This is a genomic window from Serratia sp. MMO-28 (assembly GCF_037199905.1).
Taxonomy (GTDB): Bacteria; Pseudomonadota; Gammaproteobacteria; order Enterobacterales; family Enterobacteriaceae; genus Chania; species Chania oryzae.
Genome location: NZ_JBBCVB010000023.1, coordinates 57,282 through 99,296, shown reverse-complemented (window position 1 = coordinate 99,296; position 42,015 = coordinate 57,282). Strand labels below are relative to the sequence as shown.

General features: G+C 54.0%; 34 protein-coding genes and 2 pseudogenes (1 of these 36 cut by a window edge). 10 read left to right on the top strand and 26 right to left on the bottom strand.

Features of this window, described 5'->3' with window-relative positions; translation table 11 throughout:
* Positions 1-144 precede the first annotated feature (144 nt).
* From ydcS to purL, 9 genes are all read right to left on the bottom strand, one after another.
* Positions 145-1,290 (bottom strand): putative ABC transporter substrate-binding protein YdcS, encoded by a 1,146-nt coding sequence (gene ydcS / locus WG891_RS19520; RefSeq protein ID WP_337264212.1) that lies wholly within the window; start codon positions 1,288-1,290, stop codon positions 145-147.
* Positions 1,291-1,346: 56 nt separating this feature from the next.
* Complete coding sequence (locus WG891_RS19515) at positions 1,347-2,810, bottom strand: gamma-aminobutyraldehyde dehydrogenase (RefSeq protein WP_337264211.1); 1,464 nt, start codon at positions 2,808-2,810, stop codon at positions 1,347-1,349.
* Positions 2,811-2,923: 113 nt separating this feature from the next.
* Positions 2,924-3,847: a LysR substrate-binding domain-containing protein gene (locus WG891_RS19510; protein ID WP_337264210.1), complete on the bottom strand. Its 924-nt coding sequence runs from the start codon at positions 3,845-3,847 to the stop codon at positions 2,924-2,926.
* 283 nt (positions 3,848-4,130) lie between these two features.
* Positions 4,131-4,469, bottom strand: a complete 339-nt coding sequence (gene glnB / locus WG891_RS19505) for a nitrogen regulatory protein P-II (RefSeq protein ID WP_004847623.1) — start codon at positions 4,467-4,469, stop codon at positions 4,131-4,133.
* Positions 4,470-4,482: 13 nt separating this feature from the next.
* Entirely contained in the window at positions 4,483-6,105 is a 1,623-nt protein-coding gene (locus WG891_RS19500) for an NAD+ synthase (protein ID WP_337264209.1), read from the bottom strand.
* A 121-nt stretch (positions 6,106-6,226) separates the two neighbouring features.
* Positions 6,227-7,564: a two-component system response regulator GlrR gene (gene glrR, locus WG891_RS19495; protein ID WP_076942732.1), complete on the bottom strand. Its 1,338-nt coding sequence runs from the start codon at positions 7,562-7,564 to the stop codon at positions 6,227-6,229.
* Positions 7,561-8,445 (bottom strand): two-component system QseEF-associated lipoprotein QseG, encoded by an 885-nt coding sequence (gene qseG / locus WG891_RS19490; RefSeq protein WP_337264208.1) that lies wholly within the window; start codon positions 8,443-8,445, stop codon positions 7,561-7,563. The genes glrR and qseG overlap by 4 nt, the downstream gene beginning before the upstream one ends.
* 3 nt (positions 8,446-8,448) lie before the next feature.
* Positions 8,449-9,885 carry a sensor histidine kinase gene (locus WG891_RS19485; protein WP_076942730.1) on the bottom strand — a complete coding sequence of 479 codons (1,437 nt, stop codon included), beginning with the start codon at positions 9,883-9,885 and terminating at the stop codon, positions 8,449-8,451.
* Between the two features lie 901 nt (positions 9,886-10,786).
* Positions 10,787-14,677: a phosphoribosylformylglycinamidine synthase gene (purL, locus tag WG891_RS19480; protein ID WP_337264207.1), complete on the bottom strand. Its 3,891-nt coding sequence runs from the start codon at positions 14,675-14,677 to the stop codon at positions 10,787-10,789.
* A 276-nt stretch (positions 14,678-14,953) separates the two neighbouring features.
* On the opposite strand from purL, the gene mltF reads away from it, so the two are divergent.
* Positions 14,954-16,414 (top strand): membrane-bound lytic murein transglycosylase MltF, encoded by a 1,461-nt coding sequence (gene mltF / locus WG891_RS19475; RefSeq protein WP_337264206.1) that lies wholly within the window; start codon positions 14,954-14,956, stop codon positions 16,412-16,414.
* Here the strand turns inward: mltF and tadA are convergent, their stop codons facing one another.
* On the bottom strand, positions 16,415-16,921 hold the full coding sequence (gene tadA / locus WG891_RS19470; protein WP_076942727.1) for a tRNA adenosine(34) deaminase TadA: 507 nt from the start codon (positions 16,919-16,921) through the stop codon (positions 16,415-16,417).
* A 254-nt stretch (positions 16,922-17,175) separates the two neighbouring features.
* Here tadA and WG891_RS19465 point away from each other — a divergent pair, with 254 nt between their 5' ends.
* From WG891_RS19465 to WG891_RS19450, 4 genes and pseudogenes are all read left to right on the top strand, one after another.
* Positions 17,176-18,507, top strand: coding sequence for a vWA domain-containing protein (locus tag WG891_RS19465; RefSeq protein ID WP_443006194.1), 1,332 nt, complete (start codon positions 17,176-17,178; stop codon positions 18,505-18,507).
* A gap of 55 nt (positions 18,508-18,562) precedes the next feature.
* Positions 18,563-20,106: pseudogene (locus WG891_RS19460) on the top strand (sensor histidine kinase).
* Positions 20,103-20,792, top strand: coding sequence for a response regulator transcription factor (locus WG891_RS19455; RefSeq protein ID WP_076942724.1), 690 nt, complete (start codon positions 20,103-20,105; stop codon positions 20,790-20,792). Before WG891_RS19460 ends, WG891_RS19455 begins: the two are co-directional and overlap by 4 nt.
* A 50-nt stretch (positions 20,793-20,842) precedes the next feature.
* Positions 20,843-21,895: pseudogene (locus WG891_RS19450) on the top strand (DUF2157 domain-containing protein).
* A 55-nt stretch (positions 21,896-21,950) separates the two neighbouring features.
* On the opposite strand, the gene yfhb reads toward WG891_RS19450, so the two are convergent.
* Both yfhb and murQ read right to left on the bottom strand, forming a co-directional pair.
* Positions 21,951-22,592, bottom strand: coding sequence for a phosphatidylglycerophosphatase C (gene yfhb, locus WG891_RS19445; protein WP_422066806.1), 642 nt, complete (start codon positions 22,590-22,592; stop codon positions 21,951-21,953).
* A 40-nt stretch (positions 22,593-22,632) separates the two neighbouring features.
* The gene (murQ, locus tag WG891_RS19440) at positions 22,633-23,526 is read right to left on the bottom strand and encodes an N-acetylmuramic acid 6-phosphate etherase (RefSeq protein ID WP_076942721.1); all 894 of its coding nucleotides are present in this window, start codon (positions 23,524-23,526) and stop codon (positions 22,633-22,635) included.
* A gap of 220 nt (positions 23,527-23,746) precedes the next feature.
* Here murQ and WG891_RS19435 point away from each other — a divergent pair, with 220 nt between their 5' ends.
* A complete protein-coding gene (locus WG891_RS19435) occupies positions 23,747-24,598 on the top strand; it encodes a MurR/RpiR family transcriptional regulator (RefSeq protein ID WP_337264205.1) in 852 nt (283 codons plus the stop codon).
* Between the two features lie 46 nt (positions 24,599-24,644).
* Here WG891_RS19435 and WG891_RS19430 read toward each other — a convergent pair whose 3' ends face one another.
* The gene (locus tag WG891_RS19430; protein WP_337264204.1) at positions 24,645-26,273 is read right to left on the bottom strand and encodes a GMC oxidoreductase; all 1,629 of its coding nucleotides are present in this window, start codon (positions 26,271-26,273) and stop codon (positions 24,645-24,647) included.
* Between the two features lie 529 nt (positions 26,274-26,802).
* Between WG891_RS19430 and WG891_RS19425 the strand changes: the two genes are divergently transcribed.
* Positions 26,803-27,063, top strand: a complete 261-nt coding sequence (locus tag WG891_RS19425) for a YfhL family 4Fe-4S dicluster ferredoxin (protein ID WP_337264203.1) — start codon at positions 26,803-26,805, stop codon at positions 27,061-27,063.
* A 59-nt stretch (positions 27,064-27,122) separates the two neighbouring features.
* Here the strand turns inward: WG891_RS19425 and acpS are convergent, their stop codons facing one another.
* The 11 genes from acpS to rpoE form a co-directional block, all read right to left on the bottom strand.
* The gene (acpS, locus tag WG891_RS19420) at positions 27,123-27,503 is read right to left on the bottom strand and encodes a holo-ACP synthase (protein ID WP_337264202.1); all 381 of its coding nucleotides are present in this window, start codon (positions 27,501-27,503) and stop codon (positions 27,123-27,125) included.
* Entirely contained in the window at positions 27,503-28,234 is a 732-nt protein-coding gene (gene pdxJ / locus WG891_RS19415) for a pyridoxine 5'-phosphate synthase (protein WP_076942716.1), read from the bottom strand. The genes acpS and pdxJ overlap by 1 nt, the downstream gene beginning before the upstream one ends.
* 74 nt (positions 28,235-28,308) lie before the next feature.
* Positions 28,309-29,040: a DNA repair protein RecO gene (recO, locus tag WG891_RS19410; RefSeq protein WP_337264201.1), complete on the bottom strand. Its 732-nt coding sequence runs from the start codon at positions 29,038-29,040 to the stop codon at positions 28,309-28,311.
* 7 nt (positions 29,041-29,047) lie between these two features.
* Complete coding sequence (era, locus tag WG891_RS19405) at positions 29,048-29,956, bottom strand: GTPase Era (protein WP_076942714.1); 909 nt, start codon at positions 29,954-29,956, stop codon at positions 29,048-29,050.
* Positions 29,953-30,633: a ribonuclease III gene (gene rnc / locus WG891_RS19400; RefSeq protein ID WP_076942713.1), complete on the bottom strand. Its 681-nt coding sequence runs from the start codon at positions 30,631-30,633 to the stop codon at positions 29,953-29,955. The genes era and rnc overlap by 4 nt, the downstream gene beginning before the upstream one ends.
* 242 nt (positions 30,634-30,875) lie before the next feature.
* On the bottom strand, positions 30,876-31,853 hold the full coding sequence (gene lepB, locus WG891_RS19395) for a signal peptidase I (protein WP_337264200.1): 978 nt from the start codon (positions 31,851-31,853) through the stop codon (positions 30,876-30,878).
* A 31-nt stretch (positions 31,854-31,884) separates the two neighbouring features.
* Positions 31,885-33,684 carry a translation elongation factor 4 gene (gene lepA, locus WG891_RS19390; protein WP_076942711.1) on the bottom strand — a complete coding sequence of 600 codons (1,800 nt, stop codon included), beginning with the start codon at positions 33,682-33,684 and terminating at the stop codon, positions 31,885-31,887.
* 369 nt (positions 33,685-34,053) lie between these two features.
* Positions 34,054-34,530, bottom strand: a complete 477-nt coding sequence (rseC, locus tag WG891_RS19385; protein ID WP_337264199.1) for a SoxR-reducing system protein RseC — start codon at positions 34,528-34,530, stop codon at positions 34,054-34,056.
* Entirely contained in the window at positions 34,527-35,483 is a 957-nt protein-coding gene (gene rseB, locus WG891_RS19380) for a sigma-E factor regulatory protein RseB (RefSeq protein WP_337264198.1), read from the bottom strand. Before rseB ends, rseC begins: the two co-directional genes overlap by 4 nt.
* Positions 35,483-36,136: an anti-sigma-E factor RseA gene (rseA, locus tag WG891_RS19375; protein WP_076942708.1), complete on the bottom strand. Its 654-nt coding sequence runs from the start codon at positions 36,134-36,136 to the stop codon at positions 35,483-35,485. Before rseA ends, rseB begins: the two co-directional genes overlap by 1 nt.
* Before the next feature lie 30 nt (positions 36,137-36,166).
* Positions 36,167-36,742, bottom strand: a complete 576-nt coding sequence (rpoE, locus tag WG891_RS19370; RefSeq protein ID WP_337264197.1) for an RNA polymerase sigma factor RpoE — start codon at positions 36,740-36,742, stop codon at positions 36,167-36,169.
* Positions 36,743-36,955: 213 nt separating this feature from the next.
* On the opposite strand from rpoE, the gene nadB reads away from it, so the two are divergent.
* Positions 36,956-38,557, top strand: coding sequence for an L-aspartate oxidase (nadB, locus tag WG891_RS19365; protein ID WP_337264196.1), 1,602 nt, complete (start codon positions 36,956-36,958; stop codon positions 38,555-38,557).
* Positions 38,558-38,590: 33 nt separating this feature from the next.
* Here the strand turns inward: nadB and trmN are convergent, their stop codons facing one another.
* Positions 38,591-39,337 carry a tRNA(1)(Val) (adenine(37)-N(6))-methyltransferase TrmN gene (gene trmN, locus WG891_RS19360; protein WP_443006187.1) on the bottom strand — a complete coding sequence of 249 codons (747 nt, stop codon included), beginning with the start codon at positions 39,335-39,337 and terminating at the stop codon, positions 38,591-38,593.
* A 131-nt stretch (positions 39,338-39,468) separates the two neighbouring features.
* Here trmN and srmB point away from each other — a divergent pair, with 131 nt between their 5' ends.
* Positions 39,469-40,779: an ATP-dependent RNA helicase SrmB gene (gene srmB / locus WG891_RS19355; protein ID WP_076942705.1), complete on the top strand. Its 1,311-nt coding sequence runs from the start codon at positions 39,469-39,471 to the stop codon at positions 40,777-40,779.
* A 148-nt stretch (positions 40,780-40,927) separates the two neighbouring features.
* On the opposite strand, the gene grcA is transcribed toward srmB, so the two are convergent.
* Complete coding sequence (gene grcA, locus WG891_RS19350) at positions 40,928-41,311, bottom strand: autonomous glycyl radical cofactor GrcA (protein ID WP_076942704.1); 384 nt, start codon at positions 41,309-41,311, stop codon at positions 40,928-40,930.
* A gap of 357 nt (positions 41,312-41,668) precedes the next feature.
* Here grcA and ung point away from each other — a divergent pair, with 357 nt between their 5' ends.
* Positions 41,669-42,015, top strand: the 5' portion of a protein-coding gene (ung, locus tag WG891_RS19345) for a uracil-DNA glycosylase (RefSeq protein WP_076942703.1). Its footprint extends 337 nt past the window's final position; only the first 347 of its 684 coding nucleotides appear in the window; the start codon lies at positions 41,669-41,671; its stop codon lies beyond the right edge, outside the window.

Below are 42,015 nucleotides of genomic sequence, written 5' to 3'. Positions count from 1 at the left end.
CGCAATAAGCTCTCCCACGGGCTTGGTGTCCCAGAGGGCGTACGTGCTGCCACGCCGGGTAAGAACACGGTACAACCTATCTTTTTACATCAACTACAAACATACAAGGGGGCCGTTAGGCGATCGGAATAAGTAAGCTGATATTTATCTGCCGCCCATAATGGCGATATAGTCCTGCGTCCAACGGCTGTATGGCACAAATTTGCCGCCTTCTGACTGTGGTGTTTTCCAGAAAGCGATCTTGTCGAACTGGTTAAAGCCGTTGGTTTCACAGCCTTTATCACCGAGCAGAGCGCTGGCTTTACAGCCTGCCGGCACCGCAGGTAACGAACCAAACCAGGCGGCAACATCCCCTTGCACTTTCGGCTCCAGCGACCAGTTCATCCACTGATAGGCACAGCTTGGGTGTTTAGCTTCGGCGTGCAGCATGGTGGTATCCGCCCAGCCGGTCACCCCCTCTTTCGGGAAAACGGTGGCAATCGGCTGGCCTTCACCTTTCAGGGCATTAGCCTGATACGGCCAGGCACCGGAGGCAACGACCCCTTCGTTCTTGAAATCACTCATCTGGACTGAGGTATCGTGCCAATAACGGTGGATCAGCGCGTGCTGGCTGCGTAACAGCGTGAGTACCGCCTGATACTGTTCTTCGTTCAATTGGTAGGGATCGGTGATGCCCAGTTGCGGCTGGGTCGCCTTCAGGAACAGCGCCGCATCGGCGATATAAATTGGGCCATCGTAAGCCTGTACCCGGCCCTGGTTGGTTTTGCCATCCGGCAGATTTTGCTGCTGGAAGACGACCGCCCAACTGTCTGGCGGCGTCGGGAAGGTTTTGCTGTTATACATCAGCACGTTTGGCCCCCACTGATAAGGCGTACCATAGGTTTTACCCGCTACCCTATACCACGGGCCGTTCAGTAGGCGTGGATCGACGTTTTTCCAGTTGGGGATCAAAGTGGTATCAATTGGCTGCACGCGTTTGCCGAAGATCAGGCGCAATGACGCATCGCCGGAGGCGGTCACCAGGTCATAACCACCCTTAGCCATCAGGCTAACCATCTCATCGGAGGTGGCGGCGGTTTTCACGTTCACCTCACAGCCGGTTTGTTTCTCAAATTGGGTCACCCAATCGTAATTTTTATCCGACTGACCACGTTCGATATAACCAGGCCAGGCGATGATATCCACCCGCCCTTCGCCTTTGCCAAGCGGCTTATCGGCGGCCTGCGCCATGCCGCAAAGAACAGTGATACAGAGTGCGGAAACTGTGGTGACTGCGGTTGTTTTTCCCATCGTAATTACCCCTGTGTTGCGTATCGAAAAGTGGCTGATTTTTGCCAGGAGTGTGGCTAGAAGGTGGATTTAAATTTCGCCATCACATGCCTGACAACGCTGTAATCCTGTAATGAATCACTGGAAAGATCCTTACCGTAGCCAGAGCGTTTCAGGCCGCCGTGCGGCATTTCACTCGCCAAGGTAAAGTGGGTGTTGATCCAGGTGCTGCCGTATTGCAGATGCGCGGCGATGTGCAGCGCGCGATCGATGTTCTGCGTCCAGACCGAAGAGGCCAGCCCGTATTCAGAATCATTCGCCCAGCTCACGGCCTGTTCCAGCGTATCGAAGCGCGTAACGCTGACCACCGGGCCAAACACTTCACGTTGGACGATCTCGTCGCTTTGCAGGCAGCCTGCCAGCAAGGTGGGCTGGTAGTAGAAACCCGGGCCGGAATGGGCTGCCGCACCGGTAACCAGTTCGATATGCGGCTGGCTGAGGGCGCGTTCGACAAAGCTGGCCACGCGATCGCGCTGGCGGCTGCTGATCAACGGTCCAATCTCATTGTCTTCATCGCGCTTGCGGGCGAAACGCAGGCTAGCGACCGCTTCACCCAAGGCATCGACCAGCTTCTGGTAAATCCCCGCCTGCGCGTAGATCCGGCAAGCGGCGGTGCAATCTTGCCCGGCGTTGTAATAACCAAAAGTGCGGATGCTGCTGACCACCTCATCCAGATCGGCATCATCGCAGACGATCACCGGAGCTTTACCCCCCAACTCCAGATGAGTGCGTTTTACGCTTTTCACTGCCGCTTGCAGGATCTTCTGCCCGGTGACGATATCGCCGGTAACGGAAACCAGCCGCACCTGCGGATGGTTCACCAGATGGCTGCCCACCCCTTCGCCGCCGCCATAAACAATATTCAGCACCCCTGGCGGCAGGATCTCCTGCAGCGCAGGCACCAGCGCCAAAATAGTCAGCGGCGTATGTTCGGAAGGCTTGAATACCACGGTATTACCGGCAGCCAGCGCCGGAGCTATTTTCCAGGCGGCCATCATTAGCGGGTAATTCCAGGGGGCGATGGAAGCGACCACGCCAAGCGGATCGCGGCGAATCATTGAGGTGTGGCCGGCAATATATTCACCGGCCAACTGCCCCTGCTGGGTGCGCACGGCCCCGGCGAAGAAACGGAATACATCGATGGCCGCAGGTAGATCGTCGTTCAGCGCCTGATGGAAGGGTTTACCGCAGTTAAGCGCTTCGAGCCGTGCCAAACGTTCAGCTTGCTGTTCAATGGCATCGGCTATACGCAGCAGAATAGCCGCGCGAAAAGCGGGCGTAGTGCGTGACCAATGGGAAAAAGCCTGCTGTGCCGCAGCAACAGCGGCCCCTACCTGAACGGTAGAAGCCTCGGCAAGAGTAACCAGCGTTTCGCCGTTGGCAGGGTTAACGATCTGCTCATGATGGCCCTCGCCTTCTACCGAGTGGCCATTAATAAATTGCTGACAGGACAAACCTGAAACCTGATGCACATCTGCCATTGCGGATCGCCTTTTGTGACAAAAACGTTAATCAAGTGTGATTGTTTGGTTTTTATCAGACTAGGCGAGCGTACTGCGGACAACAAATTCTAAATACTGAAGGCAGCGTTCGATTAAATAGAATGCTTAAGACCTGCCACATTCATCTTGCTGTTCTCACGCGCAATAGTGAGGAATGGCGTTACCAGCTCCGGCCGGGCGCTGCCACGCCGCCATGCCAGGCCGATATCCAGCGGCTCCAGCAGGTCCACCAGCTTGCGCGCTTCGATCATATTACCCTCCAGCGACCAGGCGCGGTAAGCCATATCCGGTAGAATGGCAATTCCCATCCCCGCGGCCACCAGGCTGCGCACCGCCTCGGTGGAAGCCGTCTTCATTGCAATTTCCGGCTTAAGGCCGGCTCGCCCCCAAATCCGCCGGGCATGCACATCCATTTCGTCCACGTTAAGCTGGATCAGCGGCTGTTTAGCCACATCGGCTAAACCGATGCTGTCGTGCTCCAGTAACGGGTGCAACGGTGGCAGCCACAGGCGATACGGCGAATGCATCAGCACTTCGGTTTGCAATGCATCGCGATCTTCAATGTTTGACAGGATTAATACCCCAATATCTATCTCACCGCTCACCAGTAAATGTTCAATATACGGCCGTTCATCCTCAATTACCTGGATCGTTACGTTGGGATAAGCCGATTTGAAGCGCTTGAGCAGTTCCACCAGAAAATAACCGGCTACCAGGCTGGTGACGCCGATGGTCAGCTTGCCGTTCAGGCTTTCGGTGCCCAGTTGCAGGCTGCGCTTGGCGTTATCGACGGTAGCGAGGATCAGATAGGATTGACGCAAAAACTGATGGCCTTGGTGAGTCAGGTTCATCCCTTTGGCATGGCGCTCGAACAACCGGACGCCAATCTCGGTTTCCAACTGCTGGATCGCCAAGGTTAGCGAAGACTGCGAGACAAACACCGCCTGTGCAGCAGCGGAGATCGAGCCGGTTTCTGCCACGGCAATAAAGTGGCGGATTTGGCGTAACGTCATCATGGCAAACCACCTCGGTCAAAACGGTTGTTTTGAGTGTAGGTGCTTACCAGTCAGCTATCGGGAAAAGTGTGCGAAATGCGATAGCGTTCGCTTTTTTAGAATGGGATTGAAGTTCACGCTGAAAGTGCTCGGTAGCCAGACACCACTCTCTGAAGTTTGGGGCGTAGCGAGCGCATCCAGATTGAATGCGGCCAGCGCGCAGTGCCCCGGAGTGTACACGCAGTACACGAGGAGGCCGAGCACTGCCCAAGTTCAAGCTGGAAGTGCTCGGTAGCCAGACATCTTAAATCGCTTCTTCGTCTTGCTCGCCGGTACGGATACGCACCACTCGCGCTACGTCGAAGACAAAGATTTTACCGTCGCCGATTTTACCGGTCTGTGCAGTCTGCATGATGGTTTCTACGCAGGTATCAACGATATCGTCAGCAACCACGATTTCGATTTTGACCTTCGGCAGGAAGTCGACCATGTATTCTGCACCACGGTACAGTTCGGTATGGCCTTTCTGACGGCCAAAACCTTTCACTTCGGTCACGGTCATCCCGGTAATCCCAACTTCAGCCAGCGCTTCACGCACGTCATCCAGTTTGAACGGCTTGATAATAGCGTCGATTTTTTTCATCTTTATTCCTTAATTACCAATTTTGACGGCCAAAACCGGAGGTGATCGGGTAGCGGCGATCTTTACCAAAATTACGGGCGGTGATGCGCGGCCCGACGGCGGCCTGGCGGCGCTTGTATTCGTTGATATCCACCAAACGGATCACTTTACGCACAATGGCCTCTTCGAAACCTTCGGCCACCAGATCGGCGACGGACTTATCGCGTTCGACGTAGCCTTCGAGAATGGCATCCAGAATGTCATACGGCGGCAAACTGTCCTGATCGAGCTGATCCGGGGCCAGTTCGGCAGACGGCGGACGATCGATCACCCGCTGCGGGATCACGTAAGAGACCGTATTGCGATACTCAGACAGCTTGAACACCAGCGTTTTCGGCACGTCTTTCAGCACGTCAAAACCACCCGCCATATCACCATACAGCGTGGCATAGCCCACAGCCATCTCACTTTTGTTACCCGTGGTTAACACGATGCTGCGGCGTTTGTTAGACAGCGCCATCAGCACCACGCCACGGCAGCGTGCCTGCAGGTTCTCTTCAGTGGTGTCACGTTCGGTGCCAACAAACATTGGCGACAACTGGCCCATAAAGGCATCAAACATCGGCTCAATAGAGACGATGTCAAACTCAACGCCGAGGATTTCGGCTTCTTCTTTCGCATCGGCAATGCTGATATCCGCCGTGTAGCGGAATGGCATCATCAAGGCCTGCACCTTATCTTTACCCAATGCATCAACGGCAATCGCCAGCGTCAGCGCAGAGTCGATACCGCCGGATAGGCCCAGCACCGCACCTTTAAAACCGTTTTTGGTCACATAATCACGCACCGCCAGCACCAGCGCTTCATACACCTGCGCCAACTGCGGCTGTTCTGCCGCCGGGGCAGTCATCGGCACCACTTGCAGTTCATTGAACTCCAGCAGAGTGACCTGCTCAGCAAACGCTGCCAGGCGATGTGTCATATTGCCCGCGGCATCAAACACTTTTGAGCAGCCGTCAAAAATCAGCTCATCCTGCCCGCCGATCTGGTTGAGATACACCAACGGCAGGTTCGCGCGCTGGCAGTGCCCTGCCATCAGGGTTTTACGGATATAAGGCTTTTCACGGTTATACGGCGAAGCATTGATCGACAGCAGAATTTCCGCCCCTGCCGCTTTGGCCGCATCCACCGGCTCCGGGAACCACAGATCTTCGCAAATCAGCAGACCCAGGCGGTAACCTTTCAGATCCACCACGCAGCTTTTATCCCCGGCATGGAAGTAACGTTTTTCGTCGAACACACCGTAGTTTGGCAACTGCTGCTTGAAATAACGCGCCTGTAATTGCCCCGCGGAAAACAGCGACAGCGCGTTATACAGCTTGCCGTCTTCACGCCAGGGGTGCCCCACCAGGATCGCCACATCGGCCGATGCCTGCTGCAGGCGGTTTAGCTGGGTATCGCAGCGCTGGTAGAAATCGTCACGGTACAGCAGGTCTTCCGGCGGATACCCCGACAGTGCCAGTTCGGTGAACATGACCAGATCGGCTCCCGCCTTCTGCTGCTCTTGCACGGTTTGCAACATGCGTTCGCTGTTGCCTTCAATATCGCCCACTAGCAAATTCAACTGGGCCAACGCGATGGAAAGTGATCTGCTCATATCTCTCTAGTCTGCCATGCCACAACAAAAAACGGAGTTGATACCCATCATACTGCAAGTTGCAGGGGGTTCTTCCGGCTCGTTTGTTGAGAACCTGCACTAAGCAGGTTCAGGAAAAAAATCATTCTTTAAAATCGTTGGCGTCCAGTTCGTGGCGCGACAACAATTTATAGAATTCAGTACGGTTGCGGCCCGCCATGCGCGCGGCCTGGGTGACGTTGCCCTTGGTGATTTGCAGCAGTTTACGTAAATAGTGTAATTCAAACTGGTTACGCGCTTCGACAAAGGTCGGCAGAGCGGTATTTTCCCCTTCCAGGGCCTGCTCAACCAACGCTTCGCTGATCACCGGAGCCGACGTCAGTGCCACACACTGCTCGATAACGTTCACCAATTGGCGCACGTTACCCGGCCAACTGGCGGTCATCAGGCGTTTCATCGCATCGGAGGAGAAACTGCGCACAAAAGGTTTGTGGCGCTGCGCCGACTCACGCAGCAGATGGTTAGCCAACAACGGAATATCTTCTGCCCGCTCATTCAGCGCTGGGATCTTCAGGTTAACGACGTTCAGGCGGTAGTAGAGATCTTCGCGGAACTCGTTTTTCGCCATCGCTTTCGGCAGATCGCGGTGGGTAGCGGAGATGATACGCACGTCGATGTCCAGATCGCGGTTACTGCCCAGTGGGCGCACCTTGCGTTCCTGCAACACACGCAACAATTTCACCTGGAGCGAAAGCGGCATATCGCCAATCTCGTCCAGGAACAGCGTGCCGCCAGCGGCAGCCTGGAATAACCCCTCACGGCTGCTCACCGCACCGGTGAACGCGCCTTTGGCATGCCCAAACAGTTCGGACTCCAGCAGTTGCTCTGGCAATGCGCCACAGTTGATGGCTATAAAGGCTTTTTTCGCCCGCGGGCTGGCACCATGAATCGCCTGCGCCAGCACTTCCTTGCCGGTACCACTCTGGCCGTTAATTAGCACGCTGACATCTGACTGTGCCACCATCTTGGCCTGCTCCAGCAGACGCAGCATGATTGGGCTACGGGTGACAAAGTCTTCACGCCAGCTTTCATCGCCCGCCGGTATCGACAGCGACAGCGCATCATCAATCGCTTTATACAGTGCATCGCGATCAACCGGCTTGGTCAGGAAGCTGAATACTCCTTGCTGGGTTGCGGCAACCGCATCCGGGATCGAACCATGAGCGGTAAGAATGATCACCGGCATTCCCGGCTGATATTTCTGGATTTCAGCGAACAACGCCATGCCGTCCATTTCATCCATCCGCAAATCGCTGATGACCAGGTCGATCTTTTCACGCGCCAGCAGGCGCAGAGCCTCCTGGCCGCTGGCGGCAGTAATGACGTGAAAACCTTCGCTGGTCAGGCGCATCCCCAGCAGCTTGAGCAAGCTGGGATCGTCGTCAACCAACAGAAGATTGGCCGGTTTGCGAGCTGTCATTGCGCTTTAGGCTCCTTATGAGCGGGTGGCGGTACGTCGGTGTCTTCCGGCTCCACGGGCACAGCGGTGCCTTTTTCTGCCGCAGGAGCAGATTCTGGTTCAGCTTCTTTGGCTTTGGCTGGCGCTGTTCCTTTGCCAGCAGCATCCGCTTTTGGCTGCACAGTGCTGCTTTCAGGGATTTCACCCTGCATTTGCTTACGCGAAGAAAGCTGACGTTCGATATCGGTCAGATTTTCCAGCTTGCGCGACGTCTCCTGCAGTTGGCTCTGCAAATGCGCCTGACTCTGGCGCAGCATGTCGATCTGGCTGTCTGAGCTTTCCTGCAGGCTCTGATAGCGGGCCCGTTCGTCAAACAGTGAGACCTGCAAGACCTGCTGCTCACGCCACAGCTGTAGCAAAGGGCGCAATGAGCTTGGGAATTCAAGACGATAGCTATTCAGACGATCGATGATCTGACGGCGTTCTGCCGAGGTCGGTTCGGCACTGCCCAACAGAATACTTTGCTTGAAAACACCTTGCCAGTTGCTGCCTGGCAACGTTTTCGCCAATGCCCGGGCCTGAGTGGAACCGATACGATCGGCACAGTCCATCACTCGCAGCCAGTAAAGAGGGTTTTCCAACACCTCTTTTTCATCAAGCGGTAACAGGGTTTCACAAGGTGCAATGCGGTAGTCCACCACTTTGGTGTCTGGAATGGACTCCTGTTGCTGCTGAGTCAAACCACTGCTGACGGCGCGCTCGGCACATCCGGTCAGCAGAAACGGGGCCAAAAGGATCGGGCCCAGGAAAGAAAGAGAGCGCTTGCCGAGCGGTGCACGTTGAGAAACACGTGGTGAACCTTCGGTCTGCGGTAAACTGGCGCGTTTAGACCATGTGTACATTATTTATTCATTCTCGGCGGTTAATGGCAATTCAATTCGGAAACAGACATCAGCGTCAGCAACGTTGACCAGTTTCAATTCTCCGCGCATACGGCGAATACAATCCTGAGCGATGCTCAGCCCCAGCCCGCTTCCTTTTACCGCCCCTTTTCGCTGGTGACTACCTTGGAAAAAAGGCTCAAAAATCATGGCATGTTCCGTTTCGGGGATTGGCGTACCGCTATTGGCGACGTCAATCTGCACCCGTTGCCCAACCTGGCGGCTGCGGATCCAAATGTTACCGGATTCCTCGCCGTAGTGCACCGCATTGGAGTAGAGATTATCCAGGACACGCATTAATAGCGTAGGCTGTGCCCAGCAGATCTCAGCCTCAAGCTTCACTTCGGTGCGAATCATTTTGGCTCGCGCTGGCAAACTGTGGGCAGCAACGACCATGTCGACCAGTTCTTCCAGCTCAACATTCTCATGCTCTGATGGGCCATCGGCCAGTTTGCGGTTGTAATCCAGCAATTGTTCTATCAATTGCTGCAGGTGGCGGCTGCTTTGATTAAGGATCGCCACCACCTCTTTTTGATCGGGTGTCAGCGGGCCGGCGACCTCATCTGCCAGCAATTCGGTCCCTTCCCGCATACTGGCAAGCGGGGTTTTCAACTCATGGGAAATGTGGCGCAAAAACTCGTGCCGCTGCGATTCCAACCACGCCAGGCGTTCACTCAGCCAGATAATACGTTGCGCTAGCGAACGCAGTTCGCGCGGGCCTTTGAAGGATGCCGTCATACCAATCGGGCGCCCTTCTCCCAGGCGATTAATCATACGCTCGACCGCCTTGACCGGCCCGATAATCATGCGGGTAAATAGCACCACCAGTATCACGCTGACCAGAAACAGCAGCAGCGCCTGCCAGCCGAAAAACTGACCGCGTTCTGCGATCGCCTGTTGCAACTGTTGGCCACGGGAGAAGATAACGCTTCGGGTCGCCTGAACCATTTCTGCGTTGGAACGCGAAAACGACTCCAGCAGCAGTGAAGAGTCTTTATCCGGGCCACTGCTTTGGCATTTAATCGTGGCAAGCTGAGTGAGCAAGCCGCGCAATGTCTGGTAATAACGCTCGTCCGGCAGGATTGGTGCATGGGAATCGAGCATTTGGGAATATTGCTTGCGCTGATTCTGGTATAACCGCTCCAGCGTAGGATCGACCAGAACACAGTACTGGCGATAGCTGCGCTCCATCTCTAACGCCATGCTGGTCATGGCCTCACTGCGTCTGGCATCCACCAGCGTGGTACGGTTGATATCTGCCGCCTGCGCGCTGAGATGATCCAGGCTTTGATAGGCCTGGTAAGCCAGTACCAGCAAGGGTAACAGCACCAACAGAAACGCCATCAGCACCAACTGACGCAGCGAGCGCGGGAATAAACGCCATCTTTTCAAAGAAATCATCTCATTATCTTTAGTCTACCTTGATGCTAACTGACTCAGCGGAGAGAAAAAAGCCCGGTAAAGGATAATCCGCGATCTGGCACGCAAAGAGGAGCATTGAACGCAGCAGAAAGCCTGTTCACAAGAGGATATGCGGCGCATAAGCCGAAGGAAAAGAGTTGGGGAAGTTTTGCCAAGCGGATATTGCGTTGCTGTTATGACAGGGTGCACAAAGTATGATGGCAGCATGAATGCGGTTTCTGACATTGACGCTGGGGCAAAATGCCCCATCGCAATGAGATATGTGGATGCCCTTACGCCTCGTCCCCAGGTGATGTAGCACAAGGCTGGCATCGAATAGGACGAATAGCATCCATAAGTATCCGGAATTGATGAACACATCATCACAGGTGGATACAAGGCGGTGCCTCACTCAACGTGTCGTCCGATGTTTGATAAAGCCGCTTGCGCGTCTGTTATCGGTTTAGTTGGACGATAGGCACCATTTCTTTGGCATCATTCGGAGGCTTATGAGGCAGAATTCCGTCTAAATACGGGGCCGTCATAAAAAGTTGAATGAGCAACTGAACAATATAATGCACCAGTCGTGCCAACTTTTAATAAAACTTATTAAGTACATGATATTTATAAAATATTAATTTAAACCCTGTGCAAATCTATCAATCTGCGTGATACACAGTGAGTCATAATCCATCGTACCGTCGCCAAATACCGACAACTTATCCTCATAAATCCACACCATAATAAAATCAATAATTTAAATGTCTCTTTTTAGAGACACCCAATGTGGCGTTTGTCGCAAAAAACCGACACGCCACATAACCTATTAAAATATAAGGCAATAAAAAGGGCGCAATACTTTGCGCCCCCAGTCAATTACGCCTCAAGCGAACGGAATCAATCAACCCAGTTGTTTACGCGCGTTGCGGAACATGCGCATCCATGGACTATCTTCCCCCCATTCTTCCGGGTGCCAGGAGTTGCTGACCGTGCGGAATACCCGTTCCGGGTGCGGCATCATGACGGTGGCTCGGCCATCGCTGCTGGTCACGGCTGTGATCCCGTTTGGCGAACCGTTCGGGTTTGCTGGATACGCTTCGGTGACCTGACCGGCATTATCCACAAAACGCAGAGCCACCAGGCCATGTTGCTCCAGCGCCGCCAGGTGTGCCAAGTCACGCACCTCCACATGGCCTTCGCCATGAGAAACAGCGATTGGCATACGTGAACCCGCCATTCCCTGCATAAACAGAGATGGGCTGGCAGCCACTTCGACCAGGCTGAAACGGGCTTCAAAACGATCAGACAGGTTACGCACAAAGCGCGGCCAATGTTCAGCCCCTGGGATCAGTTCACGCAGGTTAGACATCATCTGGCAGCCGTTGCAAACGCCCAATGCCAAGGTATCTGGCCGATGGAAGAACGCGGCAAACTGATCGCGCACGCGCTGATTGAACAGAATCGATTTCGCCCAGCCTTCACCGGCACCCAGCACGTCACCGTAAGAGAAACCGCCGCAGGCGACCAGCGTGTGGAAGCCCTGCAGATCGCGTTGCCCTGCCAGCAGATCGCTCATATGCACATCGACTGCGTCAAAACCGGCACGGTGGAATGCCGCCGCCATCTCAACATGAGAGTTAACGCCCTGTTCACGCAGCACCGCCACTTTCGGACGCGAGCCCTTGGCGATATAAGGTGCGGCAATGTCTTCATCTGGTGCAAAAGTCAGCTTAACGTTCAGACCCGGATCGCGTTCGTCCTGCTTGGCCTGATGCTCCTGATCGGCACACTCAGGGTTATCACGCAGGCGCTGCATCTGCCAGGTGGTTTCAGCCCACCAGGTGCGCAGCGTATTACGGCTTTCGCTATATACCGGTTTGCCTGCGCAGTTGATCTCAAAGCGATCGCCACTCTGCACGCTGCCAATGTGGTGCACATTGCCTGTCAGGCCATGAGCGGCAAATACCTGCTGCACGGCGGCCAAATGCACGGCGGAAACCTGAATCACCGCCCCCAGTTCCTCGTTGAACAAGGCCGCCAGCACATCGTCGCCCAATGCCTGAATATCGACATTGACGCCACAGTGCCCCGCAAAAGCCATTTCGGCCAACGTGACCAGCAAACCACCGTCGGAACGATCGTGATAAGCCAGCAACGCGCGATCCGCTACCAGTTGCTGCATCGCGTTAAAGAAACCGGCCAATTGTTCAACGTTACGCACATCGGCAGGTTTGTCGCCCAGTTGACGATAAACCTGTGCCAGAGCCGTGGCCCCCAGCGCGTTGTGGCCATTACCCAAGTCGATCAGTAACAGCGCGGTGTCGCCCTTGTCAGTACGCAGCTGCGGCGTAACGGTGTGGCGCACGTCTTCAACACGAGCAAAAGCGGTGATCACCAGCGAAAGCGGTGACGTCATCTCGCGCTGCTCATTACCTTCCTGCCAGCGGGTTTTCATCGACATCGAATCTTTGCCCACCGGAATGGTGATACCTAACGCCGGACACAGTTCTTCACCTACGGCTTTTACCGCGGCGTACAGGCCAGCATCTTCACCAGGGTGGCCCGCTGCCGCCATCCAGTTAGCGGAAAGCTTCACGCGCTTCAGCGAACCGATTTCGGTCGCTGCCAGGTTGGTCAGCGCTTCCCCCACTGCCAGGCGAGCAGAGGCAGCAAAATCCAGCAACGCCACCGGCGCACGTTCACCGATCGACATGGCTTCGCCATAGTAACTGTCCAGGCTGGCGGTAGTAACTGCGCAGTCGGCCACCGGGATCTGCCATGGGCCAACCATCTGGTCACGCGCCACCATACCGGTCACGGTACGGTCACCAATGGTGATCAGAAAGGTTTTCTCCGCCACGGCAGGCAGGTGCAGAACGCGTTTCACCGCATCGGCCAGAGTGATTTCGGCACGCTGCAACGCTTCGCCTTGCGCCTGTTGGCTCTGGACGTCACGCGTCATTTTTGGCGTTTTACCCAACAACACCTCCAGCGGCATATCAATCGGCTGATTGTCAAAATGACGATCGTTCAGCGTCAGGTGCCGTTCTTCTGTGGCTTCACCAATCACCGCATAAGGCGCGCGCTCGCGGCGGCAGATAGCATCGAACTGCGCCATCTGTTCGGGGGCCACCGCCAGCACATAGCGTTCCTGCGATTCGTTACACCACACTTCGAGCGGGCTCATCCCCGGCTCATCATTGAGAATGTCACGCAGTTCAAAACGGCCACCGCGGCCACCGTCGCTGACCAGCTCCGGCATCGCATTCGACAGGCCACCGGCCCCGACATCGTGGATAAACAGAATCGGGTTGTGATCGCCCAACTGCCAACAGCGATCGATCACCTCCTGGCAGCGGCGCTCCATTTCAGGGTTGTCACGCTGTACCGACGCAAAATCCAGATCGGCATCAGACTGGCCAGAAGCCATAGAGGATGCCGCGCCGCCACCCAAACCGATATTCATCGCCGGGCCGCCCAACACCACCAGTTTGGCCCCCACGGTGATTTCGCCCTTCTGCACGTGATCGGCACGGATGTTACCCAGCCCCCCTGCCAACATGATCGGCTTGTGGTAACCCCGCAGTTCAACTCCGTTGTGGCTGTTAACGCGCTCTTCATAAGTACGGAAGTAACCCACCAGCGCCGGGCGGCCAAATTCGTTGTTGAACGCAGCGCCCCCCAGCGGGCCTTCGGTCATGATATCCAGCGCGGTGACGATGCGATCCGGTTTACCAAAATCCTGCTCCCACGGCTGTTCAAAACCTGGAATACGCAGGTTGGAGACCGAAAAGCCCACCAGACCGGCTTTTGGCTTCGCGCCACGGCCAGTAGCCCCTTCATCACGGATCTCGCCACCGGAACCGGTAGCGGCTCCCGGCCATGGAGAGATTGCCGTCGGGTGGTTGTGTGTTTCTACTTTCATCAGGATATGTGCGTCTTCCTGATGGTAGTCATAGAGGCCATTTTCCGCTGCGGCAAAGAAGCGGCCAACCTGCGAACCTTCCATCACGGCGGCGTTATCTTTATAGGCTGAAAGCACATAGTCCGGCGTCTGTTCGAAGGTATTCTTGATCATCTTGAACAGCGATTTGGGCTGCTGTTCGCCGTCGATGATCCAATCGGCGTTGAAAATCTTATGGCGGCAATGTTCGGAGTTGGCCTGCGCGAACATGTACAGCTCGATATCCGTCGGGTTGCGCCCCAAGCCGGTAAACGCATTCAGCAGGTAGTCGATCTCGTCCTGTGCCAGCGCCAGGCCAAGTTTGACGTTGGCCTGTTCCAGTGCGCTGCGGCCTTGGCCCAGCACGTCCACCGTCTGATAGGGAGCCGGTTGGTGATGAGAAAACAGTTTTTCAGCCTGCTGCAACTCGCTGAAGACAGTCTCCATCATGCGATCGTGCAACAACGCGGCCAGAGTCTGCCACTGGGCTTCATCGAGCGCAGGTGCAGTGACATAAAATGCCAAACCACGCTCAAGACGAATCACCTGGGCCAGACCACAGTTGTGCGCAATATCGGTGGCTTTGGAAGACCAGGGGGAAATGGTGCCAGGACGCGGCGTAACCAGCAGCAGGCGGCCTTCCGGGGCATGCTCAGCGAGAGAGGGGCCATACTTGAGCAGCCGCTGAAGCTTGGCATGTTCTTCAGCACTTAGCGGTGCGCTAACATCGGCAAAGTGGACGTATTCGGCGTAGATATCACTGACCGGGAGTTGAGCGTCCTGGCAGCGGGACAGCAGTTTGGTAATACGAAAAGCCGACAAAGCGGGCGAACCACGCAGTATTTCCATAATTAAAGTTCTCTCGTCTTCGAAGCAACTGATCTCAGCACTTCATTGGGCGCAACAGGGGAAAACGCGCGCCATTATAGAGAATCCGCACCGCCGACGAAACCGTTTGCGTAGCTATTATTGCGAAAAGCGCTTTCGCTATCGATTTACCATAACGTGTCAATAAAGTTGCACGCTGGCGTTTTGTTACGCAAAATGCCCCGACACTGGTGATTTAACCATGATAAATCCCGTGTTCCGGCTAACAGAAAGTGCGCATTTATTTGAGATAACTATTTGAAACTAATAAAAATAAATTACATTCTAATCGGTGTTGTCACCTTGCTTCTGGCACTGGCACTGTGGCCCAATATTACTTGGCGCGGTGGCCTAGGTGGCCAACTCGAAGCGATCAAAGCACGGGGAGAGTTGCGAGTCAGCACGCTGAACTCGCCGTTGACTTATTTCACCACCAAGCAGGGGCCGAGTGGCCTTGACTATGAGCTGGCCAAAAGCTTCGCCAACTATCTGGGGGTGAAACTGGTGGTCATCCCGCACCAGAACATCAACGATCTGTTTGACGATCTGGACGATGATAACGCCGATCTGCTGGCCGCAGGCCTGATCTACAACCCGGATCGCCTCAGCCGAGCCAGCACCGGCCCGGCCTACTATTCGGTTTCCCAACAGGTGGTTTACCGGCTCGGTAGCCCGCGGCCAAAAAACTTTGCCGAGATGAAAGGCAAGCTGGCGGTGGCCTCCGGCTCGGCACACGTCAGCACCTTGAAACAGCTCAAACAAAATAAATATCCCACCCTCAGTTGGGAAGCCTCGAGCGATCTCACCTCCAAGGAACTGCTGGAGCAGGTGGCCGACGGCAAACTGGATTACACCATCGGTGATTCTGTCACCATCGCTCTGCTGCAGCGTATTCATCCACAGTTAGCGGTAGCATTTGACGTCACCGACGAAGAACCGGTGACCTGGTACCTGAAACGCGGCAGCGATAACAGCCTGTATGCCGCCCTGCTGGACTTTTACAGCCAGAAGGTGGAAGACGGTACGCTAGCGCGGCTTGAAGAAAAATACCTGGGTCATGTGGGTAGCTTCGATTATGTTGATACCAAAACCTTCCTGTCAGCGATCGATTCAGTGCTGCCCAACTTCCGTTCATTGTTTGAAAAACATGCCAATGAGATCGACTGGAAACTGCTGGCAGCCATTGCTTATCAGGAATCCCACTGGAATCCGCAGGCAACCTCCCCTACCGGCGTGCGTGGGCTAATGATGCTGACGCGCGCCACCGCCGAAGGTTTAGGGGTGAATGATCGGCTCGATCCCGAAGAAAGCATTAAGGGCGGTGCTCTTTATCTGCAACGCCTGATGGAAAAAGTGCCCGACAGCGTACCGGAGGACGAACGCATCTGGTTCGCTCTGGCGGCTTATAACATGGGCTGGGGCCATATGTTGGATGCCCGCAAATTGACCAAGAATCAACAGGGCAATCCTGACCGCTGGGTGGATGTCAAACAGCGCCTGCCGATGCTCAGCCAGAAACGCTATTCCCCGTTGCTCACCTACGGCTATGCCCGTGGCCACGAAGCCTACAATTACGTGGAAAATATCCGCCGTTATCAGGTCAGCCTGGTGGGGTATTTACAGGAAAAGGAGAAGAAAGCGGCTCAAGACGCGGCGAAACAGGTTGCACTGGCGAACGGTTACCCGGCAGTTGAGGCAAAGTTGGCGCTGAACCATTGATTATTGTAGATCTTTCTCGATACGCTGTGCCTGCTTCAGCGCTTTTTTCTGCTCACGGCGCAGACGGAAGAAATGACTGAGCGTCGCGGCGCACTCCTCTGCCAACACGCCTGCAACGATCTCGACCTGATGATTCATTCCCGGGTGGCGCAAAATATCCACCAGCGACCCAGCGGCACCGGTTTTCTCATCCGCTGCACCGTACACCAGGCGGCGGATACGGCTGTGGATCATCGCCCCGGCACACATCACACAGGGCTCCAGCGTGACATAGAGGGTGGCGTTCAGCAGGCGATAGTTCTGCAAAACCGAGCCGCCTTGGCGCAGCGCCATGATCTCGGCGTGGGCAGTGGGATCGTGGCGGCCAATCGGCCGGTTCCAGCCTTCGCCAATCACCTGATTGTCCAGCACCAGCAGCGCGCCCACCGGCACTTCGCCCTCTTCCTGCGCACGCAGGGCCAGGCTTAACGCCTGCCGCATCCAGTATTCGTCACTATATTCATTCATTACATCAATCCTCGTGCGCTTTTTTGCGGCGGGCATTATACACAGTAGCCCTCTTTTAGCGCAGCGACGTAGCAACAAATCCTTCGGTAGTTCACTTGGGAGATCTGCCCCGCGTGCTTCATCTCAAAGGTCGACCTCACAGTAACTCGCTGTTTTACAAAAATTTGACAACTTTATACAGCGAACAGACAACTCGGCCCATGATAAAGTGAATAATCGCTGCACTACTCCCAGAGTCCTGCATAAGAGGCACTATCGTGAAAATAAAACAGGCAGCAACCCTATTAGCACTCTCTCTGCTCCCACTGTTTGGCCTGGCAAACGCGGCATCCCCGGTGGTCAGCGTTAAATCAGAACTCGCCGCTCCGATCATGCTGGTAGACAGTGAAGATAAAAACTATCTGAAGGTATCCCTGACCGGTTTCAATCTTGACAGTCAACGCCGCAGCCCTATCAACCTGGCACTGGTGATTGATCGCTCCACCTCTATGAGCGGCGATCGTATCGAAAAAGCCAGAGAAGCAGCGATTCTGGCGGTAAATATGCTTACCCCTACCGACACTCTGTCGGTCGTTGCCTACGATAACAGCGCCGAAGTGATCATCCCTGCGACCAAAGTCAGCAACAAACCCGCGCTGATCGCCAGTATTCAACGGCATATTCGCCCACAAGGCATGACCGCGCTGTTTGCCGGTGTCAGTAAAGGCATTGGTCAGGTGGATAAACACCTGAATCAAGAGCAAGTAAACCGTATTATTCTACTCTCTGATGGCCAGGCGAATACCGGCCCGACCTCGATCGGTGAACTTGCCGAGCTGGCGCGCATCGCGGCCAAGAAAGGCATCGCTATTACCACCATTGGGCTAGGCGATGACTATAACGAAGACTTAATGACCACCATCGCCGGTTACAGCGATGGTAACCACGCTTTTGTGGCCAACTCGGCCGATCTGGAAACCGCCTTTACCAAAGAGTTTCAGGACGTTATGTCGGTGGTGGCACAGGGTGTTGTCGTGCAGATCAAGACAGGCGACCGCGTAAAGCCAGTGCGCTTGCTGGGGCGCGATGGCGAGATCTCCGGCAATGTGGTTAACGTCAAACTGAATCAGCTTTATTCCAATCAGGAAAAATATGTCCTGCTGGAGGTGATGCCAGAAAAAGGCACGGACAATCAGCAAAAGAATCTGGCCGATGTCAACGTCAGCTACCTGAACCTCAGCAGTAAACGACAAGATCGGGTCAACGAACGAGTTACCGTCAGCTATAGCCGCTCGGCGGCAAAGGTCAGCGATGCCGTGCAACAGGAAGTCTTGGCCGAATCAGAGATCCAGAAAACCGCGCTGGCTAATGACGAAGCCATCCGGCTAATCGATGCAGGCCGCAAGGATGAAGCAAAGAAGGTGCTGGAATCCAACGCTTCCAAGCTGAGCGGGATGTCATTCTCCAGCCCGGCCGCGGAGAAAAAAGTCAGAGAAAGCACGGAGAAACAGCGCAGGTTAGCAGAGGACATTGACAGTAAAGAAGCCGCCACCTACCGTAAGGAGCTGAAAGAACAGAACTACAGCGTCAAACAACAGCAGAAGTAGGGATCAATTTTGCGCTGAGTCAGTAAACCGGCTCAGCGCCGCCATGGGATGGGTCATGAAGCCGTCAAAAAGTCTGTTTCTCTTTGCCTTCACTACGCTGCTGATCTGCGCGGCAATCGCCTACTTCGGCTATCGTACCCTGACTCACGAAGCCCTACTGCGCCATTATCAGAACCAGCGTCTGGCACAGAGCCATACCAGCCAGGTCAGCAGCTTCATTCAGGGGTTGCTGAAGCAGAATGCGGTGCATCTCAGCTCTGTCGCTACCTATATCTCGTTAGACAGCAAAGCACTTAATCAATTGATCGCCCAAGAGAGCAGTATCGATGCGCTCTTTGTGCTCGAGAAAAACCGGCTATTGTTCCCTAATACGCAGGCGGCGCTGACCGAGAAAGAAAAACCTGGCTCCAGGCGATCTCTCCTATCGTGCAGGATCCGAGTTTGCTCTACAGCCACTACTTTACCGACGAGCAAACCCGCCCAACCTCAGGTTGGTATCTGAGCCGTGAGCTTGGCGATCCGTTGCTGATTTACTGGCTGCAGCGCGGCAATCAGCTGATCGGATTCAAGTTTTCCTACGTTAAACTGCTGTCCGACGTGATTAACTCACTGGCGTTCGACTATGCACCGAACACCGTGCGGGTAACCGATGACGGCCGCCTGCTCTATCAGAGCGGTGATAGCGAATTGGCCAAAGGCCAGATGCCGTTGGACTCTCTGCGCCTGCCTTATCCGTTGAGCGCCTGGCAGATAGACTATTACGCCAAAATGCCTAACGGCTATTCCATCTATCTCTGGGGCGGCCTGCTGATTCTGTTACTGATCGCCCTCTTCGGGCTGGCAATGCTGTACCTGTACCGAGAATATACTCGCCAAGTGCGGCTCGCCCAGCAGCAGGTCAACTTTGTCGGCCAGGTTTCACACGAGTTGAAGACGCCGCTGACCAATATCTCCCTGTATGCGGAGATGCTGCAGGAGTTACAACAGGAAGAGAGCGCGCCGCGCTCCCCAAACCAGCGCTATCTGGAGGTTATCCTCAATGAAAGCCAGCGCCTGTCACGCCTGATCCAAAATATTCTCAGTTTTACCAAAGCCCCCAAAGTGCACTTGCAGGCGGTAGCGCTGAGCCCTGTGTTGAATACGATTTACCGCGCCTTTCTCCCCGCTTTCAATGCCAGGCAAATGGAACTGGTGCAACTCGTCCACGCCGAAATTCATCTCACTACGGACGTGGATCGCTTAACGCAGATAATCAGCAACTTTCTCAGCAACGCAGAAAAATACGCCGCACACGGTAAACGGGTGGAACTGATAGCCGAACAACGCGCTGACAGGGGGCTGATCAGGGTACGCGACTATGGGAGCGGCATCGCAGCGAAAGACCTGAAAGCCATTTTTCAACCTTTCTACCGGGTGAAAAGTAGCATTACCGAAGGTGTTTCCGGCACAGGAATTGGCCTGACGATTTCCAAGCAACTGGCGATCGGTTTGCAAGGGGAAATCTCTGTCACCAGCGGCCCAACCGGCAGTTGTTTTACCCTTTCTCTGCCGCTGGCTCTTGAGCCGCAAGCAATCATCGATAAGGAGTTGTGCAAGTGAAAATATTGATCGCCGAAGACGATGCTCACATCCGCAACGGGTTGATGGAAGTGCTGGCCCACGAAGGCTACCGCCCTATTGCGGCAGAAAATGGCACACAGGCGCTGGCCCTGTATCGGCAACAGCAACCAGACTTTATTATTCTCGACATCATGATGCCGGAACTGGATGGATATAAGGTATGTAAGGAGATCCGCAAGCACGATCAACAGATCCCCATTGTTTTCCTCTCGGCCAGAGATGAGGAGATTGACCGGGTGATCGGGTTGGAACTCGGCGCAGACGACTACATCAGTAAACCGTTCGGTATTCATGAGATGCGAGCCAGAATCAAAACTATCGCCCGCCGCTGCCTGCGTCAAACACCGGATGCAGAAGAAGACGCCAGCTTCCCGTTTGGCGATCTCATTGTTTTCCCTAACGAACTCTGTGCCATGCGCATGGAGCAACGTCTAGAACTGTCGCTGCGCGAAGTTAATATCCTGCGTTACCTGTATCAACATAAAAACCGGGTGGTGACCCGAGATATGCTGTTTGATGCCATCTGGGGATACGATCATTTACCCCAAAGCCGAACGCTTGATCAGCATATTTCCAAGTTGCGCAAGACCATTGAGCGAGATCCGCTCAATCCGGTGCTGGTGCGCACGGTGCACGGTATGGGTTATCGCTACCAATCAAGCTAGCTCAGCAGGTATATACTGGCAAAAACCGGTGTTATTCAAGGACGCAAAACATGAAACTCAGCAAGAAAAATGCCGTGGTGGTGCGCAAAGCGCTCAGCGGCTGGGTGGACGAGGGCACGCTCAGCGCTGAACAGCAGCAACATCTGCTGCAAAATATGCAGGTTCAGCCTTTTGACTGGCGCCGGCTGGCACGTTACGCGTTTCTTGCCGCACTAGCTTCGATCGTGATCTCCATCGTCAGCCTGTTTACCGACAGTTGGCTGTTGCAACAACTCAGCGAACTGTTCCGTTTCGATGCACCAGTGCGCATGGCGATCGCCGCCGTGCTGGCCGTTCTGGTCTATATCTGGGCGCTGCGCCGCCGTCTCCGTTATCCCGATAAACGCTACAGCAATGAAGCCATTCTGTTTATCGCCATTCTGCTCACCGCCTGCGCACTGTGGCAACTGGGTGTCTGGCTGGATAATGGCAGTGGGCGGGTCTCGGTGCTGCTGGTGCTGGCCGCGGTGCTGTACGGCGTTATCGGCTGGTTCAGCCGTTCCGGGCTGGTGTGATGGTTTGCCTTGCTGTCACTCGGCAACGCCTTTGGTGCCGAAACCGGTTATCTCTCCGGCTGGGGGGCCTACTGGCTGGGAATGAGTTATCCGATTCGCTTTATTGCCTTCGGCACGGTGTTGATTGCTGCGGCGCTGCTGCTGAACCCCCCGCTGGCCCAACGAGGCCTGGAGCGAGTTTCGCTGGCCATGGGGCTGCTGTATCTGTTTATCGCGCTGTGGATCCTGTCGATCTTCGGTAACTATGGCGATCTGGACAGCTGGTACAGCGTGCACCAGATCGAACTGCTGCACTGGAGCCTGCCGTTTGGCATTGTCGCCGCCGCAGCGATCTGGCTCGGGTTGAAAAATGACGACGGTATGCTGCGCGGATTTGGCCTGACCTTCCTCGGAATTAATCTGTACACCCGGTTTTTCGAGTTTTTCTGGGACAGTATGCCAAAGGCCATTTTCTTTATTGTGCTCGGGATAAGCCTGTGGGCATTGGGTCATTATGCAGAAAACATCTGGCGGCTGGGGCGCCAATCGCAGGATGCGACCGATGATTGATGTCACTCCTTGCCGAGGCTGTGCTCAAAAAGCACAGCCTCATCTTCCACCAGAGCTACTCCAACTGCTGTAACTCACCTTGCTTGCTGACACGCCAACGATGCTCGCAGAAGAACAGCAACGGGTTATCCTGTTTGCTATCGCTGTAGCCACTGTACAGTTTCAGCGGTGAACCGAGACGCCGTTCCAGTTGCAATACCTTTTCCCTTCCCAGACAACGCACCGTCAGTACCCAACCACCGTAACGACGAGTGATGCGGCTGCCGATCAAATGCACCCGTGGCAGAAAAGCCGAATCCTGATAGACCTGCTCCACCAACCGCTCTGGGGAACCGGTAATCAGCCATATTTGTGCATCGTGCTCGTCAAGATAGTGACGCAGGCGCATTTGTACCACCGGAAACGCGGTTACTTTCCGGCGAAAATCCGCGACAAAGCGTTGTTCCAGCGCCCCCAGCCTGGCCTCAGAGCGGCCACACGTCATCGCCCACAGCAATAGGCTAACCGGCCAGCGTGCGGCACGCCCACTGATCAACATGCCTACCCCAACCACGGGCAAAAGCGGCACCACCACCAGAAAATTCAGCGGCAAATGCCACAACAGGAAACGCAGAAAACTGCCGAGCATATCTTGCTGGTGCAACGTTCCATCGAGGTCAAAAAACACCGTGCGGCGAGCTTGTGGTTTATCGATCACATGTGGCTCCTTGAGATAGGCCAGCAATCAGAGCAACGCGCTAGCACGTCAAGGCTGCGCGCAAATACCCCTGATGCTGCTGTAAACGCTGTTGCGCCTCTACCGCCGTCACGTCGGCCAGAATCATCAGGATCGCAGGCTTTACCTCAAACTCGGTTTGGGCCAGCGCCTCTTCCGCCTGGCTGCGTACGGCACCGGTGGCTTCCATCACGATACGACAGGCACGATCGACCAGTTTGTCATTGGTGGCTTTCACATCCACCATCAGGTTCTGATAGACCTTGCCCAACTTGACCATCGCACCGGTAGAGATCATGTTCAGAACCAACTTCTGCGCAGTACCTGATTTCATACGGGTAGAGCCGGTCAGGGCTTCTGGCCCCACCACTGGCGAAATAGCCACCTGCGCTTCTTTGGCAATCGGCGAATCCGGGTTGCAGGAAATCGCCGCCGTTGGGCAGCCCACCTGACGCGCAAAACGCAGCGCGCCGATAACATAAGGCGTGCGCCCAGAGGCCGCCAGGCCAATCACCATATCATGTGCGGTCAGATTCAGCGCTTTCAGGTCGGCCTCACCGAGTGCGGCATCGTCTTCAGCGCCTTCTACCGCTTTAAACATCGCCCCCTGCCCACCGGCAATTAACCCTATCACCATGTCATGCGGCACCCCAAAGGTCGGCGGGCACTCGGAAGCATCCAGTATCCCCAACCGGCCGCTGGTCCCCGCGCCCAGGTAAATCAAACGTCCACCAGCCTGCAGAGCGGCAGCAGACAAATCCACTGCCTGAGCGATCTCCGGCAGCACTTTGGCAATGGCTTCCGGAACTTTACGATCTTCATTATTAAAGCAGATCATCATCTCAAGCGAGGACATCTCATCCAGCATCATGGTGGCGGGATTGCGGGTTTCTGATACTAATGCACCTAAATTCATTTCATCACCTTGAATTTTTAATTCATAAAATTAAATCAATATTTGAATATTTTATCAAATCAATGCGGTTATTGGCTATTTTAAAGGTGAAATCACAAAATTTTTCATTAAGTATTTCACTAGCAACGTGGCAAAATGCCTGCTGGCTCAAAGGAAAAGATCAGAAACTGTGGTTTTTCCGCCGACCGACGGCATCACCCCCATTATGGAATACAACCTGATGAGTACCCTTCTTCGCATTCGCCAGATGTACCCAACGCTGGCTCAAAATGACCGCAAACTGGCAGATTTTCTATTGCATAATGCCGAACAGGCACGCCATCTCAGTTCACAAAACCTGGCTCAACTGGCAGGCGTCAGCCAATCCAGCGTGGTCAAATTTGCTCAGAAAATGGGTTACAAAGGCTTCCCGGCATTAAAGCTGGCCTTGAGTGAAACCCTGGCACAACCGCAGACCGAACTCATCGTCACCGTCCATAATCAGATCCTCAGCAGTGATTCCCTTAAGACCGTGGGTGAAAAATTACTGGCTGAAAAACAGGCAGCCTTGCGGGCAACGCTGGATATCAACAGCGAACAACGGTTGAATACCGCTCTGGATATGCTGCGTTCAGCCCGGCGAGTGGTGCTGGTTGGGCTAGGGGCCTCTGGCCTGGTGGCGAAAGATCTGGCATTCAAGCTGCTGAAAATTGGCGTGATGGCGCTGGCGGAAGCGGATATGCATGTTCAGTTGGCCACCGTGCAGGCGTTAAGCCAAGAAGATCTCCTGCTGGCGATCTCGTTCAGTGGCGAACGGCGTGAGGTCAATCTGGCGGCAGAAGAAGCACGTATTGCCGGTGCACGGGTGTTGGCATTGACCAGTTTTTCACCTAATGGCTTGCAGCAACGCGCCGATCACTGCCTGTATACCATTGCCGAGGAACCCAATACCCGCAGTGCCGCCATCTCTTCCAGTACCGCACAGTTTGCTCTGACCGATTTGCTGTTTATGGCGCTGATCCAGCAGGATCTCGAACATGCCCGCGATCGGATCCGCCATAGTGAACAACTGGTGAAAAAACTCGGGAAATAGGCTGCGTTATTTAACGCAGCCCACGAATGGTAAGCTTAAAGGCGCATCAGCCCCCTGCAGCAATAATCCGTTCTATGTTGCGTTCCGCCAAAGCGGTAATGGTCAAGGATGGGTTAACAGAGCCGGTTGACCCAGGAATGGCTGCACCATCCATCACATACAAACCGTTATAGCCGATGACCCGCCCTTCATTGTCCAGCGCTTTATCCAGCACGGCTCCGCCCAGCGGGTGCGCCGTCCAGTTCATGCCGGCAACGTCCTCTTTAAATATCGGTACGCCAGGGACAACGCCGTTAGCATCACAGATCCGGTTATTCACATAACGGGCGGCTTCTACAATATCGGCGTTACCATTGGCTGCCCAACGCAGATTGACCTTGCCTTTGGCCTTATCGTAAACAAAATTCCCACGATTGGTTTCATCAAACGCCATACCCAGCGAACCAATAATGCCCAGGTTGACCGGAACGCCCGGCACGTACCAGTTTTCCAGCGTCACCGGCAGGCCGGCATTGCTGTCATGTATACGTGAAGCACTTGGCGAAGCTTGCTGTAACCCTTTAAGAGCAGAGAAACTGCGCGTCACGATGGTGTCGCCGTTCGTTCCCCAGCCTTGGCCCACCTCTTCGTTCAGGTTAGGGAGAGTGCCCTTGGCCTGGGCCTTGACCAGTAATTCCGTTGTACCAATAGAACCCGCCGCCAACACGAGGCGATCGCAAGAAAGCTCATAGCGATTCAGTAGGTTACCTTCAGGGGAAGAGAGCGTCACGCTGAGCAGATAACGACGGCCATCCCATGAGATATCAGAGACTTCATGCCCTGGATAAATCGTCGCCAACCCGGTCGCCTCTGCCTGCCGCAGGTAGTTCTGGTTTAAGTCGTACTTGGCACCGTTGCTGTTGCCGTGATTGCTGGCACCGGAGATGGCCGAAGGCAAACTGCGCCCGCTGAGTTCGGCTCTTATTACATCCCAATTAAAGATCGAGTCGATCGGTGAAGTGGCATAACCCGCTTTTCTTGACTGCTGATCCCAGACGCGCGAATGCCCAAAAGGCGAGCTGTTATAAATATCCAGCGGCATTGAATTGAGGTTCAACATTTTACGCACGAGAGGATAATATTTTTTATCCATTTCGTCGTAACTGACACCACCACCAAAAATTGCATCGAAATACTGACGTTCCGGCTGAATCATAACACCGGTAAAAATAACTGAACCGCCACCTACAGCGGCACCCCGCCATACCGTCATATTGGGATAGTCAGTGGCATCCATCACACCGGCAAATTTATCAAAATAAGCGGTATTGCCAGCGATCATCTTGGCACTGGTACGATGCCAAAACGCCCTGCCGTCAGGCAAAGTATCGTTGCTGAATGTGGTACGGAATGGCCCTGTGGGCCATTTGAAGCCTCTTTCCAGCACCGTCACTCTCTCGCCAGCCTGCGCGAAACGTAAAGCCGACACTGCTCCACCAAAACCTGAGCCGATAACAATCACGGGGGTATGAGCCGGAGGACGTTTGACGGTTTGGAAAATTTCAGGAACGTGAATTTTATATTTCAGCGTATTGATTGCCGATATTGTGGCGTGCGCTGACGTTGAATTTAACCCCGTGAGGCTCCCAGCCCCTATAGCGCCACAGCCCAGAAGAAATCGTCTACGAGATACCATATTAAATCTCCATTTATTTTAGTATTTGCCTTACATGGCTATTTCAGCCATCCCAGTTTCAACAGAAAGCATTAGAAAAAATTAATGGTAACATAAGTTTAAAGCCTAAAAAACAAACCAAATCATTTCTCAATTACGTAAACAATTCTCACCTAGTATTTTTCTTATTAAAATATAAGGAAATAAGAAAAACACCTATTTCAGATTAACAATAACCTCTCATTCATAAATTTAATGAATAAGGCAACCTGAATATCTCTGATACTGAACAATCAGGAGGGGAATACGACCGATTGGGATCTAACGCCTTACCGCAGCAACGCGGATATATCGGCAAGGCCCGTTGGCCCGCGCAGCACCAATTCTTATCAACGTGATTCTGTGGTACAGTGCGCGGCGTTGAAATTGTTTCCCAGCAAACCTGGTTGGCTCGTAGGAAGACTCAGCGAAACGTGGCGGTGTTTGGGCAAACAAGTACGCTAAGCATTTAACTGGTTGAAATCAAAAGATAGAAAGGTAAATTACTGCAATGGCCCTATTGATTACCAAACGCTGTATCAATTGCGATATGTGCGAGCCGGAATGCCCGAATCAGGCGATTTCGATGGGGGAGGAAATTTACCAGATCGATGCCACTCGCTGCACCGAATGCGTTGGGCATTATGATACACCAACCTGCCAGCAGGTTTGCCCGATCGACAACACCATCATTACCGATCCGCAGCATGTCGAAAATCAGGAACAACTGTGGGAAAAGTTTGTGCTGCTGCATCATGCCGATCGGCTGTGAATCTGGTAGCAATACGGGGCCCAGGCACAATAAGCAGAGCCCCGCACTGACTGCATCCATCACCCCTCAATAATCACCGTGGCGCAGGCATAACGCCGCTCGTCCGCCAGAGAAACGTGGATCGCGGTAACCCCCATTTTCTGCGCCAACTCAGCGGCACCTTCATGCAGGCGAATATTCGGCTTGCCCAAACCGTCGTTACACACTTCGAACTGATTGAAGGCCAAGCCGTTGCGGATGCCGGTGCCAAAGGCTTTGGCGGCAGCTTCTTTCACCGCAAAGCGTTTGGCAAGAAAGCGTATCGGCTGCTGATGCTGCTGATACGCTTCCCATTCCGCCAGGCTCAACACGCGGCGCGCCAAACGATCGCCACTGCGTTCCACCACCGCTTCGATGCGCGCTATCTCAACGATGTCGGTACCTAAGCCAAGGATCGCCATCAGCGACGCGCTTCACGCATCAACAGTTTCATCTCCGCCACCGCCGCCGGTAAACCGCTCATCACCGCCTGGCCAATGATCGCGTGGCCAATATTCAGCTCGTGCATTTCTGGCATAGCCGCAATTGGTTGGACGTTGTGGTAAGTCAGGCCATGACCGGCGTTGACCTTCAGCCCTTTACGCGCGGCGTAGGTTGCTGCCTGCGCGATGCGTTTCAGCTCAGCCTGAACGGCCAGTTCACCTTGTGCCTCGGCATAAGCACCGGTGTGGATCTCAATATAAGGCGCGCCGACGGCAACGGCGGCGTCAATCTGGCGGTGATCGGCGTCAATAAACAGCGACACCAGGATCCCGGCTTGGGATAGGCGTTCAACCGCCACGGTCATTTTGTCCAGTTGCCCAGCCACGTCCAATCCACCTTCGGTGGTCACTTCCTGGCGTTTTTCCGGCACCAGGCAGCAAAAGTGCGGTTTCAGCTCGATGGCGATATCCAGCATTTCATCTGTCACCGCCATTTCCAGGTTCATGCGCGTTTGAATCGTCTGACGCAGAATGCGCACATCCCGATCGGTAATATGGCGGCGGTCTTCCCGCAGATGAACGGTAATACCGTCGGCACCGGCCTGCTCGGCAATAAACGCCGCCTGAACCGGATCCGGATATTGGGTTCCGCGCGCGTTACGTAACGTGGCAATATGATCGATATTAACGCCCAGCAGCAAATCAGCCATGACAATCCTCTCAATAACGATGTTCAGTAACAGCAGTTTACACGCCTGCGGAAAGCGGCAAAAGCAGAAAGAGATTAGGCTTCGTCGACGGGGGGATCGGGTTGTTTGCGCACGAACTGGCGGAACAGCTCACGGCTTTTCAGCGGTTTGCCGCCAAGGTAGGGTTTCAGCGCCATACGGGTAAAACGTTTGGCCGCGCGCAGCGTTTGGGCATCAGGGAACTGTCGCTCGGCCAATGCGCGCAGTTCACGGCCGGTAAAACTGTAGTGATCCACCACCAAACTGGCGATAAAGCCTTTTTCCTCACGATAGCGGTAGGTCATGCGATCATCCACCGGCTCACCGCTGCCCGCACAGTGCAAAAAATCCAGGCCGTAACCGAGATGGCCTAACAGGGCCAATTCAAATTGGCGTAGCGCATGTTCCGGCGAGCTGTCTTCTGCCGCCAATGCCTGCAGGCATTGCAGATAGTCGAAGAACAGCACCGAATAATTGCCCTCCTGCTCCAGCACGCGCGACAGCAATTCGTTCACGTACAGGCCGCTGTAAAGCATCATGCCACTGAGGGGTAAACCGAGAGAAACTGCTTCGGCGTTGCGCAGCGTTTTAACTTCGCCACGCCCGCCCCAGCGAACCAGCAGAGGGGTGAAGGGTTGCAAACACCCTTTCAGATTGGAGCGACGGCTGCGCGCGCCTTTTGCCAGCAAGCGCACCCGCCCATGACCTTCCGTGAACAGATCCAGCATCAGGCTGGTTTCACTGTACGGCCGCCCATGCAGGACGAAGGCGCGCTCCCAGCCATCCATCAGAGGGTTACTTCAAGTCGTCGACATAGCCCAAGCTACGCAACGCACGTTCGTCGTCTGCCCAGCCGGATTTCACTTTCACCCACAGTTCCAGATGCACTTTGGCTTCAAACATCTGTTCCATATCCTGACGGGCTTCAATGCCGATAGTTTTGATCTTCGAACCTTTGTTGCCGATGACCATTTTCTTCTGGCCTTCACGTTCCACCAGAATCAAGCCGTGAACATCGTAACCACCGCGATCGTTGGCCACAAACTGTTCAATTTCCACCGTCACCGAATAGGGCAGTTCTTCCCCCAGGAAACGCATCAGTTTTTCACGGATGATTTCCGACGCCATAAAGCGCTGAGAACGATCGGTAATATAGTCTTCCGGGAAGTGGTGTTCCGCTTCCGGCAACAGTTTGCGCACAATACCGGCGATCGCGTCCAGATTCGTCCCCTTTTCCGCGGAGATCGGCACCACATCAAGGAAATTCATCTGCTGGCTGAGGAACGATATGTGCGGTAGCAGCTTGGATTTGTCGGTAACGTTATCGACCTTGTTGATCGCCAACAGCACCGGGCACTTCAGGCTACGCAGTTTGTTCACCACCATCTCATCATCGGCGGTCCAGTGAGTTCCTTCCACCACGAAGATCACCAACTCTACGTCGCCGATTGAACTGCTGGCTGCGCGGTTCATCAAACGGTTGATGGCGCGTTTTTCTTCGATGTGCAGCCCTGGGGTATCCACATAGATAGCCTGATAAGGCCCTTCGGTATGGATCCCCATAATGCGGTGACGGGTAGTCTGTGGTTTACGCGAGGTGATGGAGACTTTTTGCCCCAACAGTTGGTTCAGCAACGTGGATTTGCCCACGTTAGGACGACCTACGATCGCGATAAAACCACAGTATTGTTTTTCTTCGCTCATTCAAGCTCCAGCTTTTTCATCGCTTGTTCCGCTGCTGCCTGTTCGGCTTTACGGCGGCTTGAGCCTGTGCCCACCACGGGCGCGCTCAAACCACTCACTTGGCAGTGGATGGTAAACTCCTGATCGTGCGCTTCACCGCGAACCTGCACCACCAGATAAGAAGGCAACGGCAGATGACGGCCCTGTAAAAACTCCTGCAAGCGGGTTTTCGGGTCTTTCTGCTTATCACCGGGGCTGATTTCTTCTAACCGGCTGCGATACCAGTCCAAAATCAGGCGTTCGACGGTCTGAATATCGCTATCCAGGAACACGCCGCCAATCAATGCTTCCACCGTATCTGCCAGGATCGATTCGCGGCGGAATCCACCACTTTTCAACTCTCCCGGCCCAAGGCGCAGGCATTCACCCAGATCGAACTCGCGCGCCATCTCCGCCAGCGTATTCCCCCGCACCAGCGTGGCACGCATGCGGCTCATGTCGCCTTCGTCTACGCGAGGAAAACGGTGATAAAGCGCATTGGCGATGACAAAACTCAGAATAGAGTCACCCAGAAACTCAAGACGTTCATTATGTTTACTGCTGGCGCTACGGTGAGTTAACGCTTGCAGTAAGAGCTCCTGCTGTTGAAAAGTATAGCCCAGCTTCCGCTGCAGCCTGTTTATTACGATGGGGTTCATGAGTTACCAATAGATCAAGAATGCGTCAAAAACTTGCAGCATACGGAACAGGCCTGCTTCGCCTAAAGCCAATCCAAAGCTGTTTCGTTTGCAGTGGCTCCCAACAGGGAGCCAACTTTTTATCGCTCGAGAAGGTATTCTACAACGAGTGGAAATATAATGCTGCGTTTATATATGCCCAATGGATTTCAAACTGCAGCTAACAGCGCTGCAGTTAAAAGACACCGGGTTAAAAACGCCTATTAATGAATTCCACCAATGCGACTCAATCTTACGCCGGTTGGCCATTCACCTTCTTGCTTTTCAAAACTCATCCAGATGGCCGTGGCTTTGCCCACCAGATTTCTTTCCGGCACAAAACCCCAATAACGGCTGTCAGCGCTATTATCACGGTTGTCGCCCATCATGAAATAATGCCCGGCAGGAACCACCCACTCCGCTAATTGCTGGCCTGGTTGCTGGTAATAGCCCCCAATCTGATCCTGCGCACCAGGCACGGTCAGAATACGGTGTGTGACATCACCCAAGGTTTCCTTACGCTCACTCAAACGAATACCGCCCGGTGGCACGTTGTCGGTCAACGGGATCTGGAAGAAACCATTGCTGGCTTCACCCATGCCGCTGCGGCTGAACATTTGCACGAAATCACTTGGCTGCGCGTCGCTGTAGGTCACCGCCAATGCGCTATCGCATGATTGGCCGTTATTACAAGATGGCTGCACCGTGACGCGTTTATTGACCGGATCATAGGTCACACGATCGCCCGGCAGGCCGATAACGCGTTTGATATAGTCCAATTTCGTGTCTCGGGGATATTTAAATACGGCAATATCGCCGCGTTTAGGTTGCCCGGTAGGAATTAACGTCGTCTGGGTGATCGGATCCTTAATACCGTAGGCAAACTTTTCCACCAGAATAAAATCGCCAATCAGCAGCGTCGGCATCATTGAACCGGAAGGGATCTGAAAAGGCTCGTAAATAAACGAGCGCACCACAAACACCAGCAACAATACCGGGAAAACCGAAGCACCGGTTTCAACCCAACTTGGTTGCTTCGCCGCCTGCGCCAGCACGTTTTCGTCAATTTCGCCCGTAGCCTGTGCATTGATCGCCGCAATTTTCGCCCGGCGTGCAGGCGCCCATTTAAAGCGCTCAAAGCACCAGATGATCCCAGTCACCAGCGTCGCAATTGCCAGAATCAAGGCAAACATATTCGCCATGCAAACTTCCTCGTTAAACGAGCTTTCGCTCTTACTTGCTGTCTTTGCCTACGTGCAGGATGGCCAGGAAGGCTTCCTGTGGCAACTCAACGTTCCCCACCTGCTTCATGCGTTTTTTACCGTCTTTCTGTTTCTGTAACAGCTTCTTCTTACGGCTCACGTCACCGCCGTAACACTTCGCCAGAACGTTTTTACGCAGCTGTTTCACGGTGGAACGCGCAATAATGTGAGTACCGATCGCGGCCTGGATCGCAATATCGAATTGCTGGCGTGGGATCAGCTCTTTCATCTTTTCTACCAACTCACGGCCACGATATTGCGAATTATCACGGTGAGTGATCAACGCTAACGCATCCACACGTTCGTTGTTGATCAGCACATCGACACGCACCATGTCAGAGGTTTGGAAACGCTTGAAGTTATAATCGAGCGACGCGTAACCGCGCGAGGTCGACTTCAGGCGATCGAAGAAATCAAGCACCACTTCTGCCATCGGAATTTCGTAGGTCAGTGCCACCTGGTTACCGTGATAGACCATGTTGGTTTGCACGCCACGTTTCTCAATGCACAGCGTAATCACGTTGCCCAGATATTCTTGCGGCATCAGCATATGACATTCGGCAATCGGCTCACGCAGCTCGGCAATATTGTTCAGCGGCGGCAGCTTGGAAGGGCTATCGACGTAAATAGTTTCTTTGCTGGTGGTTTCCACTTCATATACAACCGTTGGCGCGGTAGTGATCAGCTCCAGATCGTATTCACGCTCCAAGCGTTCCTGAATGATCTCCATGTGCAGCAAGCCAAGGAAACCACAGCGGAAACCGAAGCCCAATGCCGTAGAGCTTTCTGGCTCGTAGAACAGGGAAGCATCGTTCAGGCTCAGTTTACCCAGCGCATCGCGGAAGGCTTCATAATCGTCGGAACTGATCGGGAACAGGCCCGCGTAGACCTGTGGCTTCACTTTCTTGAAGCCTGGCAGCATTTTTTCTGCCGGCTGGCGAGCCAGAGTCAGGGTATCCCCTACCGGCGCACCAAGGATGTCTTTGATGGCGCAAACCAGCCAACCCACTTCGCCACAGTTCAGCACGTCGCGATCGACGCGTTTCGGGGTAAAAATCCCCAGGCGATCGGCGTTATAAGTTTGGCCGGTGCTCATTACTTTGACTTTGTCGCCCTTACGCAGCGTCCCGTTTTTAACGCGAATCAGGGAAACCACGCCCAGGTAGTTATCAAACCAGGAGTCAATAATCAGCGCCTGCAGTGGCGCTTCCGGATCGCCCTCTGGCGGTGGGATATCACGCACCAAGCGCTCCAGAACGTCTGGCACACCCACGCCGGTTTTCGCCGAACAGCGCACCGCATCGGTCGCATCAATGCCAACAATATCTTCGATTTCCTGCGCTGCACGATCGGGATCGGCGGCAGGCAAGTCGATCTTGTTCAACACCGGCACAACTTCCAGATCCATGTCCAGGGCGGTATAGCAGTTGGCCAGCGTCTGAGCCTCTACGCCCTGCCCGGCATCAACTACCAGCAATGCGCCTTCACAGGCGGCCAGCGAACGGGAAACTTCATAAGAGAAGTCAACGTGCCCTGGGGTGTCGATAAAGTTAAGCTGGTAAGTTTGACCATCCGTCGCTTTGTAATCGAGCGTTACGCTTTGTGCTTTGATGGTAATACCACGCTCACGCTCCAGATCCATTGAATCCAGAACCTGCGCCGCCATTTCACGCTCGGTCAAGCCGCCACAGATTTGAATAATACGGTCTGACAGCGTCGACTTACCGTGGTCAATATGGGCAATAATGGAGAAATTTCGTATATGCTTCATTATAAAAGTTTTTCTGCCTTGGTATTTCTGAATTACTCGCCTATGGAAACCCGCATGGACATAAAGCGACAGTGAATGGGTTAGGCCGTCTTTCGCCTGAATCGCAGCATTCTACATGCCACACCACTGAAAACCTAGCGATCGGTGCAGTGAAGGCATTCTATTTATGCTCATTTTAGTGTTACAGAGCGGCGCAAGTTTTGAAAGACGATGCTCACAAATAACCGTCGTGGCAAGTACCCTAACTTCAGGGGAAACGAGCAGCTCTCAATAGCGTATTTTTTGCTGTTTAGCGCAGACAGTTTATTGCACTGGTGAACAAGATGATTTATCACCGCATAGAAGCCTAGCAACGACGCGGTGACCATTTTAGTGCGGGGTTTCATTTTCTGTTTGCAAACGCAACGCGCCTGGGGGCAAACCGATTTGCAGTACCACAGGTTGATAATCAGCCTGTTCACCGAGGTGTGTTGCCAGCAAGCGGGCCACCAGAAAAGCGGCACCGCCGCCGATCACAGCCCCAAACAGCGCGGCGGCGTCACTGCCCTGCCACCATTGCAACAAACCACCACCAAGCATAACGCCAAACAATGGCGTCATATAAACCAGCATTGCCGAGCGCAACAAACTGCCTTCAGCAATGCCAACTTCAACACGTTGCCCAGGCTCAAGCGGCTGCTCAATCTGCACCTGCAAATGATGTTCACTCTCCGGCACCAGTTCATTCAGTGCTCGCGCACCACAGCCGGAACGGGCCGTGCAACTGCCACAACCCGCTTTAGGTTCGCAGCGTAACAAAGCAACCCCTTGCTGCCACGAAACGACCGTAGCCCATTCTTTCATCATGGCGGTGATACCTTGAAAGAAATACTGTCAGCAATCCGCTTGGCCGTCGACGGAGGTAATTCGCCAACTACGGTAATTTCATTGCCATTGCGGATTTCGGTCTGAATGGTGCGGCGGCCTTGGCGGTAAAACTGCTGGCTGGCGCTGCTGCCAGATGGCGTTACGTTCACCGAAAAACTGAATAGACCATCGCTGTACAGACGCGACTCAACGGGTTCATCCACATTAGGCAACTTGCGGCGATTGCGAGCCACTTCGTTGACCCCAGCCGGTAACCAGCCCGTGCTCCAGCTCAGTTGAATATTCTCTGCAGCAGGTAACGACAGCAACGGCGGCAGATTCGCCTTAAGCAAGCCTTGCATGACGTTCTTCACCTGCTCTCCCACCACGAACGAGATCACGCGATACTGTTCTAACGTTTCACCATCGCGATCGAGCAGATCCACCCGCAGCGGCAGCTTGGTCTCTGCATCCATCCACACAACGTAGCTATAGCGGGAGCCATCGCGCGCAACAACGCGGAACACCTCGCTTGGACGATCGGCAATACGGGTTTGCCCAACGGAAATGAAGTCGTAGTATTTCGCCAGATAATTGAAATCGGCATACACGATGGAAGGTAACACATCAACGATGTGATCGCCGGATAGGGTAAAAGGCTCAAGGCCGGGTTCGAAGTAGCTTATCCCGCCGCCACGCTGCAGCACTTCGCGGCGCGGGCCATCCATATGCAGCAATTGCCCTAAAGGCTGTTTATCGATCACAGCATGGCGGTAGCGTAACGACTCTATCCCCTGCTTAGTGATGCTGATATAGGCGAGTTCATAATTGAGTGAACGGCTGGCACTGCTCATTTGTTGCAATAACGCCCCAGACTCAGATTGAGCTGGGGCGATATTTGAAAAGAGCAGGCTGCCCGTCAATAGACAAACGGATAACCAGATTTGCTTCATTACTGCTGTTGCATTCCTAAAGACTGAGTTCCAGGGACCTGAACAGCGGCCTGTTGCGGAGTGCTCTGTTCAAGTTGCAGTTGATCAGAATGCAAACGGCGTTGCAGTTCATAATCCTGCAGCATGGCATTAATACGCTTACGCTGTTCCTGTACCTGTTGCTGCTGGCCGCTGCCAGTTGAGAAGCTATCCGCCGGCACGCCCAGGCTAACCGGTGAAGCCTGCCCCATGATAGGCAAGGTGTTGAATACCGGGGTCTCAGACGCCCCAGATTGGACATCTGGCTGGTTATAATGCTGCACACCCACAATCACCGCCAGAGACACACAGGCAGCCACACCCACTTGCGTGAGTTGGCTGGCCCAAGGGCGAATCTTGCCCCAGAAAGGCATTCTTCCCCATGTATGGGGCTGTGGCTGGGATTCGGGAACGGCTGAAGGAACCAGACGTACGGGTTCTTTCTCCAGCGCTGCGGCAACACGATCTGCGATATCGAGATGCATGACTTGGCCGATATCACCCCGTAATGTGTCACGGATCAGGTGATAGCTCTGCCAGCTTTGTTGAAGCGCCTTATCTTTGCACAATGAACTCAGCAGCTCACTGTCCAGCGTTTCTCCGTCCATCAGAGCGGAAAGCTTTTCTTTCTGCATACCTAAGTACCCTTCCTGTGTCCGCCATCGCTAACGTTGGATCAGCGGTTGAACTTTATTATCGATAGCCTCCCTGGCGCGGAAAATACGCGAGCGTACTGTTCCCACCGGACAGTCCATGATAGCTGCTATCTCTTCGTAGCTTAGACCATCCAACTCCCTCAAGGTAATCGCCATGCGAAGATCTTCAGGAAGTGACTCAATAGTACGGAAAACTATCTGTCTCAACTCTTCTGACAACATTAAGTTCTCAGGGTTCGAAATTTCTTTCAGTGCACCCGCACTTTCGTAATTTTCAGCATCGTTAGCATCCACATCGCTTGAGGGTGGACGCCGCCCCTGAGCAACCAGGTAATTTTTTGCCGTGTTCACGGCAATTCGATACAACCAGGTATAAAAGGCGCTATCACCGCGGAATGATTCCAGTGCGCGATAGGCTTTAATAAACGACTCCTGCACCACATCAGGGACATCACCCTGGGGTACATAGCGAGAGACCAGGCTCGCAACCTTATGCTGGTAACGAACTACCAGTAGGTTAAAAGACTGCTGATCGCCCTTTTGGACCCGCTCAACCAGAACCTGATCCGTTAACTGCTCGCTCATCCGAGGTAAATTCTCCCCAAATCCGTCTCCACGCGTAAAATTGTACTGCCAGCCATACATTATTTTCCTGAGCAAGCACTCGCTTGGAGTTCATATAGAACACGAAGTTCCATACCGCCATTGTTTTTCTGTTGATATCAACCTACCCGTGGCTTTTGCCCGGATAAGTAGGCTAACATGAATTTCACTCTTCTTCTGCACACATCATACGTTATGCAACCATCTTCTGAACATGTTAGCGATGTACTGATCGTCGGCAGCGGTGCTGCGGGCTTGTCACTGGCGTTGCGCCTGGCGCAACATTGCAAGGTTACCGTACTCAGCAAGGGCCCACTCAATGAAGGGGCGACCTTTTATGCCCAAGGCGGGATCGCCGCGGTGTTTGACGAAACGGACAGTATTGCCTCGCACGTTGATGACACGCTGATTGCCGGAGCAGGCCTGTGTGATAAAGACGCCGTCGAATTTATCGCCGGAAACGCACGCCATTGCGTGCAGTGGCTGATCGATCAAGGCGTTCTGTTCGACACCGAAACCAATTCCCAGGGTGAAGCACGTTATCATCTGACGCGCGAGGGCGGGCATAGCCACCGCCGTATCCTGCACGCCGCCGATGCTACCGGTAAAGAAGTAGAGACCACCCTGGTAGGGAAAGCAAGTTCTCACCCTAATATTTGTGTCATGGAACGCCACAATGCGGTTGATCTGATCACCTCCAATAAAATCGGTTTGCCGGGCACCAAACGCGTAGTGGGCGCTTACGTCTGGAACCGTGAACAGGAGCAGGTGGAGACTTACCGCGCCAAAGCGGTGGTGCTGGCCACCGGCGGTGCTGCGAAAGTCTATCAGTACACTACCAACCCGGATATCTCCTCCGGTGACGGCATTGCCATGGCCTGGCGCGCCGGCTGCCGGGTCGCCAATCTGGAATTCAACCAGTTCCACCCAACCTGCCTGTTCCATCCGCAGGCCCGCAACTTCCTGCTGACTGAAGCACTGCGCGGTGAAGGGGCTTATCTGAAACGCCCGGACGGCAGCCGCTTTATGCCGGACTTCGATCCGCGAGGCGAACTGGCTCCGCGCGATATCGTGGCTCGCGCCATTGATCATGAGATGAAGCGCCTGGGTGCAGACTGCATGTATCTGGACATCAGCCATAAGCCAGCCGAATTTATCACCCAGCATTTCCCGATGATCCATGAAAAACTGCTGACGCTGGGTTTTGATCTGACCAAACAGCCGATCCCGATTGTGCCAGCTGCCCACTACACCTGCGGCGGCGTGATGGTCGATCAGCATGGCCGTACCGATCTGGATGGCCTGTACGCCATTGGCGAAGTCAGCTATACCGGCCTGCACGGCGCTAACCGCATGGCGTCTAACTCACTGCTGGAGTGCCTGGTTTATGGTTGGTCCGCTGCCGAAGATATTCTGACGCGCCTGCCCGCCATTACGTTGGCCAAACAGCTACCAGCGTGGGATGAAAGCCGAGTCGACGATTCCGACGAACGTGTGGTGATCCAGCATAACTGGCATGAATTGCGGCTGTTTATGTGGGATTACGTCGGTATTGTACGCACCACCAAACGCCTGGAGCGCGCCCTGCGTCGTATCAATACGCTGCAGCAGGAGATCAATGAGTACTATGCCAACTTCCGCATCTCCAACAATCTGTTGGAGTTACGCAATCTGGTACAGGTAGCGGAGCTGATTGTGCGCAGCGCGATGGCGCGCAAAGAAAGCCGTGGGCTGCATTTTACGTTGGATTATCCCGAGCAACTGCCGCAACCCAAGCCCACCATCCTGCAACCTTGAGCATCTTTCCCCTCTTGTGCTGAGAGGGGAATGTTAATAGTTCAGGTAAAAATCCGTAATCAACCGGCAGAAATCAGCGGTATAGCGGCCATCATCCTGTTTTATCGCCAACTCAGTTTCCTCTTTTATCGCTGTGTGACGAGTCAGTGCCAGCAACATACGGTGCTGCGGCGTGTCGGCCCGATCGCTAATATTCAGCCGCCGAGCGGTATGCCAGCCACGTTGGTGGGCATTCACTTCAAATGCTTCGCCGATACCATGAGGTAACACCACGCAGAAATGGCCGTTCTCACCAAGCAAACGCTCGGCACAATCCAGCAGAGCATCGTGAGTCAGGGTTTCGGTATAGCGAGCGTGGGTTCGGGCCAGATCGCGGCAGGCGACGGACGGCTCAAAATACGGCGGATTACTGACGATCAGGTCATAGCAATGGGTATGCCGCAGGGCAAAATGGTGGATATCCTGGCTATGCACGTTAATCTTTTGCGGCCAGGGCGACTCCAGCACGTTTTCACCGGCCTGAGCGGCAGCGTCACTATCCAGCTCAACCGCATCAATGGTGACCTCTGCGGCCGATCGCTGTGCCAGCATCAGGGCGATCAGCCCACTGCCACAGCCGATATCCAGGATCCGCCGTGCCTGCCCCAGCGCCACCCAGGCACCGAGCAGCACGCCATCGGTGCCCACTTTCATCGCACAGCGATCGTGAGCAACAAAGAATTGTTTAAAGGTAAAACCACCGCGGCGCGGGGCCTGTTTGGTTGTCGTTTGATTACTCACAATAGCCACCTGGTGACAAAACTGGCGTAGCATAAGGCAATCTGATTGAGGGTAAAAGAGATGCTTTCCTTAAAAAGGGTGAACCCTGAGGCTAACCCGTCTATAATCGGCGCCCCAAGTAGAGGTAGACCATGACAGCAACCCAATTTTCCGAACTCGAACTCGATGAACGCCTGATCACCGCGCTGCGTGATAAAGGTTACGATCGCCCCACCGCCATTCAAGCCGAAGCGATCCCGCCGGCCATGGACGGGCGTGATGTCTTGGGTTCGGCTCCCACCGGCACCGGTAAAACCGCCGCATTTTTGCTGCCCGTTTTACAGCACCTGCTGGATTTCCCGCGTAAAAAATCCGGCCCGCCGCGCGTACTGATCCTCACCCCAACGCGTGAACTGGCAATGCAGGTTGCCGATCAGGCGCGTGAATTAGCTGCTCATACCTCGTTGGATATTGCCACCATCACCGGCGGCGTGGCCTATATGAACCACGCAGAAGTGTTCAGTGAGAACCAGGACATCGTGGTTGCGACCACTGGCCGCCTGCTGCAATACATCAAAGAAGAAAACTTTGATTGCCGTGCGGTTGAAACCCTGATCCTCGATGAAGCCGATCGCATGCTCGATATGGGCTTCGCGCAGGATATCGAAACCATTTCTGCCGAAACCCGCTGGCGCAACCAGACACTGCTGTTCTCTGCCACGCTGGAAGGCGATGCCATTCGCGAATTTGCCGAACGCATCCTGAAAGAGCCGGTGGAAGTGGAAGCCGACCCATCGCGCCGCGAACGCAAAAAAATCCTGCAATGGTATTACCGTGCCGATGACGTCAAGCATAAAACCGCTCTGCTGGTGCATCTGCTCAAGCAGCCGGAAGTGCAGAAATCCGTCATCTTCGTGCGCAAACGCGAGCGCGTGCATGAACTGGCCGCCTGGCTGCGCGAAGCGGGTATCAACACCTGTTATCTCGAAGGTGAAATGGTGCAAGCCAAGCGTAACGAAGCGGTCAAACGTATGATGGATGGCCGGGTGAACGTGCTGGTTGCCACCGACGTTGCCGCGCGTGGCCTGGATATCCTGGATATCACCCACGTGTTCAACTTCGATATGCCGCGCACCGCCGATACCTATCTGCACCGTATCGGCCGCACTGGCCGCGCCGGGCGCAAAGGCACCGCGATCTCGCTGGTGGAAGCACACGATCATCTGCTGCTGGGCAAAGTGGGCCGTTATCTGAATGAACCGCTGAAAGCCCGCGTGATTGATGAACTGCGCCCGACCACCAAAGCGCCAAACGAAAAGAGTAACGGTAAACCTTCGAAGAAGGTTCTGGCAAAACGCGCTGAAGATAAGCTGAAGAATAAAGAAAAGGCCAAGGTCAAAGTACGCCATCGCGACGCGAAAAACGTCGGTAAACGCCGTCAGCCCAAAGCCAAACCTGAGTAATAATATGATCTGAGTATCTGAAAACCGCCTTTTCTCTGAAGGCGGTTTTTTATGATCTCAGCCGCTGGAGATCTGCTCTCTCCCTTGCTTGCTGCGCTACAGGCATTAAAAAAGGGAGCCGCAGCTCCCTTTCGTCCTCAGCCTGAAATTACAGGCTTTCAGTAAAGGTACGAGCAATAACATCACGTTGCTGTTCTGGCGTCAGTGAGTTGAAACGCACCGCATAGCCAGAAACACGGATGGTCAGTTGCGGGTATTTTTCCGGGTTCTTGACCGCATCTTCCAGCGTTTCACGACGCAGCACGTTCACGTTCAGGTGCTGACCACCTTCCACACGCACGGTTGGCTGCATTTCCATCGGCACTTCACGATACTCGATCTGGCCCAGTTCGCTGACTGGAACGATCTGATCTTCAGAATAATCAGCCTTGGCGCACACGCAGCGGGCTTCTGATTTCTCTTCATCCAGCAGCCAGAAAGAGTTCACCAGTGCCTGATTGTTCGCTTTAGTGATTTGAATACCAGTAATCATTGTGTTGCCTCCGTAATAAGGGAGAAAAATTTCTACATTGTCGAAACCCATTGCGAGTTCCGGCTATTTGGTAAAACCAATGTTGTCTTATTGTTCTGTATACCAGCCTGACCGGGTGAGTTCTTTGATTTAAGTCAATTTTTACGGGGTGGGATAATTGGCGTTAAAGGCAAATTTATGTTTTATATCAATTTTACCTTTTTACGGCCTTAAAATTATTTTTGTAAATTTTAAAAAAATTTGTAATTTTTGGCCCACCCAACCTTCGGCGCCAATGCTAAAAGCAGGTTTCACTGTACGAAGGTAAACGGTAAGCTATGCACAGTGAATTACTAACGAAAACAAAGGAGAGCGTTTATGTCCACCTCCCTCACCTGGCATGACGTCATCGGCAAAGAAAAAGAGCAGCCCTATTTTCTTGAAACGCTCGCCTTTGTTGCCGCAGAGCGTCAGTCTGGTAAGACCATTTATCCGCCGCAGAAAGACGTGTTCAATGCCTTCAGGTTTACTGAACTGGCAGATGTCAAAGTGGTGATCCTCGGGCAAGACCCTTACCATGGCCCCAATCAGGCTCATGGCCTGTCGTTTTCCGTGCGCCCTGGCATCCCGGCACCGCCGTCGCTGGTGAATATGTATAAAGAACTGATGACCGATATCCCCGGTTTTGAGCGCCCTGACCACGGTTATCTGCAAAGCTGGGCCGA

What these genes read in the sequence shown, in the direction of transcription:
- rseB (WP_337264198.1), bottom strand. Translation starts at nt 35,483, where the DNA reads ATGAAGCAAATCTGGTTATCCGTTTGTCTATTGACGGGCAGCCTGCTC.
- rpoE (WP_337264197.1), bottom strand. Translation starts at nt 36,742, where the DNA reads ATGAGCGAGCAGTTAACGGATCAGGTTCTGGTTGAGCGGGTCCAAAAG.
- WG891_RS19485 (WP_076942730.1), bottom strand. Translation starts at nt 9,885, where the DNA reads ATGATTTCTTTGAAAAGATGGCGTTTATTCCCGCGCTCGCTGCGTCAG.
- purL (WP_337264207.1), bottom strand. Translation starts at nt 14,677, where the DNA reads ATGGAAATACTGCGTGGTTCGCCCGCTTTGTCGGCTTTTCGTATTACC.
- WG891_RS19430 (WP_337264204.1), bottom strand. Translation starts at nt 26,273, where the DNA reads ATGGTATCTCGTAGACGATTTCTTCTGGGCTGTGGCGCTATAGGGGCT.
- WG891_RS19500 (WP_337264209.1), bottom strand. Translation starts at nt 6,105, where the DNA reads ATGAGCAGATCACTTTCCATCGCGTTGGCCCAGTTGAATTTGCTAGTG.
- ydcS (WP_337264212.1), bottom strand. Translation starts at nt 1,290, where the DNA reads ATGGGAAAAACAACCGCAGTCACCACAGTTTCCGCACTCTGTATCACT.
- glnB (WP_004847623.1), bottom strand. Translation starts at nt 4,469, where the DNA reads ATGAAAAAAATCGACGCTATTATCAAGCCGTTCAAACTGGATGACGTG.
- rnc (WP_076942713.1), bottom strand. Translation starts at nt 30,633, where the DNA reads ATGAACCCCATCGTAATAAACAGGCTGCAGCGGAAGCTGGGCTATACT.
- recO (WP_337264201.1), bottom strand. Translation starts at nt 29,040, where the DNA reads ATGGATGGCTGGGAGCGCGCCTTCGTCCTGCATGGGCGGCCGTACAGT.
- rseA (WP_076942708.1), bottom strand. Translation starts at nt 36,136, where the DNA reads ATGCAGAAAGAAAAGCTTTCCGCTCTGATGGACGGAGAAACGCTGGAC.
- acpS (WP_337264202.1), bottom strand. Translation starts at nt 27,503, where the DNA reads ATGGCGATCCTTGGCTTAGGTACCGACATCGTTGAGATAGCGCGCATC.
- nadB (WP_337264196.1), top strand. Translation starts at nt 36,956, where the DNA reads ATGCAACCATCTTCTGAACATGTTAGCGATGTACTGATCGTCGGCAGC.
- WG891_RS19510 (WP_337264210.1), bottom strand. Translation starts at nt 3,847, where the DNA reads ATGATGACGTTACGCCAAATCCGCCACTTTATTGCCGTGGCAGAAACC.
- WG891_RS19515 (WP_337264211.1), bottom strand. Translation starts at nt 2,810, where the DNA reads ATGGCAGATGTGCATCAGGTTTCAGGTTTGTCCTGTCAGCAATTTATT.
- era (WP_076942714.1), bottom strand. Translation starts at nt 29,956, where the DNA reads ATGAGCGAAGAAAAACAATACTGTGGTTTTATCGCGATCGTAGGTCGT.
- srmB (WP_076942705.1), top strand. Translation starts at nt 39,469, where the DNA reads ATGACAGCAACCCAATTTTCCGAACTCGAACTCGATGAACGCCTGATC.
- WG891_RS19425 (WP_337264203.1), top strand. Translation starts at nt 26,803, where the DNA reads ATGGCCCTATTGATTACCAAACGCTGTATCAATTGCGATATGTGCGAG.
- qseG (WP_337264208.1), bottom strand. Translation starts at nt 8,445, where the DNA reads ATGTACACATGGTCTAAACGCGCCAGTTTACCGCAGACCGAAGGTTCA.
- WG891_RS19435 (WP_337264205.1), top strand. Translation starts at nt 23,747, where the DNA reads ATGAGTACCCTTCTTCGCATTCGCCAGATGTACCCAACGCTGGCTCAA.
- pdxJ (WP_076942716.1), bottom strand. Translation starts at nt 28,234, where the DNA reads ATGGCTGATTTGCTGCTGGGCGTTAATATCGATCATATTGCCACGTTA.
- murQ (WP_076942721.1), bottom strand. Translation starts at nt 23,526, where the DNA reads ATGAATTTAGGTGCATTAGTATCAGAAACCCGCAATCCCGCCACCATG.
- lepB (WP_337264200.1), bottom strand. Translation starts at nt 31,853, where the DNA reads ATGGCGAATATGTTTGCCTTGATTCTGGCAATTGCGACGCTGGTGACT.
- tadA (WP_076942727.1), bottom strand. Translation starts at nt 16,921, where the DNA reads ATGAATGAATATAGTGACGAATACTGGATGCGGCAGGCGTTAAGCCTG.
- glrR (WP_076942732.1), bottom strand. Translation starts at nt 7,564, where the DNA reads ATGACAGCTCGCAAACCGGCCAATCTTCTGTTGGTTGACGACGATCCC.
- lepA (WP_076942711.1), bottom strand. Translation starts at nt 33,684, where the DNA reads ATGAAGCATATACGAAATTTCTCCATTATTGCCCATATTGACCACGGT.
- grcA (WP_076942704.1), bottom strand. Translation starts at nt 41,311, where the DNA reads ATGATTACTGGTATTCAAATCACTAAAGCGAACAATCAGGCACTGGTG.
- rseC (WP_337264199.1), bottom strand. Translation starts at nt 34,530, where the DNA reads ATGATGAAAGAATGGGCTACGGTCGTTTCGTGGCAGCAAGGGGTTGCT.